This is a genomic window from Leclercia sp. GLN_9, from assembly GCF_043105735.1.
GTDB classification, from domain to species: domain Bacteria; phylum Pseudomonadota; class Gammaproteobacteria; order Enterobacterales; family Enterobacteriaceae; genus Enterobacter; species Enterobacter adecarboxylatus.
Genome location: NZ_JBICLV010000006.1, coordinates 1 through 55211, shown reverse-complemented (window position 1 = coordinate 55211; position 55211 = coordinate 1). Strand labels below are relative to the sequence as shown.

At 56.4% G+C, this 55211-nt stretch carries 59 protein-coding genes (1 of these 59 running past the window's edge); 41 read left to right on the top strand and 18 right to left on the bottom strand.

Going from position 1 to position 55211, the window contains the following annotated elements; translation table 11 throughout:
- The 3 genes from hslR to ACF8PE_RS04045 all read right to left on the bottom strand — a co-directional run.
- Positions 1-232: the 5' portion of a ribosome-associated heat shock protein Hsp15 gene (hslR, locus tag ACF8PE_RS04055; RefSeq protein WP_032614815.1), read on the bottom strand. 170 nt of this gene lie to the left of the window's left edge; the window shows 232 of its 402 coding nt (coding positions 1-232); it begins with the start codon at positions 230-232; the stop codon falls past the left edge of the window.
- On the bottom strand, positions 229-912 hold the full coding sequence (yrfG, locus tag ACF8PE_RS04050; RefSeq protein WP_032614813.1) for a GMP/IMP nucleotidase: 684 nt from the start codon (positions 910-912) through the stop codon (positions 229-231). Before yrfG ends, hslR begins: the two co-directional genes overlap by 4 nt.
- A gap of 64 nt (positions 913-976) precedes the next feature.
- Positions 977-3112 carry an intracellular growth attenuator family protein gene (locus ACF8PE_RS04045; protein ID WP_059307048.1) on the bottom strand — a complete coding sequence of 712 codons (2136 nt, stop codon included), beginning with the start codon at positions 3110-3112 and terminating at the stop codon, positions 977-979.
- Positions 3113-3437: 325 nt separating this feature from the next.
- Between ACF8PE_RS04045 and nudE the strand changes: the two genes are divergently transcribed.
- Positions 3438-3998: an ADP compounds hydrolase NudE gene (nudE, locus tag ACF8PE_RS04040; protein WP_032614809.1), complete on the top strand. Its 561-nt coding sequence runs from the start codon at positions 3438-3440 to the stop codon at positions 3996-3998.
- Between the two features lie 41 nt (positions 3999-4039).
- Here the strand turns inward: nudE and mrcA are convergent, their stop codons facing one another.
- Entirely contained in the window at positions 4040-6592 is a 2553-nt protein-coding gene (gene mrcA / locus ACF8PE_RS04035; RefSeq protein ID WP_032614807.1) for a peptidoglycan glycosyltransferase/peptidoglycan DD-transpeptidase MrcA, read from the bottom strand.
- Between the two features lie 120 nt (positions 6593-6712).
- Between mrcA and ACF8PE_RS04030 the strand changes: the two genes are divergently transcribed.
- The 12 genes from ACF8PE_RS04030 to trpS all read left to right on the top strand — a co-directional run bounded on the left by ACF8PE_RS04030 (position 6713) and on the right by trpS (position 16700).
- Entirely contained in the window at positions 6713-7492 is a 780-nt protein-coding gene (locus ACF8PE_RS04030) for a hypothetical protein (protein WP_032614805.1), read from the top strand.
- On the top strand, positions 7489-8031 hold the full coding sequence (locus ACF8PE_RS04025) for a PilN domain-containing protein (RefSeq protein WP_204231540.1): 543 nt from the start codon (positions 7489-7491) through the stop codon (positions 8029-8031). Before ACF8PE_RS04030 ends, ACF8PE_RS04025 begins: the two co-directional genes overlap by 4 nt.
- Positions 8015-8476, top strand: coding sequence for a hypothetical protein (locus tag ACF8PE_RS04020; protein WP_392494619.1), 462 nt, complete (start codon positions 8015-8017; stop codon positions 8474-8476). Before ACF8PE_RS04025 ends, ACF8PE_RS04020 begins: the two co-directional genes overlap by 17 nt.
- Positions 8466-8861: a HofP DNA utilization family protein gene (locus ACF8PE_RS04015; protein ID WP_059307052.1), complete on the top strand. Its 396-nt coding sequence runs from the start codon at positions 8466-8468 to the stop codon at positions 8859-8861. Before ACF8PE_RS04020 ends, ACF8PE_RS04015 begins: the two co-directional genes overlap by 11 nt.
- The gene (gene hofQ / locus ACF8PE_RS04010; RefSeq protein WP_059307053.1) at positions 8776-10011 is read left to right on the top strand and encodes a DNA uptake porin HofQ; all 1236 of its coding nucleotides are present in this window, start codon (positions 8776-8778) and stop codon (positions 10009-10011) included. Before ACF8PE_RS04015 ends, hofQ begins: the two co-directional genes overlap by 86 nt.
- 295 nt (positions 10012-10306) lie before the next feature.
- Positions 10307-10828 carry a shikimate kinase AroK gene (gene aroK, locus ACF8PE_RS04005; protein ID WP_010436374.1) on the top strand — a complete coding sequence of 174 codons (522 nt, stop codon included), beginning with the start codon at positions 10307-10309 and terminating at the stop codon, positions 10826-10828.
- A gap of 57 nt (positions 10829-10885) precedes the next feature.
- Entirely contained in the window at positions 10886-11968 is a 1083-nt protein-coding gene (gene aroB / locus ACF8PE_RS04000) for a 3-dehydroquinate synthase (protein WP_032614796.1), read from the top strand.
- 98 nt (positions 11969-12066) lie between these two features.
- Entirely contained in the window at positions 12067-13350 is a 1284-nt protein-coding gene (gene damX / locus ACF8PE_RS03995) for a cell division protein DamX (RefSeq protein WP_392494618.1), read from the top strand.
- A 67-nt stretch (positions 13351-13417) separates the two neighbouring features.
- Complete coding sequence (gene dam, locus ACF8PE_RS03990; protein WP_032614792.1) at positions 13418-14230, top strand: adenine-specific DNA-methyltransferase; 813 nt, start codon at positions 13418-13420, stop codon at positions 14228-14230.
- Between the two features lie 41 nt (positions 14231-14271).
- Positions 14272-14949 (top strand): ribulose-phosphate 3-epimerase, encoded by a 678-nt coding sequence (gene rpe, locus ACF8PE_RS03985; protein WP_032614789.1) that lies wholly within the window; start codon positions 14272-14274, stop codon positions 14947-14949.
- Positions 14942-15703 (top strand): phosphoglycolate phosphatase, encoded by a 762-nt coding sequence (gene gph / locus ACF8PE_RS03980; RefSeq protein WP_032614787.1) that lies wholly within the window; start codon positions 14942-14944, stop codon positions 15701-15703. The genes rpe and gph overlap by 8 nt, the downstream gene beginning before the upstream one ends.
- Positions 15696-16700, top strand: coding sequence for a tryptophan--tRNA ligase (trpS, locus tag ACF8PE_RS03975; protein WP_032614786.1), 1005 nt, complete (start codon positions 15696-15698; stop codon positions 16698-16700). Before gph ends, trpS begins: the two co-directional genes overlap by 8 nt.
- 143 nt (positions 16701-16843) lie before the next feature.
- On the opposite strand, the gene ACF8PE_RS03970 is transcribed toward trpS, so the two are convergent.
- The 5 genes from ACF8PE_RS03970 to nirB all read right to left on the bottom strand — a co-directional run bounded on the left by ACF8PE_RS03970 (position 16844) and on the right by nirB (position 22412).
- A complete protein-coding gene (locus tag ACF8PE_RS03970; RefSeq protein ID WP_032614785.1) occupies positions 16844-17014 on the bottom strand; it encodes a YhfL family protein in 171 nt (56 codons plus the stop codon).
- A 133-nt stretch (positions 17015-17147) separates the two neighbouring features.
- Entirely contained in the window at positions 17148-18521 is a 1374-nt protein-coding gene (gene cysG, locus ACF8PE_RS03965) for a siroheme synthase CysG (RefSeq protein ID WP_103793248.1), read from the bottom strand.
- Positions 18522-18535: 14 nt separating this feature from the next.
- Complete coding sequence (nirC, locus tag ACF8PE_RS03960) at positions 18536-19345, bottom strand: nitrite transporter NirC (protein ID WP_148570000.1); 810 nt, start codon at positions 19343-19345, stop codon at positions 18536-18538.
- 200 nt (positions 19346-19545) lie between these two features.
- Positions 19546-19872, bottom strand: a complete 327-nt coding sequence (gene nirD, locus ACF8PE_RS03955) for a nitrite reductase small subunit NirD (protein WP_039031530.1) — start codon at positions 19870-19872, stop codon at positions 19546-19548.
- Positions 19869-22412, bottom strand: a complete 2544-nt coding sequence (gene nirB, locus ACF8PE_RS03950; protein WP_392494617.1) for a nitrite reductase large subunit NirB — start codon at positions 22410-22412, stop codon at positions 19869-19871. Before nirB ends, nirD begins: the two co-directional genes overlap by 4 nt.
- Positions 22413-22652: 240 nt before the next feature.
- Between nirB and ACF8PE_RS03945 the strand changes: the two genes are divergently transcribed.
- Positions 22653-23969: a cytosine deaminase gene (locus ACF8PE_RS03945; protein ID WP_032614778.1), complete on the top strand. Its 1317-nt coding sequence runs from the start codon at positions 22653-22655 to the stop codon at positions 23967-23969.
- Positions 23970-23973: 4 nt separating this feature from the next.
- On the opposite strand, the gene tsgA is transcribed toward ACF8PE_RS03945, so the two are convergent.
- Positions 23974-25158, bottom strand: coding sequence for an MFS transporter TsgA (gene tsgA / locus ACF8PE_RS03940; RefSeq protein ID WP_032614776.1), 1185 nt, complete (start codon positions 25156-25158; stop codon positions 23974-23976).
- 277 nt (positions 25159-25435) lie between these two features.
- Here tsgA and ppiA point away from each other — a divergent pair, with 277 nt between their 5' ends.
- From ppiA to ACF8PE_RS03915, 5 genes are all read left to right on the top strand, one after another.
- Positions 25436-26008 (top strand): peptidylprolyl isomerase A, encoded by a 573-nt coding sequence (ppiA, locus tag ACF8PE_RS03935; RefSeq protein ID WP_032614775.1) that lies wholly within the window; start codon positions 25436-25438, stop codon positions 26006-26008.
- 107 nt (positions 26009-26115) lie between these two features.
- Positions 26116-26283, top strand: coding sequence for a YhfG family protein (locus ACF8PE_RS03930; protein WP_392494616.1), 168 nt, complete (start codon positions 26116-26118; stop codon positions 26281-26283).
- Positions 26273-26875 carry a putative adenosine monophosphate-protein transferase Fic gene (locus tag ACF8PE_RS03925; protein WP_059307058.1) on the top strand — a complete coding sequence of 201 codons (603 nt, stop codon included), beginning with the start codon at positions 26273-26275 and terminating at the stop codon, positions 26873-26875. The genes ACF8PE_RS03930 and ACF8PE_RS03925 overlap by 11 nt, the downstream gene beginning before the upstream one ends.
- Positions 26876-26905: 30 nt before the next feature.
- Positions 26906-27469 (top strand): aminodeoxychorismate synthase component 2, encoded by a 564-nt coding sequence (gene pabA, locus ACF8PE_RS03920; RefSeq protein WP_032614773.1) that lies wholly within the window; start codon positions 26906-26908, stop codon positions 27467-27469.
- An 87-nt stretch (positions 27470-27556) separates the two neighbouring features.
- Positions 27557-28777: an aspartate aminotransferase family protein gene (locus ACF8PE_RS03915; RefSeq protein WP_032614771.1), complete on the top strand. Its 1221-nt coding sequence runs from the start codon at positions 27557-27559 to the stop codon at positions 28775-28777.
- 84 nt (positions 28778-28861) lie between these two features.
- On the opposite strand, the gene ACF8PE_RS03910 is transcribed toward ACF8PE_RS03915, so the two are convergent.
- On the bottom strand, positions 28862-30949 hold the full coding sequence (locus tag ACF8PE_RS03910; protein WP_059307059.1) for a YccS/YhfK family putative transporter: 2088 nt from the start codon (positions 30947-30949) through the stop codon (positions 28862-28864).
- Between the two features lie 57 nt (positions 30950-31006).
- Positions 31007-31639: a cAMP-activated global transcriptional regulator CRP gene (crp, locus tag ACF8PE_RS03905; RefSeq protein ID WP_000242758.1), complete on the bottom strand. Its 633-nt coding sequence runs from the start codon at positions 31637-31639 to the stop codon at positions 31007-31009.
- Between the two features lie 309 nt (positions 31640-31948).
- Between crp and ACF8PE_RS03900 the strand changes: the two genes are divergently transcribed.
- Positions 31949-32353 (top strand): OsmC family protein, encoded by a 405-nt coding sequence (locus ACF8PE_RS03900; RefSeq protein ID WP_032614768.1) that lies wholly within the window; start codon positions 31949-31951, stop codon positions 32351-32353.
- Between the two features lie 90 nt (positions 32354-32443).
- Here ACF8PE_RS03900 and ACF8PE_RS03895 read toward each other — a convergent pair whose 3' ends face one another.
- Genes ACF8PE_RS03895 through ACF8PE_RS03885 form a run of 3 tightly spaced genes read right to left on the bottom strand, consistent with a single transcriptional unit; the run spans position 32444 to position 34581 of the window.
- Positions 32444-33313: a phosphoribulokinase gene (locus ACF8PE_RS03895; RefSeq protein WP_032614766.1), complete on the bottom strand. Its 870-nt coding sequence runs from the start codon at positions 33311-33313 to the stop codon at positions 32444-32446.
- Between the two features lie 30 nt (positions 33314-33343).
- A complete protein-coding gene (locus tag ACF8PE_RS03890) occupies positions 33344-33562 on the bottom strand; it encodes a YheU family protein (RefSeq protein WP_032614764.1) in 219 nt (72 codons plus the stop codon).
- Positions 33559-34581, bottom strand: coding sequence for a hydrolase (locus tag ACF8PE_RS03885; RefSeq protein ID WP_155167461.1), 1023 nt, complete (start codon positions 34579-34581; stop codon positions 33559-33561). Before ACF8PE_RS03885 ends, ACF8PE_RS03890 begins: the two co-directional genes overlap by 4 nt.
- A 289-nt stretch (positions 34582-34870) precedes the next feature.
- Between ACF8PE_RS03885 and mdcA the strand changes: the two genes are divergently transcribed.
- From mdcA to mdcH, 8 genes are all read left to right on the top strand, one after another.
- Complete coding sequence (gene mdcA, locus ACF8PE_RS03880) at positions 34871-36526, top strand: malonate decarboxylase subunit alpha (RefSeq protein ID WP_032614760.1); 1656 nt, start codon at positions 34871-34873, stop codon at positions 36524-36526.
- Entirely contained in the window at positions 36526-37383 is an 858-nt protein-coding gene (locus ACF8PE_RS03875) for a triphosphoribosyl-dephospho-CoA synthase (RefSeq protein ID WP_200142924.1), read from the top strand. Before mdcA ends, ACF8PE_RS03875 begins: the two co-directional genes overlap by 1 nt.
- A 9-nt stretch (positions 37384-37392) precedes the next feature.
- Positions 37393-37692, top strand: a complete 300-nt coding sequence (mdcC, locus tag ACF8PE_RS03870) for a malonate decarboxylase acyl carrier protein (RefSeq protein WP_032614758.1) — start codon at positions 37393-37395, stop codon at positions 37690-37692.
- Positions 37685-38518 carry a biotin-independent malonate decarboxylase subunit beta gene (locus ACF8PE_RS03865; RefSeq protein ID WP_059307064.1) on the top strand — a complete coding sequence of 278 codons (834 nt, stop codon included), beginning with the start codon at positions 37685-37687 and terminating at the stop codon, positions 38516-38518. Before mdcC ends, ACF8PE_RS03865 begins: the two co-directional genes overlap by 8 nt.
- A complete protein-coding gene (mdcE, locus tag ACF8PE_RS03860) occupies positions 38518-39318 on the top strand; it encodes a biotin-independent malonate decarboxylase subunit gamma (protein ID WP_103793242.1) in 801 nt (266 codons plus the stop codon). The genes ACF8PE_RS03865 and mdcE overlap by 1 nt, the downstream gene beginning before the upstream one ends.
- Before the next feature lie 128 nt (positions 39319-39446).
- Complete coding sequence (locus tag ACF8PE_RS03855; RefSeq protein ID WP_032614752.1) at positions 39447-40406, top strand: AEC family transporter; 960 nt, start codon at positions 39447-39449, stop codon at positions 40404-40406.
- 2 nt (positions 40407-40408) lie between these two features.
- Positions 40409-41026 (top strand): malonate decarboxylase holo-ACP synthase, encoded by a 618-nt coding sequence (locus tag ACF8PE_RS03850; protein ID WP_392494615.1) that lies wholly within the window; start codon positions 40409-40411, stop codon positions 41024-41026.
- Positions 41026-41922, top strand: coding sequence for a malonate decarboxylase subunit epsilon (gene mdcH / locus ACF8PE_RS03845; RefSeq protein ID WP_103793240.1), 897 nt, complete (start codon positions 41026-41028; stop codon positions 41920-41922). Before ACF8PE_RS03850 ends, mdcH begins: the two co-directional genes overlap by 1 nt.
- Here mdcH and ACF8PE_RS03840 read toward each other — a convergent pair.
- Positions 41912-42850, bottom strand: a complete 939-nt coding sequence (locus ACF8PE_RS03840) for a LysR family transcriptional regulator (protein ID WP_032614746.1) — start codon at positions 42848-42850, stop codon at positions 41912-41914. The genes mdcH and ACF8PE_RS03840 overlap by 11 nt on opposite strands.
- 15 nt (positions 42851-42865) lie before the next feature.
- A complete protein-coding gene (locus tag ACF8PE_RS03835; RefSeq protein ID WP_392494614.1) occupies positions 42866-44770 on the bottom strand; it encodes an ABC transporter ATP-binding protein in 1905 nt (634 codons plus the stop codon).
- A 121-nt stretch (positions 44771-44891) separates the two neighbouring features.
- Here ACF8PE_RS03835 and kefG point away from each other — a divergent pair, with 121 nt between their 5' ends.
- The 4 genes from kefG (at position 44892) to slyD (ending at position 48142) form a co-directional block, all read left to right on the top strand.
- Complete coding sequence (gene kefG / locus ACF8PE_RS03830; RefSeq protein ID WP_032614742.1) at positions 44892-45446, top strand: glutathione-regulated potassium-efflux system ancillary protein KefG; 555 nt, start codon at positions 44892-44894, stop codon at positions 45444-45446.
- Entirely contained in the window at positions 45446-47251 is a 1806-nt protein-coding gene (gene kefB / locus ACF8PE_RS03825; RefSeq protein ID WP_289896986.1) for a glutathione-regulated potassium-efflux system protein KefB, read from the top strand. The genes kefG and kefB overlap by 1 nt, the downstream gene beginning before the upstream one ends.
- Positions 47252-47262: 11 nt before the next feature.
- Complete coding sequence (locus ACF8PE_RS03820) at positions 47263-47463, top strand: YheV family putative zinc ribbon protein (protein ID WP_032614738.1); 201 nt, start codon at positions 47263-47265, stop codon at positions 47461-47463.
- 94 nt (positions 47464-47557) lie between these two features.
- Positions 47558-48142 (top strand): peptidylprolyl isomerase, encoded by a 585-nt coding sequence (gene slyD, locus ACF8PE_RS03815; protein WP_032614736.1) that lies wholly within the window; start codon positions 47558-47560, stop codon positions 48140-48142.
- 53 nt (positions 48143-48195) lie between these two features.
- Here slyD and ACF8PE_RS03810 read toward each other — a convergent pair whose 3' ends face one another.
- Complete coding sequence (locus ACF8PE_RS03810) at positions 48196-48414, bottom strand: protein SlyX (protein WP_032614734.1); 219 nt, start codon at positions 48412-48414, stop codon at positions 48196-48198.
- A 236-nt stretch (positions 48415-48650) separates the two neighbouring features.
- On the opposite strand from ACF8PE_RS03810, the gene fkpA reads away from it, so the two are divergent.
- The 9 genes from fkpA to ACF8PE_RS03765 form a co-directional block, all read left to right on the top strand.
- Positions 48651-49469, top strand: a complete 819-nt coding sequence (gene fkpA / locus ACF8PE_RS03805) for an FKBP-type peptidyl-prolyl cis-trans isomerase (protein ID WP_032614732.1) — start codon at positions 48651-48653, stop codon at positions 49467-49469.
- A gap of 163 nt (positions 49470-49632) precedes the next feature.
- On the top strand, positions 49633-50355 hold the full coding sequence (locus ACF8PE_RS03800; protein WP_032614730.1) for a transcriptional regulator: 723 nt from the start codon (positions 49633-49635) through the stop codon (positions 50353-50355).
- Positions 50355-50741, top strand: coding sequence for a sulfurtransferase complex subunit TusD (gene tusD / locus ACF8PE_RS03795; RefSeq protein WP_032614728.1), 387 nt, complete (start codon positions 50355-50357; stop codon positions 50739-50741). Before ACF8PE_RS03800 ends, tusD begins: the two co-directional genes overlap by 1 nt.
- A complete protein-coding gene (tusC, locus tag ACF8PE_RS03790; protein WP_077226875.1) occupies positions 50741-51100 on the top strand; it encodes a sulfurtransferase complex subunit TusC in 360 nt (119 codons plus the stop codon). Before tusD ends, tusC begins: the two co-directional genes overlap by 1 nt.
- A 7-nt stretch (positions 51101-51107) precedes the next feature.
- Positions 51108-51395 carry a sulfurtransferase complex subunit TusB gene (gene tusB / locus ACF8PE_RS03785; RefSeq protein ID WP_032614726.1) on the top strand — a complete coding sequence of 96 codons (288 nt, stop codon included), beginning with the start codon at positions 51108-51110 and terminating at the stop codon, positions 51393-51395.
- Between the two features lie 124 nt (positions 51396-51519).
- Positions 51520-51894, top strand: a complete 375-nt coding sequence (gene rpsL / locus ACF8PE_RS03780) for a 30S ribosomal protein S12 (protein ID WP_003023654.1) — start codon at positions 51520-51522, stop codon at positions 51892-51894.
- 96 nt (positions 51895-51990) lie between these two features.
- Positions 51991-52461 (top strand): 30S ribosomal protein S7, encoded by a 471-nt coding sequence (gene rpsG / locus ACF8PE_RS03775; protein ID WP_004106370.1) that lies wholly within the window; start codon positions 51991-51993, stop codon positions 52459-52461.
- Between the two features lie 96 nt (positions 52462-52557).
- Positions 52558-54672, top strand: coding sequence for an elongation factor G (gene fusA, locus ACF8PE_RS03770; protein WP_032614724.1), 2115 nt, complete (start codon positions 52558-52560; stop codon positions 54670-54672).
- A gap of 69 nt (positions 54673-54741) precedes the next feature.
- Positions 54742-55211: GTP-binding protein (locus ACF8PE_RS03765; protein ID WP_072250843.1), on the top strand; the 470-nt coding region annotated here is incomplete at its 3' end.

The following is a 55211-nucleotide window of genomic DNA, read 5'->3' as shown; positions in this document are numbered from 1 at the left end:
CCGGGCGACGCTGTTCGGTGATGTTTTTCACAATCACCGTTCGTTCGTCGTTGCCCTGACGCAGGGTCAGGGTGGCGTTCAGCTCCACGAGCTTGCTCGGTTTGCTGCGCTGCCCGTTGTAATGCACTTTGCCGCCTTCAATCATTTCCCGGGCGAGGGCGCGCGTTTTGTAAAAGCGGGCAGCCCACAGCCATTTGTCCAGTCTTACCCCTTCGGAGGGTTTTTCTTTCATGGCTTCTCCTTCACGGTGAGTGAGGGGATCATCCGGCGATAGTCGTTCAGCCCCGGATGCCGCAGATAGCTCTTTTCAGCCAGGCCAGAATCAGGATTCGTTACGCCAAGGCAATAACGAATGCCAAAGGTTGCCGCCGCATCCAGAATCGGTTCGCTGTCATCAATGAACACCGTTCTTTCTGGCTGCAGGCCGGTCTCTTCTGCCACCGCCTGCCACAATCGCTGATCCTCTTTCGGATAACCAAATGTGTGGGTGGAAAGTAATAAATCAAGGTGTGAGGCCAGTCCGGTATGTTCCAGCTTCACCGCCAGATTATGTGGATGCGCGTTGGTCAGCAGTATGCGCCGTTTGCCGCTCGCTTTCAGGGCATCGAGAAAGGGAACGGTATCTTCACGTAATACGGCGTGCGGACCCTGAGCGGTAGTCATCGCGCAAATGTCCAGACCGAGGCGTTCGCTCCAGTAGTCCAGGCAGTACCAGTTTAGCGTATGTTGTACGGCGGTATATTGCTGGCGTATGAATTCCTGTGCTTCTGCCGGGGAGATCCCCTGCTGCTCGCCGTAGGTCTCAGGCACCAGTTTTTGCCAGAAGTGATTATCAAACGCGAGATCGAGCAGCGTACCGTCCATATCCAGCAGGACGGTATCGACCTCCTGCCAGTCGATATCAAAATGCATGGGGGAAAACTCCAGCCAGAAGAAACGTGCGCGACAGGGTAGCATATCCTGCCGCGCGGGAGCGTTATCCGATCAGGCTCTCAGGCGTGGGGATAAGCTTTGGGTTGAGGCAATTATCGTAGTATTGCTGAATATCGGCCAGACGCGTACGCGAGCGCTGGTAGCGACGCAGCGCCATAAAGGCGTTCCAGAGCATGCACACCACCAGCGTCAGCATCAGCAGTGAGGTGGCGATGTAGCGCCATAACCCGGCGCTGTCAGGCATGCTGTGCAGCTCGACATGACGGGTGCCATTGGCATCGGTGAAGAGGCCCGTCACAATCCCTTCGGCACTGAACGGCGTGCGCATCAGCATCTGCGCCAGGCGCTGAAACTCGTCCCACTGCTCCTGGGCCGGGTAGTCATAGAGCGCCACGGACGGATAAGGCTGATCGACCAGCTCGCTGCCTTCGTCGCTGACGATCACAAAACCACCGGGAGCCGGGCTATTAAGCGCCTGGGCGGCACGTGAGGTTTCACGGGTGACGAAGGGGGCAGTGGAGGTGGCGACCAGATTTTCCAGCGACTCCGCGCTGACCGGACGTAACAGCACGTTAACGCCATCAAGACGACCGCCATCGGCACGTTTGACCAGGGACTCCCAGTCTTTGCTGTTACCGAGGTTAACCAGTGCATTTTTCAGCCTGATGCACTCATCCTGTTCGGCACAGAGGTCCTGGGTTTTCAGCACGATATCGCCAAAGTCATCCAGCAGGATCATGCCCGATTTCTGAATGGCGGAGCGTAATGCCGGGCTGACGCGTGAGTTATTTTCCGGTTTGGGATGCAGTTGGTTCGACAGCGCCTGGGTCAGGGCCGTGGCTTTGTTAACGATGTCGGATTCCGGCAGCGGCAGGGGCGCGGCGTCATTCCAGATCACCTGCGAGCAATCAAAGGGCGTGAAGGGAGAGCTTTGCCGGGCGTTCCAGGTGCCAGGGGCATGGATATTACACATCCCGGTGCCCTTCAGACGCAGCGTATCGCCAATGCGCACGCCTGCGTTTTCGAGCTGCTCGACGCTGGTGGCCTCAATGGTCTGGGCGCCCTTAATCCACGACAGGGTAAATTTGATCGGCATATCCAGCGGGACGAGGAGAACCAGCATCGCCAGTATGATCCCGGCACCAGCGGCAATCACCGTGCTGCGCAGCCAGTGCTGCAGCGGGAAGTTTTTGACCTCGTCATGCAGAGATAAATAGCGTCCCTGGCGCACAACGTGCCTGTCCAGGTAGATATCAATATCGGTTTTTTGCCCTAAATCCTGCGCCAGCCAGGGCTGCCAGTGACGCGGATAGATCAGGTCGATGATGCCAAGCGAGATATTGTTAACGTGATCCTGATCGTTTTCGCCAAACAGTCCCCAGCGTTTTGGCGTGCCGCGCAGACAGTGGATCTCACGCAGCGAATTTTTGGCAGGCGGGGCGAATAATCCCCAGAGTCCCGCCGCCAGCAGCAGCACACCACCGCCAGCAAGCCAGGGAGCAAAAACATCCGGGCTGACCAGGCAGAAGAAAAAGAGCAGGAAAGCGGCAACAATCAGCAGCGCTTCGCGAATGCCGTCCGGGCGGCTCAGGGCGTACTCTTCGTGCGTCTCCTGACGAATATTCAGTAGCTCAATCTGCTCTGTCTCTTCGCCACGAATCGAAGCCTGGGTTGAACTGACATGTTCCAGCGCAAAGTGGGGCGCTTCCTGAACATACTCCGCAATGGAGTGCCCATTCAGGACGATTACCAGCGGGATTGAATCGGTGTGGATCAGCTCAACGCTGTTTTCATCGTTGATGTACTGTTCCCAGAACGGTGGCAGATGCACCTCAACCGAGTCGAGGTAGTAACGCCATTTATTGGGATCGTCAGTGGTGATACCGTAGCGGGTAATGGAGCGCGTTACGCAGAGCACGGTGCTGCTCTGGGCATTGAGGCTTAACGACACGGGTGCGGCGCTGGCGCCTGTTGCCGGCGTCTGCTGGATGCGGTTAAACGACTCAAGATATTGCTCAATCGCGCTGCGTTCTTCAGCGGTGAGTTTGCGGGTATTCGCCCCGGCAAAGGCATTGTGATAAGGCAGGCGATATCGACGCTGCGCCCGACGTCTGTACAACCACCCTGCAATGAATGCGCAGGCCAGCATAGCAGCGATGACAATCAAAATGGTGCTCATGCTTTCCCCATCTTACTTTTACTTACAGGTGTAGTCTGTAGCACCTTTTTAACAGTGAATGCGTGTCTGTGATTGGCTATCGGCATGTAAGGCGTTGAACTTGAGCAAATTGAAGCGCATCCCAGTGATCGCTGATGATAGCAAAGCTAAACCTGACGGGATATCAGCAAATTCCTGGAATAATTTCAACCTCTTGACTTTTTAAGCGAAATGAGGAATGAATCTGCACAGGTTACATAAATGTAAATAAAGCGCGATTGACATTGCCCAAACCGTGCGGCGTATCGCACAATGACGCCAGTTCACTCAGCAAAGACCCGTCAAAATGAGCAAACCCTTACAAAAGCCCACCATCCTGAATGTTGAAACCGTCGCCAAATCGCGTCTGTTTAATGTTGAAAGTGTGGACCTGGAGTTCAGTAACGGCGTGCGCCGCGTCTACGAGCGTATGCGTCCCTCCACGCGCGAAGCCGTCATGATTGTGCCCATTGTTGATGACCATCTGATCCTGATCCGCGAATACGCGGTGGGGACCGAGTCTTACGAGCTTGGCTTCTCCAAAGGGCTGATTGATCCCGGTGAATCGGTCTATGAAGCCGCGAACCGTGAGCTGAAAGAAGAGGTTGGGTTTGGTGCGAAGGAGTTAACCTTCCTGAAGAAGCTCAGCATGGCTCCCTCCTATTTTTCCAGCAAAATGAATATCGTGCTGGCGGAAGATCTCTATCCTGAATGGCTGGAAGGGGATGAACCCGAGCCGCTGCCGCAGGTGCGCTGGCCGCTGGCGCATCTGATGGATCTGCTGGAAGAGCCAGATTTCAACGAAGCCCGGAACGTGAGCGCGCTGTTCCTGGTGCGGGAATGGCTGAAAGGGCAGGGCAGGTTGTAACAGAAGAATCCCCCTCTCCCGGCGGGAAAGGGGGCAGACAGTTAGAACAGCTCGTGTGTCTCGCCGTTATCAATCAACGTTGTACCCACCTCATGCACCACCTGATGCGTTGGCTGTGTGCCTTCGATGAAGTACTCCTCCCGACTATTACCGCCATTCGCCAACTGACCGCTGCTGCGATCGATATTGACCGTCACTATGCCTGGTGGTGGGGTTAATGGCTGCTCCGGTACGCCGTCCAACAGCATCTTCATAAAGGCATCCCAGGCAGGCTGAGCACTTTTGGCCCCGCCTTCGTAACCGGAAATCTGATCTTTGATCGCCCCGGACGCCGTAGTACGGCCTAAATCACGGCGGTGATCGTCAAAGCCGATCCACACCGAGGTCACCGCACCCGGGCCATACCCCGAGAACCACGCATCTTTCGAGCTGTTGGTCGTCCCGGTCTTACCGCCGATATCCTTGCGCTGCAAATCGCGACCGGCACGCCAGCCCGTCCCCTGCCAGCCCGGCTCACCAAAGATGTTGCTGTTCAACGCGCTTTTGATCAGGAAGGCCAGCGGCGTGTTAATCACATGCGGGGCATACTCCTGAGCACCGGTCTGCGCAACCAGCGCCTGGTTAGCCTGCTCGAGCTGTGGCTTTGGTACCACCGCATTTTGCTGCGCCTGAGAAATGGCGACATCTTCCATGTCCTGATTGTTCAGGGCGTCTGATTTTGGCGTATCGCCATAAATCACCGGAATATCACACTCTGCGCAGGCGATTTTCGGTTTTGCTTCGAACAGTACACCGCCCTGATCGTTCTCGATTTTGCTGATGAAGAATGGATCGACCAGGAAGCCACCGTTCGCCATCACCGCATAACCGCGCGCAACCTGCATCGGGGTAAAGGAGGCAGAACCCAGCGCCAGCGACTCGGTATGCACGATATTCTGTGCCGGGAAGCCGAAGCGTTGCAGATACTCTGCCGCATAATCGACGCCCATGGCGCGCATGGCGCGAACCATCACCACGTTCTTCGACTGCCCCAGCCCCTGACGCAGACGAATCGGCCCGGCGTATTCTGCCGGTGAATTCTTAGGTCGCCAGTCAGAACCTGCACCGGCATCCCAGCGGGAGATCGGCACGTCATTAAGGATGCTGGCGAGGGTCAAACCTTTGTCCATTGCCGCGGTGTAGAGGAACGGCTTGATATTGGACCCGACCTGGCGCAGCGCCATGGTGGCACGGTTAAATTTGCTCTGGTTGAAATCGAAGCCGCCAACCAGCGCCAGCACCGCGCCGTTATGTGGATCGATGGAGACCAGCGCAGAGTTAACGTCCGGGATCTGCCCCAGCCACCAGGCGTCGTTAACCTTACGGACCCAGATCTGCTGACCTACCTGTACTGCATCGGTCACTTTACGCGGGGTCGAACCCTGTTGCGTATCTGACCGATACGGACGAGCCCAGCGAATGCCATCCATGCGCAGCGATACGGAAGTGCCATCAGCGAGCATCGCGGTGGCTTCCTGCGGAGTGGCCTGGGTCACTACTGCCGCGACAAATGGCCCGTAGCCTGGCAGCGGTTTCAGGGTATCGGTGATTTTTTTGCTGTCCCAGGCAGACTCGCCCACTTTCCACAGCACGTTTGACGGGCCGCGGTAGCCGTGGCGCATGTCGTAATCAATCACGTTATTACGCACCGCCTGCTGCGCGCCCTGCTGGACGTTGCGGCTGATGGTGGTGTAGACGCGGTAGCCATCTTCATAAGCCTGCTCGCCGTAGCGGGAGACCATCTCCTGACGCACCATTTCGCTGAGATAAGGCGCGGAGAAGGCAATTTCCGGCGCATGGTAGTTGGCGTCAATCACCTCGTTGCGCGCCTGATCGTACTGAGTCTGGCTGATATAGCCTTCGCTCAGCATGCGCGACAACACCACGTTGCGGCGGGCGGTGGCGCGATTGAGTGAGTAGAGCGGGTTGAAGGTTGAAGGCGCCTTCGGCAAACCGGCGATGGTTGCCATTTCACTCAGGGTTAATTGCTCAATGGATTTGCCAAAATAGACCTGCGCCGCCGCGCCCACGCCATAGGCACGGTAGCCGAGATAGATCTTGTTGAGATAAAGCTCAAGGATCTCATCTTTATTCAGCATCTGCTCAATACGGATCGCCAGGAACACTTCCTTGACCTTACGTATCAGCGTTTTTTCAGGGCTAAGGAAGAAGTTACGTGCCAGCTGCTGGGTGATAGTACTCGCACCCTGAGAGGCATGGCCGGAGAACAACGCCACGCTTGCGGCACGGAAAATCCCCACCGGATCGACACCATGGTGCTCATAAAAGCGGCTGTCCTCGGTGGCAATAAAGGCTTTCACCATGACGGGGGGGATCTGATTCAGGGTCAGCGGGATACGGCGCTTCTCACCGTACTGGGCGATAAGTTCGCCATCCGTGCTGTAGACCTGCATTGGGATCTGGAGCCGGACATCACGAAGCGTAGCGACATCAGGCAGTTGCGGCTCAATATATTTGTACAAACCAAAAATCGAGCCTGCTCCAAGCAGAATGCAACAGACTGCAAGGATCAATAAATACTTTACGAACTTCACTGGAGATTTCCCATTTAGTTTGAACTGGGCAGTTTCTAAACAATCGCGCGGTAGTATAAAGGCAAGCCTGTAGCATTGATATAGCCGTTATCCCCCGGAACGATAAGGAGATCGTGAAACATGGCATTTAAAACATGGCATACAGGCGTTCATATTCAACAGGATAAGGTTCTGGCGGTCGCGCTGGTACGCGAAAAGTCAGGGTGGGGGTTGCGCCGCTGGTGGCAGCTCCCTCTGGCGGCAGGTATTATCCGCGACGGGCAAATTCTTCAGCCTGAACAGCTGGCTGCGGCACTGCGCGAGTGGCGCCAGTTGCTGCCTCATCAACATCAAATTTTTCTCGCCTTCCCGGCCGCCCGCACCTTACAGCGCACGCTTCCACGCCCTTCCATGACCCTGCGCGACAGCGAACAGACCGCCTGGATCGCCGCGGCGATGAGCCGTGAACTGGAGATGGCCCCCGATGCCCTGCGTTTTGACTATGCGGAAGATACCTTCAGTAACGCTTATCACGTCACGGCGGCACAGAATAAGGAGGTGGCGACGCTACTGGAACTGGCCCGGGAACTGCGTTTGCGGCTGGCCACCATCACGCCCGATGCGGGCGCGCTGGCTCACCTGCTGCCCTTTGTACAAGCCCCGGCCCAGTGCGTCGCCTGGCGCGATCGGGACCAGTGGCTATGGGCAATGCGCCACCAGTGGGGCAGGCGCGGGCTGGCGGAGGCCCCGGACGTCGAAAGGCTCGCCGCCCTGCTGGCACTCGGTGTTGACGAGATCGCCTGCTGTGGGGCAGGCAACTTTGACCCCTGGTGCGTGTTATCCCGACGCCAGCCGCCACTGCCTGAAAATGGGGCCGATTTCAGCGTCGCGCTGGCGCTGGCGACCGGAGAGCACGCATGATGAGGACGGCCAATCTTCTGCCGTGGCGCCAGCGGCAACAGCGTCGCTGCCTGCGCTTCTGGGGAGGGATGTTTACCGGCTCGCTGCTTGTGGCGCTAATGATCTACGCCACCAGCCGGGTCAGCGATGCGCTTGTGACACGCGCCAGCGCGCTGCGGCACGCCAGCGATGTGGCACTGCGTCAGGGACTGGAGCAGCGGCAAAAGCAGTGGACGGCTTTACAGGCCAAACACCAGCAACAGCAGCAGTGGATGCGCGACAAAGCCAGGACGGAAGCCTGGCAACCGGCATTGATCGCCTTATCCCACCTTCTGCCAGAGCAGGCATGGCTGGCGCAGCTGCGCTTTCAGCACTCGACCCTCTCCCTGACCGGCTACGCCGCCACGCTGCCTGCCCTGGCGGCGCTGGATCCGGCGCTACGCCAGATGCCTGGGTTTACCCCCGGTGCGCCAGGGGAGATGCGTCAGGATGCCCAGGGCCGCTGGCTGTTCAGCTGGACGCTGAAACGTAAGGAGAGTGCTGATGCGGATCCATCCTGACAGCTGGTATGCCATGACACCGCGCGGGCGCTGCCTGTGCTGGGGAATCAGCTCAGCGTTGCTGCTGATCTGCGTGACCGGTTTGCAGGGACGAATGCAGGATCGGCAGAGAGCAACGCAGCAGGCCGCGCAGGTGCGGCACGCAGAGGCTCATGCCCGGTTGTGGGTCGCTGTACGCAAGCTCTCACCCCCTGACGACACACACGCTCCCGTGGCGGCACAGCCGTTTTCGCCGCTGGCGTTTGATACTGATGAGCTGCGCATGGTTCGCTGGCAGCCGGTGGGCACAGGAGGTGAACTGGTGATTGAAGCGACGTGGGCGCAGATCCCCTCGCTGTTTGCCACTCTTGCCCGGCGCGACGTTGCGGTAGCGCGTTTTAGCATTCAGCCTGAGCACAACAAGTTACAGGTCGTCATGCAGCTGGAGCACCAGGATGCGGGTTAAGTGTGGCGTGCTGTTATTACTGCCGCTCCTGCTCGGCCTGCGCGATCCCTTTCAGCCCCCGGAATCACGCTGCCCGGATGCAACGCTGCAGCAGTGGCGCTATGTCGGGGTGGTGCTTGGCGCGGTGCCAGTGGCGATCGTCCGGGATGAAACGTCGCGGTGGCTGCGCCTTCGTCGCGGCGACACGCTGGCGCAGGGCAGTCGGGTGGCGGCATTGAATGAAAAGGAACTGGTCATCGATATGCCCGGGGCATGCGAACTGCCGCAGTGGCGATGGCAACGACAAGGAACGAAACAGGATGAAAACAGGGATCGTGGGATTACTGCTGATGGTCAGCCAGGCGCTGGCCGCGAAGCCAGCACCGGTGAGCCTGGTGGTGGATGAGGTACCGGTTGCCCAGCTTTTGCAGGCGCTGGCGGAGCAGGAGAACCGCAACATGATTATCTCCCCGGACGTCAGCGGGAAGGTCTCACTGCGCCTGCAGGAGGTTCCCTGGCTGCAGGCGATCCAGACGGTGGTCACCAGTGCCGGGCTGGTAATGCGCCAGCAGGCGGGCATTTTTTATATCCACACCGTCGACTGGCAGCAGAAACAGCAGGCCAAAAAGGAGGCCGAGCGAACAAAACAACAGCTCAGTGCGCCGCTGGAGTCGCGCAGTCTGCCTCTCTCTTACGCCGATGCGGGAGATATCCAGCAGGCTGCCGAAAAACTCCTTAGCCCGAAAGGCAGCCTGGCGGTAGACAAACGCACCAACCGCCTGCTGGTGCGCGATAACCGGGCCGCGCTGGAGGCGCTACAGCACTGGGTTGCGCAGATAGATCTCCCCGTGGCGCAGGTGGAGCTGGCCGCGCATATCGTCAGCATGAGTGAAAAAAGCCTGCGAGAGCTGGGAGTGAAGTGGAATCTGTCCCAGGGGGCGCAGCCTGGTAAGCCAGGACAGCTGACGATGCTCAGCAGCGATCTGGCCGTCAACAGCGCCACCACCCAGGTGGGGTTTATTATCGGGCGGATCAATGGCCAACTGCTGGATCTCGAACTCTCTGCGCTGGAGCAAAAACAGCAGGTCGATATTATCGCCAGCCCGCGCCTGCTCGCATCACACATGCAGCCCGCCAGCATTAAGCAGGGCAGCGAAATCCCCTATCAGGTCTCCAGCGGCGAGAGCGGCGCAACATCGGTTGAGTTTAAAGAGGCGGTGCTGGGCATGGAGGTGACGCCGGTAGTGTTGGCCAACGGACGGGTTCGCCTGAAGCTGCGCATCAGTGAAAACACCCCGGGCCAGGTTTTGCAGCAGGCCGATGGCGAAACGCTGGCGATAGATAAGCAGGAGATCGAAACTCAGGTCGAGGTCAATAGCGGTGAAACACTGGCTTTGGGCGGGATTTTTTCTCAGAGGCATAAAACCGGCAGCGAATCTGTGCCAGGCTTGAGCCGTATTCCTTTCCTGGGGCAACTGTTCAGCCATCAGGGAAAAGACAACGAACGCCGGGAGTTAGTGGTTTTTATCACGCCTCGTCTGGTTGCAGTGCCATAATGTCCCGAGATGCCCCGCGTGATTTTGCATTCAGTTTGTTGCAGATGTTTGACGTGGGGCATGAATTAGCATACAAGGAGTACCGATTTGAGAATCAGCATACACAATCTCACTCCTTAATAACTTAAGCGGCGGCAGGGTGATTTAATCTGTTGCCAAACAAGCAGGAGTATTGAGATAATTTTTAGTCTGACTCTCGCTCTATCGCATATGAGGTTTCAGTTCATGTCCTGCTACGCCAGATACCGGTGAAGCGGGTTTACCATTAACGAATAGTCTTAGTAGTACCGAAAAAATGGCAGAGAAACGCAATATCTTTCTGGTTGGGCCTATGGGTGCCGGCAAAAGCACTATTGGGCGCCAGTTAGCTCAACAACTCAATATGGAATTTTACGATTCTGATCAAGAGATTGAGAAACGAACCGGAGCTGATGTGGGCTGGGTCTTCGATGTAGAAGGCGAAGAGGGTTTCCGTGACCGTGAAGAAAAAGTCATTAATGAACTTACGGAAAAACAGGGCATTGTGCTGGCTACTGGCGGCGGCTCTGTAAAATCTCGCGAAACTCGCAACCGTCTCTCCGCCCGCGGTGTCGTGGTCTATCTTGAAACGACCATCGAAAAACAACTGGCGCGTACGCAGCGTGATAAAAAACGCCCGTTGCTGCAGGTTGAGACGCCTCCACGCGAAGTTCTGGAAGCCCTGGCTGGTGAACGCAATCCGCTGTACGAAGAGATTGCTGACGTCACCATTCGCACCGACGACCAGAGCGCTAAAGTGGTCGCAAACCAGATTATTCATATGCTGGAAAGCAACTGATTCTGGCTTTATATACACTCGCCTGCGGGTAAAAGCATTTAAGGTGGATGTCGCGTTATGGAGAGGATTACAGTCACTCTCGGTGAACGGAGTTACCCTATCACTATCGCGGCTGGTTTGTTTAACGACCCAGCTTCCTTCTTACCACTGAAAGCGGGTGATCAGGCAATGCTGGTCACCAATGAGACGCTGGCTCCGCTTTATCTCGACAACGTACGTCAGCGCCTTGAACAGGCTGGCGTGAAGGTCGACAGTGTGATTCTGCCTGATGGCGAGCAGTATAAAAGCCTGACGGTACTGGATACCGTCTTTACCGCATTACTGCAAAAACCGCATGGTCGCGATACTACACTGCTGGCGTTAGGCGGCGGTGTTGTGGGCGATCTTACGGGATTTGCTGCGGCAAGCTATCAGCGCGGCGTCCGTTTTATTCAAATACCTACCACGCTGTTGTCGCAGGTCGACTCTTCTGTTGGCGGCAAAACGGCCGTTAACCATCCGCTTGGCAAAAACATGATTGGCGCGTTCTACCAGCCCGCTTCGGTGGTGGTGGATCTCGACTGTCTGCAAACCTTGCCTCAGCGTGAACTGGCGTCGGGCCTGGCGGAAGTGATCAAGTACGGCATTATTCTGGACGGTGCGTTCTTTAGCTGGCTGGAAGAGAACATGGATGCCTTACTGCGTCTGGATGGTCAGGCGATGGCGTACTGTATTCGCCGCTGCTGTGAGCTGAAAGCAGAAGTCGTGGCTGCAGACGAGCGCGAAACAGGCTTACGTGCTTTACTGAATCTGGGGCACACCTACGGTCATGCTATCGAAGCCGAAATGGGCTACGGTAACTGGCTGCATGGCGAGGCCGTTGCGGCGGGGATGGTGATGGCCGCTCGCACCTCGGAGCGTCTGGGTCAGTTCAGCAAGGCCGATACACAACGCATTATCACGCTGCTGGAGCGTGCCGGGTTACCGGTGACCGGGCCGCGTGAAATGTCGGCGCAGGCCTACCTGCCGCATATGATGCGCGATAAAAAAGTATTAGCAGGCGAGATGCGTCTGGTGCTCCCGCTTGCGATAGGTAAGAGTGAAGTGCGTGGCGGTGTGCCGCACGATGTGGTTCTTGGCGCTATTGCTGATTGTCAGTAGGCGTAACTATTAGAAAGGTCCGGCTGCGGTAAAACGTAGCCATTTTGCTTCAGGTGATGTGCAAAGTCGTAGGCATAAGCCTTTTAGTGGGGTGTTAAATGGATGAATTCAAACCAGAAGACGAGCTGAAACCCGATCCCAGCGATCGTCGTACTGGTCGTACTCGCCAATCTTCAGAACGTGATAACGAGCCGCAAATCAACTTTGATGAGGTCGATCTCGACAACGATGATCCTCGTCCTTCGCGTGGCCGTGCTGCCCGCGACGAGCGTGAAGAAGATTATGAGTCTGATGATGATTCAGTGGACGAAGCGCCCGTTGAGCGCCGTCCGCGTAAGCGCAAAGCTGCTCCGGCGAAGCCCGCTTCCCGCCAGTACATTATGATGGGGCTGGGTGTGCTGGTCCTGCTGCTGCTGATTATCGGCGTCGGCTCGGCACTTAAAGCCCCGTCAAGCAATCCAGCGGATCAGAGCGCCTCTACTGAGAAGAGTGTTGATCTGTCCGGCAATGCTGCCGATCAGGCCAATGGCACCCAGCCTGCGCCGGGTACCACTTCCGCTGAGCAGACTGCCGGGAACACCCAGCAGGATATCTCTCTGCCACCAGTAGCGTCCACACCAACCCAGGGTCAGGCACCGGCAACCCCGGAAGGCCAGCAGCGTGTTGAAGTGCAGGGCGATCTGAACAATGCGCTGACGCAGCCGCAGAACCAGCAGCAGGTTAACAATGTGGTGGTCAACTCCACGCTGCCGACCGAGCCTGCGACCGTGGCGCCAATCCGCGGTGCGACCGGGCAACATCAGACGGCGGCGACAGAATCTGCGCCACGTCAGACGAAGCCTGCTCAGCATCAGGAACGTAAACAAACGGTGATTGAGCCGAAGCGTGACGTGAAGCCGCAGCCAGTGGCGAAAGCGGAAGAGCCGAAAGCGACCACTCAGCCTAAGCGTAACGAAACCACGACCAGCGCACCGGCGAAAGCGCCTGCTGCGACAGCGGCGGCACCGAAGGCGACCGCAACGCCAGCGCCGACGGCGACAGCCTCGACGCCAGCGGCAGCAGCCCCTGCGGCCACGGCCAGCACCGGTAAAACGTCAGGAAATGTGACTTCACTGAAGTCTGCCTCCTCCAGCAATTACACGCTGCAGTTGAGCAGTTCTTCCAACTATGACAACCTGAACAGCTGGGCGAAAAAGTCGAACCTGAAAAACTTTGTCGTCTATGAGACTACCCGTAACGGTCAGCCGTGGTATGTGCTGGTGAGCGGTGTGTATGCTTCGAAAGATGAAGCAAAACGCGCGGTTGCCACACTGCCAGCCGATGTTCAGGCGAAAAACCCATGGGCGAAGCCGATCCGTCAGGTTCAGTCCGATTTGAAGTAATCTGTGAAGCGCAGGATGCTGTCGGAGCTTTCTCCACAGCCGGAGAAGGTGTAATCAGTTAGTCAGCATGAAAAAAAATCGCGCTTTTCTGAAATGGGCAGGGGGGAAATACCCCCTGCTCGATGATATTAAACAACGCCTGCCTGCGGGTGAGTGTCTTGTCGAACCCTTTGTGGGCGCTGGCTCGGTATTCCTCAATACCGACTACTCCCGTTATATCCTTGCGGATATCAACAGCGATCTTATCGACCTCTATAACATCGTAAAGCTGCGTACCGACGAGTACGTTGCTGAGGCGCGTAAGCTGTTTACCCCAGAGAACAACAACCCGGACGTTTACTATCTGTTTCGCACTGAATTTAATCAGTGCCAGGATAAGTTCCGTCGTGCAGTGCTGTTCCTCTACCTCAACCGCCATGGCTACAACGGCCTGTGCCGGTATAATCTGCGTGGTCAATTCAACGTGCCTTTTGGTCGCTACAAGCGCCCTTATTTTCCTGAGGCCGAGTTGTATCACTTTGCTGAAAAAGCGCAGAATGCGGAGTTCCATTGCCTCTCCTATGAAGAGTGTATGGACCGTGCTGACGTTAACTCGGTGGTTTACTGTGATCCCCCGTACGCCCCGCTGTCTGCCACCGCGAACTTTACCGCTTATCACACCAACAGCTTCAGCCCTGCCGAGCAGGCGCGTCTGGCAGAAATGGCGGAAAAGCTGGTCAGCAAAAGAATTCCGGTGTTAATTTCGAATCACGACACGCCTGATACGCGCGAATGGTACAAAACCGCAGAGCATTTTCAGGTCAAAGTCCGGCGCAGCATCAGCAGCAACGGCGGTACACGTAAAAAGGTGGACGAACTGCTGGCTCTCTATCTACCCTGAGCCGTTTCGCCCGCCGTTAAACAAAGTTCAAGGAGATGCGGATGAAACAGTATTTGATTGCACCCTCAATTCTTTCGGCTGATTTTGCCCGGCTGGGCGAAGATACCGCGAAAGCCCTGGCTGCCGGTGCGGATGTCGTTCATTTCGACGTTATGGATAACCACTACGTGCCTAACCTGACCATCGGCCCGATGGTACTGAAGGCACTGCGCAACTACGGCGTGACCGCCCCCATTGACGTGCATCTGATGGTGAAGCCGGTCGACCGCATCGTGCCGGATTTTGCCGCCGCGGGTGCCAGCATCATCACTTTCCACCCTGAAGCCTCTGAACACGTTGACCGCACCCTGCAGCTGATTAAAGAGCACGGCTGTAAGGCGGGCCTGGTGTTTAACCCAGCCACGCCGCTGAGCTACCTTGATTACGTCATGGATAAGCTGGACGTGATCCTGCTGATGTCCGTCAACCCGGGCTTTGGTGGTCAATCCTTCATTCCACAAACCCTGGATAAGCTGCGTGAAGTGCGTCGCCGCATCGACGAATCAGGCTTTGATATCCGTCTTGAAGTGGATGGCGGCGTGAAGGTAAGCAATATCGGCGACATCGCCGCGGCGGGCGCAGATATGTTCGTGGCCGGCTCGGCGATTTTCGACCAGCCGGACTACAAGAAAGTCATCGATGAAATGCGCAGTGAACTGGCGAAGGTAAGTCATGAATAAGTTGCAGGCAATTCGGGGCGTTGCATTTGACCTCGACGGCACGCTGGTGGACAGCGCGCCGGGCTTAACCGCGGCGGTTGACCAGGCGCTGTATGCGCTGGAACTGCCGATGGCGGGTGAAGACCGCGTGATAACGTGGATTGGTAACGGAGCAGACGTGCTGATGGAGCGCGCGCTGACCTGGGCGCGTCAGGAGCGTGCCATTCAGCGTGCGGCGCAGGGCAAACCTGGCGTCGATCACGCGGATATCCCGCAGGAAGAGCAAATTCGCCTCCTGCGTAAGCTGTTCAACCGTTTTTATGAAGAGACGGTAGAAGAGGGCAGCTTCCTGTTCCCGGATGTGGCGGGCACCCTGAGCGCGCTGCATGCTGAAGGTATGCCGCTGGCGCTGGTCACCAACAAACCGACGGCCTTTGTCGCGCCTTTGCTGGAAGCGCTGGGTATCGCCGACTACTTCTCGGTGGTTGTCGGTGGCGATGACGTGCAGAATAAAAAGCCGCATCCCGAGCCGCTGTTGCTGGTGGCAGGAAAATTATCCTTAACGCCGGATGCGCTGCTCTTTGTAGGGGATTCGCGCAATGATATTCTGGCGGCCAGGGCTGCAGGTTGCCCGTCCGTGGGCCTGACCTATGGCTACAACTACGGTGAATCCATTACGCTGAGTGAGCCGGATTTCGTCTTCGACCACTTCAAAGATTTACTGCCCGTTCTCGGGCTTTCGCACAGTGAAAATCAGGAATTGAAAAATGACTAAGCCCATCGTATTTAGTGGCGCACAGCCCTCAGGTGAACTGACCATTGGCAACTATATGGGTGCGCTGCGTCAGTGGGTGAACATGCAGGATGACTATCACTGTATCTACTGCATCGTTGACCAGCACGCCATTACCGTGCGCCAGGATCCGCAGCAGTTGCGTAAAGCGACGCTCGACACCCTTGCGCTGTATCTGGCCTGCGGTATCGATCCTGAGAAAAGCACCATCTTCGTTCAGTCTCACGTCCCGGAACACGCGCAGCTGGGCTGGGCGCTGAACTGCTATACCTATTTCGGCGAACTGAGCCGTATGACCCAGTTCAAGGATAAGTCTTCCCGTTACGCTGAAAACATCAACGCCGGTCTGTTTGACTATCCGGTCCTGATGGCGGCTGACATTCTGCTGTATCAGACCAACCAGGTTCCGGTGGGTGAAGACCAGAAGCAGCATCTGGAACTGAGCCGCGACGTGGCCCAGCGCTTCAACGCGATTTACGGCGATATCTTCAAGGTGCCAGAGCCGTTCATTCCGAAATCCGGTGCCCGCGTGATGTCCCTGCTGGAGCCGACCAAAAAGATGTCCAAGTCGGATGATAACCGCAACAACGTGATCGGCCTGCTGGAAGATCCGAAAGCGGTGGTGAAGAAGCTTAAGCGTGCGGTTACCGACTCTGACGAGCCACCTGTGGTGCGTTACGACGTGCAGAATAAAGCGGGCGTCTCTAACCTGCTGGATATCCTCTCTGCCGTCACTGGCCAGAGCATTCCCGAGCTGGAGCAGCACTTCGAAGGCAAAATGTACGGCCATCTGAAAGGCGAAGTGGCGGACGCGGTCTCCGGCATGTTGACCGAGCTGCAGGCGCGTTATCACCAGTTCCGCAATGACGAAGCCTTCCTGCAGAAAGTGATGAAAGAAGGAGCCGAGAAAGCCAGCGCGCGCGCCTCCGAAACGCTGAAAGCGGTGTATGAAGCGATTGGGTTTGTGGCGAAGCCATAAGTAAAAGCAAAACGGTAACCCTGTTACCGTTTCCAGGCTTTGTACGCTCTCTTAAGAGAGGAGCAGGACGAAGGCATCAGGCCGCACTGCTCTACCAATAAAAAAACCGGGATATTCCCGGTTTTTTTATGCCTGAAAAAAGCTTACTGATTTGCTGCCGGGCCGCAGCCGCCGATGATCTTGGAGATAGAGATCGCCGGGTGCAGCAAGTAGTCGTAGCTGCAGTTATTTTTGGTGTTTTGCACGTGGCCAGTGCACGCCGTCAGGGTAGTTAAGATGCCTGCAACCAGGGCAATCTTTGCCAGTTTGAACATAACGCTTCCTTGTCAATAACATGAGGGAATAGAGAGAAATAGGCTTTCTCGGAGAGCATGTTATCGACAGCAGTAAGAGAGGAGTAGTCCATAACAGGACTACTCATTTTGTGGAGATTATGTTCAGTCTGACTTAATGATTTGAGAACCAGTTGAGCTTGTCACGCAGCGCCACCACGCGGCCCACCACGATTAGCGCCGGGCTTTCAACCTGCTGCGCCAGCTCGCCCAGCTCGGTTAACACGCCACTCACCACACGCTGTTTGATCGACGTGCCGTTTTCCACCAGCGCAACCGGCATTGTCGCTTCCATGCCATGTTCGAGCAGCTTAGCCTGAATGGTCGCCGCCTGGTTCAGCCCCATATAGAACACCAGGGTCTGTTTCTCTGCCGCCAGGTTATACCAGTCCAGCTCGCTGCCGGTTTTCAGATGGCCGGTGACCAGGCGCACGCTCTGTGCGTAGTCACGGTGGGTCAGCGGGATACCTGAATAGGCAGAACAGCCAGAGGCAGCGGTAATGCCCGGCACCACCGAGAACGGAATGCCTGCCTCGCACAGGGTTTCCAGCTCCTCGCCGCCGCGCCCGAAGATAAACGGATCGCCGCCTTTCAGGCGCACCACGCGTTTACCCTTTTGCGCTTCACGCAGCAGGATCTGGTTAATCTCTTCCTGCGGTACGCAGTGATACCCGGCACGTTTGCCAACAAACACCCGATCCGCATCCCGGCGCACCAGGTTCATGATGTCGTCGGAGACCAGGCGGTCATAGACCACGATATCCGCCTGCTGGATCTGCTGCAGCCCTTTCAGGGTTAACAGGCCCGCATCGCCCGGACCCGCCCCCACCAGCACCACTTCGCCACGGTGATCGAGCGGCGCATTGATGAGCTGCTCGGTCGTCTCATCCACGGCTTTCTGATCCTGATTCGCCAGCGACTGCGCCAGGCGATCGTTCACAAAGAATTTCTCCCAGAAGCGGCGGCGCTCGCCGACGGTGGCGAACTGCTTTTTCACCCGGGCGCGCAGTTTCCCTGCGTAATGAGCCACCTGACCCAGATGCTGCGGCAGGATCGCTTCCAGCTTTTCGCGTAGCAGGCGCGCCAGCACTGGTGAAGTCCCACCGGAGGAGACGGCGACCATCAGCGGCGAGCGATCGATAATTGACGGCATGATAAAGCTCGCCTCTTTCGGCGCATCCACCACGTTGCAGAAGATTCGCCGCGCTTCACAGGCGTCACTGACGCGCTGGTTAACCGCATCGTCGTCAGTGGCGGCAATGGTCAGCCAGCAGGTATCGAGCAGCGATTCCCGAAACTCCCCTTCGACGAGGGTGAGCATCCCTTCCTGCGCCCACACGGTGAATTGCGGGGCGAAGGCGAGGGCATTGACGGTGAGTCGGGCACCGGCCTCTAACAGCAGGCGGGCTTTACGTTCAGCCACATCGCCACCACCTACAAGCAGGCAGTCGCGATGGCGTAATTGACAGAATATTGGCAGGTGATCCACGACATTACCTCTTCTTACGGGTTGGCTTTCGCCTGAACGGTTGCGATGGTAGCCGGAGTCGGACGCTCCGCTTTAGGGGTAGCATACCAGTAACCCCAACCCATAAATACAACCCCAGAAAGAGTATTGCCAAGGGTTACCCACAACAGGTTATGGCCGATACCTGACAGCGTATACGCTTCGCTGTGGTGACCGAACCAGGAGAGGGCAAACAGCGTCATGTTGGCTACGGAGTGCTCGTAGCCGGAAGCGATAAAGGCCAGCAGACACCACCAGATAGCGATAAATTTCGCGGCGCCTTCAGTGCGGATTGCCATCCAGATAGCAAGACACACCAGCCAGTTACAGAGCGCGCCCTTGAAGAACAGCACCATCGCCGGTGCGGAGGTTTTTGCCAGCGCGACGGTGTGAACAAGGCTGGTATCAACCGGCAGCAGGCTACCACCGCCCCAGCTGTAGAGCAGGGCGACAAACACGGAGCCGACCAGGTTGCCGAGCCAGGTTTGTGGCAGGATCGCCCACATCTGGCCCTGACTGATGGTGCCCGCTTTCACGCCCAGCGTCAGGAACATGGTGTGGCCGGTGAACAGTTCAGAGCCAGCGATGATGACCAGGGTCAGGGCGATACCAAAGGTGGCGCCCATCACCAGCGGACGAACAGAGGGATCGAGCAGATTGCCGAGGGTGAAAATTAAAATGATCCCCAACCCGACATAGGCCCCCGCCATGGCGGAGCTGATCCAAAATCCGAGGGGACTGTTTTTACTGAGGCGTGCAATACGCGCAGCATTAGCCGCACACTTATTGATAGTGTCTGTAAACATTTGATTATCCTGTACACTTCATCCTCTACGCTGCCTCGTTGTTGGCTGCCTTCACTCATCCCACTCACACAGTGAACTATGCGCCTGGGGATTCGTTCAGTTGCCGCCGCGATGCAGCGCACATGATTTCGTGTAAAAAGTTGAAAAAATCCCGAACGGGAGAACATTACAAAAGCGGGGGCATTGCGCCCCCGTGTTAATCAGCCTCGAAGCTGCACTTTGCCGTCTTTGACACGAACGTCATAGTGCTTCACGGAGTGGCTTTCATCTTCCATGCAGTGTCCGTCGCTCAGACGGAAACGCTGCTTTTTCAGCGGGCTGGCAACCCATAGCTCGCCCTGATGCTCAGCGATAATCCCACGGGACAGCACGCTGGCCTCAAAGAACGGGTCGATATTGCTGATGGCAAAGACCTGTTCGTCGTGGCGCGGACGGAAAATAGCAACCTGCTCATGACCTAACAGCGCACACACGCCGGTGGCAGGCAGGATCTCGTCGATTTTGCAGATGTTTACCCACTGGCTCATACGTTTTCCTCCACCAGCATGACCGGAATGCGTTCATAAGGTGTTGCCGGGCGATGCTGCTCGCGCTCTGGCACCACCTGTACGCCTGGGTCGCGCTGTGTGCTGTTGATAAAGTGTTTGAAGCGAACCTGCGCCGCCGGGGTGTTGACGGTTTCAGTCCATTCGCAAATCACGGCGTCACGCAGGCGTGCCATCTCTTCTTCCAGCGTCGCGTTCAGGCCGAGTTTGTCGTCGATAATGACTGACTTCAGGTAGTCGATGCCGCCTTCCAGGTTATCCAGCCACGGTGCGGTACGGGTCAGTTTGTCTGCGGTACGGATGTAGAACATCATGAAGCGATCGAGATACTTGATCAGCGTTTCACGGTCGATATCCGCCGCCAGCAGATCCGCATGACGCGGTTTCATCCCGCCGTTACCGCAGACGTACAGATTCCAGCCCTTCTCAGTGGCGATGATACCCACATCTTTACCCTGCGCTTCGGCACATTCACGGGTACAGCCAGAGACGCCGTACTTCATTTTGTGCGGGGTGCGAATGCCTTTGTAGCGGTTTTCCAGCTCAACGCCGAAGCCGACGCTGTCGCCCACACCGTAGCGGCACCAGGTGCTGCCGACGCAGGTTTTCGCCATACGCAGCGCTTTGGCATAGGCATGACCGGTTTCGAAGCCTGCTTCAATCAGCTGACGCCAGATTTCCGGCAGGTCGTCTTTCTGCGCACCGAACAGACCGATACGCTGGGAACCGGTGATTTTGGTGTACAGGTTAAATTCGCGGGCGATACGGCCCACTGCCACCAGGCCTTCCGGGGTGATTTCCCCGCCGGCAGAACGTGGGATCACCGAGTAAGTACCGTCTTTCTGGATGTTGGCCAGGAAGTTATCGTTGGTGTCCTGCAGCGGAGTGTGTTGCGGCTTGAGCACGTACTCATTCCAGCAGGAGGCCAGCAGAGAACCGACGGTCGGTTTACACACTTCACAGCCGTAACCCTGGCCGTGTTTCTGCAGCAGCTCGTCGAAGGATTTGATGCCTTCCACGCGGATCAGGTGATACAGCTCCTGGCGAGAGTAAGCGAAGTGCTCGCACAGGTTGTTGTTCACTTCAATGCCCTGTTTCGCCAGCTCGGCGTTGAGCACCTGAGTAACCAGTGGGATACAACCGCCGCAGCCGGTACCTGCTTTGGTTTCGGCCTTCAGCGCCGCCACGGTGTGGCAACCCTTGTTAATGGCAGAAATCAGCATGCCTTTGGTGACATCGAAGCAGGAGCAAATCTGCGCGCTGTCTGGCAGTTTATCGACACCAATCGAAGGCTTACCGCTGGCCGCGTGGGCTGGCAGAATCAGGGCGTCCGGGTTCTCCGGCAGTTCGATGGCGTTCAGTACCAGTTGAAGCAGATTACCGAAGTCGCTGGTATCACCCACCAGCACCGCACCGAGCAGGGTCTTGTTGTCCGGGCTTACGATAAGGCGCTTATAAACTTCTTTGCTTTCGTCGAGGTAAACGTAGCTGCGTGAGTTTGGCGTGCGACCGTGTGCATCACCAATGCCGCCCACGTCAACGCCCAGCAGTTTCAGCTTGGCGCTCATGTCTGCGCCGGTGAAGGCGTTTTCATTACCGAGGATATGGTCGGCAGTGACCTGCGCCATTTTGTAGCCAGGGGCAACCAGACCGTAAACGTGATTTTCCCAGCTGGCGCACTCCCCGATGGCATAGATATCGGGATCGGAGGTCTGGCAGGTGGAGTTGATCATGATGCCGCCGCGCTGGGCAACGGCCAGGCCACACTGGGTAGCCAGTTTGTCGCGCGGGCGGATACCGGTAGAGAAGACGATGAAGTCGACTTCCAGGTCGCTGCCGTCGGCAAAGCGCATGGTTTTACGCGCTTCGGTGCCTTCCTGGACGATCTCTTTGGTATTTTTGCTGGTGTGAACTTTCACACCCATGCTCTCAATTTTGCGTTTGAGCTGCTCGCCACCCATGTGGTCAAGCTGCTCAGCCATCAGCATCGGGGCAAATTCGATGACGTGGGTTTCAACGCCTAAGTTTTTAAGCGCGCCCGCGGCCTCGAGGCCGAGCAGACCGCCGCCGACCACCGCGCCGCGTTTGCTGCGACGGGCGCAGGATTCAATGGCATTGAGATCTTCAATGGTACGATAGACGAAGCAATCCTGAGTTTCTGACCCTTTGATCGGTGGGATCCACGGGTAAGAGCCTGTCGCCATGATCAGTTTGTCGTAAAAAACCGTGCGTCCCGCACTGGAATGAATCACTTTTTCCTGACGGTTGATGGTAATAGCGCGTTCGCCCACCAGCACCTTCACGCCATGTTTCTCGTAAAAACCTTCACGCACCAGAGAAAGCTCTTCAGCGGTGTGGTGAGAGAAATAGGAGGAGAGGTGCACGCGGTCGTACGCCTTACGGGGTTCTTCACAGAACACGGTAATATCGAACCGGTCAGCATCGGCTTTATCAAGAAGATCCTCAATAAAGCGGTGACCGACCATGCCGTTACCGATAATCGCGAGTCTGACTTTGCTCATTTTTGCCTCGATTTCTTTTCTATTACTGCCTACCTTAACGATTCAGCAAAGCCACTTATTGATGCAAATCAAATACGCCTTAAACTACTCCTTAGTGGGTAGATGACTGATTTGTCAGGATTTTTCTAAGTAACGGAAATCGCAGGCTTTTCGTCTTAGCCGATTTTGTGTACAAATTAGGGGGCTAATCTTATTAATCCGCTACTCCTAAATTTCAGCCCCCTTTTTCGGGAGAATACGATGTCTACAGCACCGCTTTGGCTGATCCAGAACGTCCGGTTACCGGGTCGGGACGGATTATGGCAACTGGCTATTGAGAACGGTCGTTTTGGCGAAATCACCCCAACGGGCGAGGGGCAAAGCGAGAGCTATGAAGTGTTAAACGCGCGGGGTGGTCTGGCTCTTCCGCCTTTTATCGAGCCGCATATTCATCTTGATACCACCCAGACTGCGGGTGAACCGAACTGGAACCAGTCCGGCACGCTGTTTGAGGGCATCGAACGCTGGGCGGAGCGCAAGGCGCTGCTCAGCCATGAAGATGTCAAAGCCCGGGCGTGGAAGACCCTTAAGTGGCAGATCGCCAATGGTATCCAGTTTGTTCGTACGCATGTGGATGTCTCTGACCCGACCCTTACCGCCCTGAAGGCGATGCTGGAGGTGAAGCAGGAGGTAGCCCCCTGGGTTGAGCTGCAAATCGTCGCCTTCCCGCAGGAGGGGATCCTCTCTTACCCCAACGGTGCCGCCCTGCTGGAAGAGGCGTTGCAGTTGGGGGCCGACGTGGTGGGGGCCATCCCGCACTTTGAGTTCACCCGCGAGTATGGCGTGCAGTCGCTGCATATTGCGTTTGAACTGGCGAAGAAGTACGACCGGCCGCTGGATATTCACTGCGACGAGATTGACGACGAGCAGTCACGGTTTGTCGAAACGGTGGCGACGCTGGCGTATGAAGCCGGGATCGGCCCGCGTGTCACCGCCAGCCACACCACCGCGATGCACTCTTATAACGGGGCTTACACGTCACGGCTGTTTCGTCTGTTGAAGCTCTCCGGGATTAACTTTGTCGCCAATCCGCTGGTGAATATTCATTTGCAGGGCCGTTTTGACGACTATCCGAAGCGGCGCGGCATTACCCGGGTGAAGGAGTTGCTGGAGGCGGGAATTAACGTCTGCTTCGGTCATGACGATGTGTTTGATCCCTGGTATCCGCTGGGCACCGGCAATATGTTGCAGGTTCTGCATATGGGGCTGCATGTCTGTCAGATGATGGGTTATCCGCAAATCGACAGCGGACTTAATCTGATCACCCACAACAGCGCGCGTACTTTTGGTCTGGCCGATTACGGCATTGAACCGGGCAACCCGGCTAACCTGGTGATCCTGCCTGCGGAGACGGGTTTTGATGCGGTGCGGTGTCAGGTGCCGGTACGCTGGTCGATTCGTCAGGGAAGGGTGATTGCCACCACGCAGCTGGCACAGACGTGGATACAGACAGATCGCGGGGGAGAAGAGGTGTGCTTTACCCAAAACAGCCCCTCTGCAGGCAGCAGAGGGGCATGAGGCATCAGTGAGACGCTGCCGCAGTATTGTGCTGGCGGTGGCGGGTCACGAAGCCCAGCACCAGACACATCACGAACACCACAGCGTAGAGGCCGTTAGCGGTGTGTAACGCCGCCAGTGGGCCGCTGTGTGCCACAATCGGGCCGGTAACGACGAAGGTCAGCATGGTCCCGATGGTGCCGCAGGTAAGCACGAAGTTAACCAGTTTCGGCGAGGCGACTTTGGTTTGCAGTGAACCCAGAGTAATGATCGAGGTGTAGATGGCGCTGGAGAAGAAGCCGAGCGTCAGGATAAACCACGGCATCTGTTCCGGCGAACCGTTGATGAACAGGTACATCAGCACGGTGGCGGCACCGGCCAGCACGGTGAGGATCCGCTGCAGGTCGAAGAAGCGCAGAATAAAGCTGAAGGCCCACATACCGAACATGTAGGACATCCAGAAGTCACTCACCAGCTGACCGGCATCGTTCAGGCTCATTCCCAGGCCTTTGGCATACTCTGGCACCCAGGAGATAAAGCCCAGCTGGCCGAGGATGTAGCACAGAGCGGCAATGGAAAGGAACAGTACGCCGATACCCCACTTCTCTTTTACCACCGGCTCGCTGGTGGTCTGCGCTTTCTTGCCGAGAACCGGGAAATCGCAGCCGAAGGTCAGGACAAAAATCGCCACGTAGACCAGGCCGATGCAGGCGTAAACCCAGTACCACTCAATGCTGCGCGCCAGCAGAACGGCGGCCACCATCGGGAAGATCATCCCTGCCATGCTGAAGAAGGAGTCGGTAAACAGCAGACGCGCGCCGCGCTGGCGGCCTTCATACATGTGGGTAATGAGAAACGTCCCGATGGACATGGTGATCCCGCTGACCAGCCCAAGCACAAACATGGCGGCAGAGAACAGGGCGATGCTGTGGCTGAGCATCAGACCTGCAACGGCACCCAACATCAGTACAAAGCCGAAACGCAGCTGCGTTTTCAGGGGGACGATTTCCATCAGCCAGGCGTTCAGGAAGATGGAGATGAGGATCCCGGCGTTAAGAAAGGTGAAGGTGTTACTCATGCTGGAAACGGGCAGGTTGAAATACTCTGCGATATTTCCCATCACCATCCCGGTGACGATAACCAACGCACCGGTAAGGGCGTAGGAGAAGAAGCTGATCCATGTGAGCTTGATACGATTGCTGTTAGTCATGACTGGCCTGTGAATAGAAATGTAAAGCGCCCGAAAGGCGCTGCGAGCGGCCAGATTTTAAGCGCGAATGTGATCTAATTAAATCTTTTATGAGCAATTAAACAAAAATTGCAGTTTTTAGTGTGATTTGTATCACTTTAATACCTGCGTCAGTGGTTTCTTATCGGTTACATCTGTTTCAAATTCGTAAAATTAGGTAAAAGGCTGGCCTGTATTCATACTGCTCTTTAGAATCAAGCCATTCGCTTTCTTTACTGCGCTTTGTTAAGGAATTCTCATGCTCAAATCAACCCTGGCGGCTGTCGCGGCTGTACTCGCCCTTTCAGCCCTCTCTCCTGCTGCGCTGGCAGCCAAAGGAGACCCGCACGTTCTGTTGACCACCTCTGCCGGTAACATTGAGCTGGAACTGAACAGTCAGAAAGCCCCTGTTTCTGTGAAAAACTTCCTCGATTATGTGAACAGCGGTTTTTATAACGGCACCACTTTCCACCGTGTGATCCCGGGCTTTATGCTGCAGGGCGGTGGCTTCAATGAGCAGATGCAGCAGAAACAGCCGAACCCGCCTATCAAGAACGAAGCGGATAACGGCCTGCGCAACAGCCGCGGTACCATCTCAATGGCGCGTACCGCCGATAAAGACAGCGCGACCAGCCAGTTCTTCCTCAACGTGGCCGATAACGCCTTCCTCGACCACGGCCAGCGTGATTTTGGCTATGCGGTATTTGGTAAAGTTGTGAAAGGCATGGATGTGGCCGATAAAATTTCTCAGGTGCAGACTCACGATGTGGGTCCTTACCAGAATGTGCCGACAAAACCGGTAGTTATCCTCTCTGCGAAAGTCCTGCCGTAATCCCTGATGACGCGGGCAAGCAATGCCCGCGTTGCCTTTACCTTCCTGCGAAACCGTAGTTTGCTGCTTATACTTGTGGCACACGAGCGCAATCAGGGAGGTAACAGGTGAAAAAGCTCACTGACAAACAAAAATCCCGTCTCTGGGAACAACAGCGAAATATCAATTTCCAGGCCAGTCGCCGCCTTGAAGGGGTCGATAGTCCGTTGGTCACCCTCAGCGCAGATGAGGCGCAACGCCGTCTTGAGGAGTTAAGGGGGCTGCATGAGCGATAAATACGGTAACGATCGCGATCCTTATCTCTACCCTGAACTGAATGTGATGCGTAACCGGCTGGGCATTCGTCAGGCCGAGCGGCTCGCCCAGGCGGCATATGAATTTACCGCACTGCGCGCCGCGACCCTGAGCCTGGGGCCGCTGTTACGTGGGCTGCCGCACCTGTGCGCCATTCACCAGCATCTCTACCAGGATATTTTTGACTGGGCGGGCGATATCCGCGAAATGGATATTTATCAGGGTGATACCCGATTCTGCCACTTCGCCTATATCGAAAAAGAGGGCAATGCCCTGATGCAGGATCTGGAGGAGGAGGGGTATCTCGTCGGGCTGGAGAAAGCAGATTTTATTAACCGCCTCAGCCACTACTACTGCGAGATCAACGTCCTGCACCCGTTCCGCATCGGCAATGGTATTGTTCAGCGCATCTTCTTTGAGCAGCTGGCGATCCACGCGGGCTATCAACTCGACTGGCGCGGCATCGACCCGGAAGCGTGGGCGCAGGCCAACCAGAGCGGTGCGATGGGGGATTTGAGCGCGCTGAACACAATCTTCAGCAAAGTGGTAAGCGAAGCCCGGGAAACTGAGTAGAATAGGGCGGCCATTTTTTCGGGAGCCGCCATGATTCTGCTGATAGATAACTACGATTCTTTCACCTGGAACCTGTACCAGTATTTTTGCGAGCTGGGGGCGGAAGTGGTGGTCCGGCGCAACGACGTACTTTCTCTGGAAGATGTCGCGGCGCTGAACCCACAAAAGATCGTTATCTCTCCGGGGCCCTGCACGCCGGATGAGTCCGGGATCTCGCTGGCGGTGATTAAGCACTATGCCGGGAAAGTACCGATCCTCGGCGTCTGCCTCGGGCATCAGGCCATCGCCCAGGTTATGGGCGCAACCATTGTCCGTGCCGCGAAAGTGATGCACGGCAAAACCGCCCCGGTGACCCACAACGGCACGGGGGTGTTCTCTGGCCTGAATAATCCTCTGACCGTGACCCGCTATCACTCGCTGGTTATCGACCCGCCAACCTTGCCCGACTGCTTTGAGGTCACCGCCTGGAGCGAGACCCGGGAGATCATGGGTATCCGCCATCGCGAATGGGATCTGGAAGGGGTGCAGTTCCACCCGGAAAGCATTCTGAGCGAACAGGGCCATCAACTGCTGGCTAATTTCCTCCATCGTTGATTTTTAGTTGCCATAAAGTGATTTTTTAAGCATATTTCGTGATTATATTTTCACTTCTGCTTCTTGCTTAAAAAAGGGTGGGGTTACATGGCAACTGAACAATCTGCAATTACGCGCGCAACATTCGATGAAGTTATCCTGCCAATTTATGCACCGGCTGAGTTTATCCCGGTGAAGGGGAAAGGCAGCCGCGTCTGGGATCAGCAGGGTAAAGAGTACATTGATTTTGCGGGCGGAATTGCGGTGACAGCGTTAGGCCACTGTCACCCGGCGCTGGTCGAGGCGCTCAAAACTCAGGGTGAAACCCTGTGGCACACCAGCAACGTCTTTACCAACGAACCGGCGCTGCGTCTGGGGCGTAAAATTATCGGCGCCACCTTTGCCGAGCGCGTGCTGTTTATGAACTCCGGCACCGAAGCCAACGAAACGGCCTTTAAGCTGGCGCGCTACTACGCCTCCACCCGCCATAGCCCGTTTAAAACCAAAATCATCGCCTTCCATAACGCTTTCCATGGCCGGTCGCTCTTTACGGTGACCGTGGGCGGCCAGCCTAAATATTCCGACGGCTTTGGCCCGAAACCAGCCGACATCATTCACGTGCCGTTTAACGATCTGCATGCGGTGAAAGCGGTGATGGACGATCACACCTGTGCCGTGGTGGTCGAGCCGATTCAGGGTGAAGGCGGCGTGATGGCGGCTACCCCGGAGTTCCTGCAGGGGCTGCGCGAGTTGTGCGACCAGCACCAGGCGCTGCTGGTGTTTGATGAGGTGCAGAGCGGCATGGGCCGTACCGGGGATCTGTTTGCCTACATGCACTACGGCGTGACGCCAGACATCCTGACCAGCGCCAAAGCGCTCGGCGGTGGTTTCCCGGTCAGCGCGGTGCTCACCACCCAGGATATTGCCTCGGCGTTCCACGTCGGCTCTCACGGCTCCACCTACGGCGGCAACCCGCTGGCGTGTGCGGTGGCAGGGGCGGCGTTCGATATCATTAATACGCCGGAAGTGTTGAGCGGTGTGATGACGAAGCGCGAGCAGTTTGTGAAACACCTCCAGCAGATCGATGCCCGGTACGATGTGTTCAGCGATATTCGCGGCATGGGGCTGTTGATTGGCGCCGAGCTGAAGCCGCAATACAAAGGCCGGGCGCGCGATTTCCTCTACGCCGCCGCCAGTGAAGGGGCGATGGTGCTCAACGCCGGGCCGGACGTAATGCGCTTTGCGCCGTCGCTGTTGGTGGAAAGTCAGGATATCGATGAAGGGATGACCCGCTTTGCACAGGCGGTGAAGCGCGTGGTGCAGCCGTAAGGGCGCTGCGTTTATCCTTATCCTCTCCCGCACGGATAGGGCGCATATATAAAAAACGGTAACCTGGGGGTTACCGTTTTGCGTTTAATGCGGTGTTCGTTTCAACCGCCGGATCAACCAAATCCCATGATGCGGGCGCTGACGCCATGCCACCGACGAAATGGTGTGCATGGTGTTCAGATGCCCGAGGGTGCGCTGCAGATGTTGTTCCAGCGTGCTCATAGGACCGTAGGTCATGGTTTCGGGGGCTTCCAGGATATTCTCATCGCCACTTTCGCCCGGTGAATCATACTCCAGACGCTGCTGGCAGCGTTGCAGGGCAATTTCACACGATTGCAGATAACGCTGCGCCAGGTCCGGCGTCAGCATCGTATGCTCCCGTGCCAGGGTCGTCATCGCGTTGATATGCTCGACGATAAACTGACTGTGGGTCACCCACAGCTTCATATCCGCCAGATACGCCGAGTTGAAGCCCGGCTCCTGCATCGCCTGGTTGAGGGAGTTGAATAGCGCATTGTGCGCCTGGTTGACCTTCATGCGCTGCCAGGCCAGCGGCGTCGGCTGCGGATCGTCGCTGAGGATCAGGCGGATGGCTTCCTGATCGGCCTCCAGTGCATCGTGGGCATTCTGGCGCAGCAGCCCGCTCTGCCACTGTGGCCACAGCCAGACCATTCCACCGAAAGCAATCAGGCAGCCAATCAGGGTATCGGCCAGCCGGGCGATAATAAATTGCTCGCCGTTCAGAGTCAGCAGTTGCAGGGTATATACCGCTGTGACCGTAAAGCCCACCGTCGCCCAGCCGTAGCTCTTGCGAATGATCAGGTAGCTCACCAGAGTCACTATCAGCATTCCGGCAAGGGTATAACCTTCCGGGACGTGTAAGTGCAGGGTCACGCCCGCGATGATCAGGCCCACCATGGTGCCGGCCGCCCGGTGAAGAATACGTACCCGCGTCGCGCTGTAGCCGTTTTGCGTCACCAGCAGCACGGTCATTAGGATCCAGTAAGGTTTCGGCAGGTGCAGCGCCATGCCCATCAGGCTGGCGATACTCAGCATCACGCTGATGCGCGCCGCATTACGCAGGGCGGCAGACTTCAGCGACAGATAGCTTTTGAGGGCCGGGAACAACGGCAGGCGTTTCTGCTTGTCAGCCATCAGATCGCGCGGATAGAGCGGGCGTTGCGTGCGGAGCACGCGGGCAATACGGCTGAAGTGCCAGGCGCAGAACTGGCCCACCGGGTTATCCGGGTGCTGACGGGCGATTTTCTCCAGCGCGCCAAGCTGCTTGTCCATGGTGAACCGGGTGGGATAACGATGATAAAGAATATCGTCAGCCAACACCCGCAGGCGTGCCGCAACGGTCTGCGCGTTCCAGCGTATCACCGCTTCGGCGTGGCTGCGCTCTACCAGCTTCTGCACCTCCTTCGGGTGATGCAGGCTGACCGAGATATGCTCTTGCAGATCCAGCCCCACCTGGAAGGTGCGCAGCAGGCGTTTGTATTCGTGATTTCTGTTGGCCGCCAGCATATGCAGCTGCTGGTAACAGAGGCTGATCAGATCGACCACCTTCTGCTGGCGGGCCAGCAGCGGCGGTAACGATTTTTCAGGGTCGGTATGCTGCGTCAGCAGGGTGTATTTTGCTTCGCAATAATCGGCCAGCTGCTGATAGAGGACGCTCAAGGATTCACGCAGCGGTTGTTCGCGCCACATCCAGAACCAGAACCAGTTAAACAGCCCGTACCAGAGGGTGCCCAGCGTATAGAGCAGTAGCGGCTCCCAGACCGGCATGTTCCCCGCCAGGCTCAGGGTAAAGATGGCCGCAATCAGCGAGGCGGGCAGCAGTCGGGCATGCAGGGCACTGATCTCTGCCGTGACCCCTAACGTCATCGCCAGCACGGTCAGAATGAGGGGCAGCGGAATATCGCGCGCCAGCAACAGCTGTACGGCCAGGCTACAGCCGGCAAACAGGCAGCCACCAATAGTCAGGCGTTTAAAAAAGCGTTTATGCGGTGTGTCCAGGCCAGCAATGTTGCAGCAGGCAGGAACGAGGGAGAAAAGCAGGCCGTGTTGCAGATCGCCGAGGATCAAACCCACAGCCACAGGAAGACACAACACCAGCGTTTGCCGCAGTGCGTAGTTAACTTCCGGGTGATAAATGAGCCTGCGCCACATGGGTGATAGAGACAAAAACGGCGTGTCATCATGCGATGCCACGCCGTTTTAGCGGAATTAACGTGTTCCGTAAACCACGATGGTTTTACCGTGGGCAGAAATCAGGTTTTGATCTTCCAGCATTTTCAGAATACGGCCTACTGTCTCACGAGAACATCCGACGATCTGACCAATCTCCTGACGGGTAATTTTAATTTGCATACCGTCCGGGTGGGTCATGGCGTCTGGCTGTTTCGCCAGGTTCAGCAGGGTCTGAGCAATGCGGCCTGTTACGTCGAGGAAGGCGAGGTTACCCACTTTCTCGGACGTGACCTGCAGACGGCGAGCCATCTGCGAAGAGAGGCGCATCAGGATATCCGGGTTAACCTGAATGAGCTGGCGGAACTTTTTATAGGAGATCTCAGCCACTTCACACGCGGTTTTTGCACGGACCCAGGCGCTACGCTCCTGTCCTTCTTCAAACAGGCCCAGTTCGCCGATGAAATCTCCCTGATTCAGGTAAGAGAGGATCATCTCTTTGCCTTCTTCATCTTTGATCAGCACTGCCACCGAGCCTTTGACGATGTAATACAACGTTTCCGCTTTTTCACCCTGGTGAATCAGCGTGCTCTTCGATGGGTACTTATGAATATGGCAATGAGACAAGAACCATTCGAGAGTCGGGTCTGTTTGCGGTTTGCCAAGCACCATGCGCTGTTATCCTCTGTTATAAGCTGGCTCCAGAGTCTGGTTATGTACCTGTACTCTGGGGTTGCAATCGAATTCTTCCCCTTGCCTGGGGTCTGGCCTGCACAATAATTAGCAGCCTGTAATGTGTGATGTCCTCTGCATACATGTGCAACGTCAATGTATTACTGTAGCATCTCGACTGTTTTAGCATAGCTTTCGCCGCCTGTCTCCTGGTGTCTCGCTTCAGCTTGATGCAGGTCGACTTCCGTTGTCAGAATTGTTACTGACGCGTAATCTGTCAGGAAAAATGCAATCCTGGAGTTAATTAAAATGCAAGCACGTGTGAAATGGGTCGAAGGGTTAACGTTCCTTGGTGAGTCGGCTTCCGGGCACCAGATTTTAATGGATGGCAACTCCGGTGACAAAGCGCCAAGCCCGATGGAAGTTGTCCTGATGGCGGCAGGCGGATGCAGCGCGATCGACGTGGTGTCGATCCTGCAAAAAGGACGTCACGATGTGACCGACTGTGAAGTTAAGCTAACCTCAGAGCGTCGTGAAGAGGCGCCGCGCCTGTTCACCCATATCAATCTTCATTTCGTGGTCACCGGCAAACAACTGAAAGACGCTGCGGTATCCCGCGCGGTAGATCTCTCTGCGGAGAAGTACTGCTCCGTAGCGCTGATGCTGGAGAAAGCGGTCAACATTACCCACTCGTATGAAGTGATCGAGGCGTAAGCCCCGGATAAAACGCCGGGCGGCACGTCGTTTGCCCGGCCAGTAGGTTTCTGTAGGCCCGTTAGCGTAGCGCCACCGGGCGACACAGCCTCAGTCGATCTTCTTCCCTTCCATCAACCGCTGCACCAGCGGCATCATGATTAACTCCATCGCCAGCCCCATCTTCCCGCCCGGAACCACCAGCGTATTGATGTGTGAGATAAACGAACCCTGTAGCATCGCCAGTAGCCAGGGGTAATCGATATTGTCCAGATTGCGGAAATGGATCACCACGAAGCTCTCGTCCAGCGAAGGGATGCCTTTAGCGGCAAAGGGGTTCGAGGTGTCCACGGTCGGGACGCGCTGGAAGTTAATATGGGTGCGGGAAAACTGTGGCGTCAGGAAGTTAATGTAGTCCTCCATAGAGCGCACCACGGAGTCCATCACCGCCTCGCGGGAATGACCGCGTTCGCTGGTATCCCGCGTCAGCTTCTGGATCCACTCCAGGTTAACAATAGGCACGACCCCCACCAGCAGATCAACATGGCGCGCCACATCGTGATCCGGCGTGACTACCCCGCCATGCAGGCCTTCGTAAAAGAGGACGTCGGTCGGTTCCGGCAGCGGCTGCCAGGGGGTAAAGGTGCCTGGCACCTGGTTCCAGGGCACCGCTTCGTCATAGGTGTGCAGGTATTTGCGCGACTGGCCGGTGCCGCTCCGCCCGTATTCGGCGAAGGTTTGTTCCAGCAGGCCAAAGTCGTTCGCTTCAGGGCCAAAGTAGCTGATGTGTTTACCGAGATCGCGCGCCTTGCGGATGGCCATGTCCATCTCAGGACGAGTGAAGCGGTGAAAGCTGTCGCCTTCCACTTCTGCGGCACGCAGATGCAGCTGGGAGAAGATCTTACGAAAGGCGAGGCTGGTGGTGGTAGTACCCGCACCACTCGACCCTGTAACGGCAATAACCGGATGTCTGGCAGACATAGCAACTCCCTGAATGGAAAGAGGTCGCGGTTAACCGCGAAATTGATTGCGAGGCATGATGTTGACGGTTTCGTGCAGCTCTGACCATACCACCAGGACCTCACCGCTTTGCAGCTGGCGCCTGATATCGGCCACCTTCTGCTCAAGCGAACGTTCCTGTTCACCATAATCGGTGCCTTCGCGTAACACAAAGCTTTCAATCAGATTATCCAGCGTTTCGGGAGCCAGATCTTGCCAGGGAATAATCATCTTATCGGTTCCAGGTATGTGGTCAGCCAGTCCGGGATACGCGTTTCAAGCCACATCTTCGGACGACGTAGCGTGCCGCCGACAAAGCCCACGTGCCCGCCATGTTCGGTCAACTGATACTGCACGTTCGCGGGCAAAAACTCCTGCGCGGGTATCGAGTGATGATCCATAAAAGGATCGTCTTTAGCATGAATAATCAGCACCGGTTTGGTGATCTTACTCAGCAACGGCATGGCGCTGCACTGACGATAGTAGTCAATAGCATCGGCAAAACCGTGAATTTTGGCGGTGATCAGATCGTCAAACTCGCGCAGGCGACGCACTTTCTTCAGCTGTCGCAGACTGACCGGCAGCGTATCCGGGTAAGCTTTTAGTTTGCGTGCGGCATTGGCTTTGAGCAAGTTCAGCAGATAGCGCTGATAAACGCGCGAAAAGCCCTTATCCATATGATAGCTGCAGTGCTCCAGCATAAAGGGGGCGGAGACAATGGCGGCGGCATCCAGTGGAACCGTGTCACCCTCTTTTGCCAGCAGGCAGGCGAGCATGTTTCCTCCCAGCGAATAGCCCACTGCCGCCGTCGGGGCCGGGCCGTAGGTCTCTGCCAGCCAGCGCAGGAACCAGGTGCCATCTTCCGTTTCGCCGGAGTGGTAGATGCGTTTCTGGCGATTGGGTTCACCGCTGCACCCTCTGAAGTGCATCACTACGCCCAGCCAGCCACGCGCTTTCGCCGCCTGAATCAGGCCGTGAGCGTAGGGGCTGTGCAGACTGCCCTCCAGACCATGAAAGACCACCAGCCGGGGTTTGTGCTGTGCCTGCAGCGGATCTTCACTCCAGGCTAAATCAACAAAATCATCATCCGGCAGGTCAAGGCGCTGCCAGACGGGGGTAAAAAGCACTTTACGGCGGATAAGGCGCGGCAGCATGGTCTGCAGGTGTCGATTCGACACGCCCCGCATGGGGACAAAAGCCGTGCTCTCGTCGGGCGTAAAGTTAAATTCGGATGGAATTGTCTGCGTCATAACGATGTGATGTTAACTCTTTTCAATTGTTCACTATACCTTCCGAATCGGCTCCTGTTTATAAAAAGAGACGCGGGCCTGAGATTCATCCCCCTCGCGACACCCCTTTTTCCTGCCCATAGTCTGTTGTTTAACAGCAGGTAATGATCCTGATCACAATTTATCACCTTCATTATTACTCTCAGGCTAACGATTCTGTTCCAGGCTTAATTGATGGCTTTATCACCAGAGAGCACACTTAACTCAGCGTTAAGCAAATCTAAAGATGTGCTGAATCAGGAGGTTAACAATGTTATCAGGGCAAACGCCAGCCCGGAGCTGGAATACGCGTCGCACTGAAAAAGCGCGCCGCCTGGCTTCCGTCCCGGTGCAGGGCAAGGTACTGCCAACAGGCGACCTTGTCGCCATGCTGGAAAAACTGATCGCCCCAGGCGACAAAGTAGTACTGGAAGGGAATAACCAAAAACAGGCAGATTTTCTTTCACGAATGCTCGCCGAAGTGAACCCGCAAATCGTTCACGACCTGCATATGATTATGCCGAGCGTTGGTCGTAGCGAGCACCTGGATATTTTTGAGAAGGGCATTGCCCGCAAACTCGACTTCTCTTTCTCCGGTACTCAAAGCCTGCGTATTTCGCAGCTGCTGGAAGACGGGCAACTGGAGATTGGTGCCATCCACACCTACATCGAGCTCTACTCCCGCCTGTATGTTGATCTGTCGCCAAACGTGGCGCTGATTGCCGGTTTTAAAGCGGACCGTAAAGGGAACCTTTATACCGGTGCCAGTACCGAGGATACCCCGGCGCTGGTCGAAGCCGCTGCCTTCCACGACGGCATCGTCATCGCGCAGGTGAACGAGCTGGTGGACGACGAGTGCGATCTGCCGCGCGTGGATATTCCCGGCTCCTGGATTGATTTCGTGGTAGTGGCTGACAAGCCGTTCTTTATCGAACCGCTGTTCACCCGTGACCCGCGTCTGATTAAGCAGGAACATATCCTGATGGCGATGATGGCCATCAAAGGCATCTATGCAGAACACCAGGTCCAGTCGTTGAACCACGGTATCGGCTTCAACACCGCCGCTATTGAACTCCTGCTGCCTACCTACGGTGAACAGCTCGGCCTGAAAGGCAAAATCTGTAAACACTGGACCCTGAACCCGCATCCAACGCTGATCCCGGCTATCGAAAGCGGCTGGGTGGAGAGCGTGCACTGCTTCGGCGGTGAGCTGGGTATGGAAGAGTACATTCGTGCCCGCCCTGACATCTTCTTTACCGGTGCCGACGGCTCCATGCGCTCTAACCGCGCCTTCTGCCAGCTGGCAGGCCAGTACGCGGTGGATATGTTCATTGGTTCAACGCTCCAGGTTGATGGCTATGCCAATTCCTCAACCGTCACCCGCGGTCGTCTTTCCGGCTTCGGCGGCGCGCCAAACATGGGGCATGACCCGCATGGTCGTCGCCATGCCACCCCGGCCTGGCTGAACATGATCACTGAACCCGATCCTATGCAGCGCGGTAAAAAGCTGGTGGTGCAGATGGTCGAAACCTTCCAGGCAGGTGTGAAACCGACCTTCGTGGAAAAACTCGACGCCGTTGACGTGGCAAAAGCCTCCGGCATGCCGCTGGCACCCGTGATGATCTATGGCGATGACGTTACCCACGTGCTGACAGAAGAGGGGATTGCTTACCTCTACCGCGCAAAAGATCTTGAGGAGCGTCGTGCCATGGTCGCGGCCGTCGCGGGTATTACCGATATCGGTCTGGGTGTGGACGCTAAACGTGTCGCGGAGCTGCGCCAGAGCGGCAAAGTGGTTTACCCGGAAGATATGGGGATCCGCCGCACTGACGCCACCCGCTCTCTGCTGGCGGCGGGCAGCGTGTCTGACTTGGTGGAATGGTCGGGCGGTCTGTACAACCCACCTGCGAAATTCAGGAGCTGGTAATGAAACTTCTCCCCCGGATCCAGGTTGAAGGCGGTGCCGAATGGCTGGCGCGAACCGCCACGCAGTGTCTGATTGACGAAGCGCGACTAAGCCCGAAACCCGGTCTGGTGGACAGCCGGGGGAACGGCGCGCATTACGATTTATCCCTCGCTCTGATGGAGCGTTCGGCGCACAGCCTGACCCCCACGTTTCAGGCGCTGGCGCTGCAAAGCTGGCAGCGTCCGGCCGATATCGCGCTACGGCAGACCGTGGGTCGGCTGGGGCGCGAAGGTGAGCAGCAGATGATGGCCGCTACCGGCGGGGTGAATACCCACCGTGGCGCTATCTGGGCGCTGGGATTATTAGTCAGCGCCGTGGCGATGCTCGGCGGCAAGGGGAAAGCCCGGGCGGTAGCTGATACCGCCGCGCAACTGGCGAAACTGCCGGATGATGCCGCCCCGAAAGTGTTCAGCAAAGGGCTGCGCGCCACGCACCGTTATCGGGTGCCAGGCGCGCGCGAAGAGGCGCAGCAGGCGTTTCCGCACATTATGCAGCGGGCACTGCCGCAGCTTCGCCTGAGCCGACTTAATGGCGGTACAGAAGCCCATGCCCGGCTCGATGCATTAATGGCGATCATGACCTCACTCACCGATACCTGCGTGCTCTCCCGCGCCGGTATGGCGGGGCTGGACGCCATGCAGAGCGGCGCCCGCGCGGTGTTAGCCGCTGGCGGCACCGCTCACCCTGAAGGGCAACGCATCTTAGCCGTATTAGACAAACAAATGCTCTTGCTCAATGCCTCACCGGGCGGTGCAGCCGACCTGCTGGCCGCCACGCTGTTCCTTGACCGCATTGAGACGCCTTATTTAGCGAATTAAGAGGATGTTATGGAAAAAATTACATTAACTCTGCCCGCCAGCCGTACCCTTAGCGGCAAAGCGCTGGCAGGCGTTGTTGGCTCCGGGGATATGGAGGTGTTATTCACCGCCGACCAGGGCCAGACGCTGGCGATTGATATCACCACCTCCGTCGATAACAGCCGTAGCCGTTGGGATGCGCTGTTTACCCGATTGCAGACCGTCAGCAGCCTGCCGGCGGGCAAACTGACCATCCACGACTTCGGCGCCACGCCGGGCGTGGCACGCATTCGTATTGAACAAGTCTTTGAGGGGGTGAGCCATGCGTGATGACAGCAGCTTTATCGAATTAAAAGCCCGTCAGCGTGCGCAGGCTCTGCTCGACGAGGGCAGCTATCGCGAACTGCTGGATCCTTTTGAAGGGATTATGTCTCCGTGGCTGGGGCCACAGGGAATTGTGCCGCAGGCCGATGACGGCATGGTGGTGGCAAAAGGCACCATCAACGGCAAACCCGCGGTAGTGGTCGCCATCGAAGGTGCGTTCCAGGGCGGCAGCATGGGCGAAGTTTCAGGTGCCAAAATGGCGGCGGCGCTGGAGCTGGCGGCGGAAGATAACCGCAACGGCATTCCAACCCAGGCGGTATTGAGCCTGGAAACCGGCGGCGTTCGTTTGCAGGAGGCGAACCTCGGCCTGGCGGCGATTGCCGATATTCACGCCGCGATTGTCGATCTGCGCCGTTATACCCCGGTCATCGGCATTGTCGCCGGTACCGTCGGCTGCTTCGGCGGGATGTCCATTGCGGCAGCGCTGTGCAGCTATCTTATCGTCACCCGTGAAGCGCGTCTGGGGCTGAACGGCCCGCAGGTTATCGAGCAGGAGGCGGGAATTGAAGAGTACGACTCCCGCGACCGTCCGTTTATCTGGAGCATGACCGGGGGCGAAATCCGCTATGAAAGCGGGCTGGTGGATGCGCTGGTGGGCGACGGTGTGAACGCGGTAAAAGCGGCGATGAACGACGCGATTGCGAAAGGCGTGCCGGCAAAACACCGCACCGATAATTACGACTGGTATCTCGAACGCCTGACCCACTTCGATACCCGCAAACAGGCGGATACCGAACAGATTCACGCGCTCTTTGCCCGGGAGGTGAAATGATGAGTACTTCAATTAGCCGTGGTGCGCTGTGGCTGGAAACCCTTGCCCCGAATGCCAGCCGTCTGGAAGGGCTTTGCCCGTCGGTTCAGGCGGCGGACGGCGAGCTGAATGGTGAAGCGGTGCGCTTTGTCGCCGTAGTACCTGATGCGAACAACCACTATCCGCGTGCGGCACGAGGCGAAGTCGGTCTGCTGGAAGGCTGGACGCTGGCCAAAGTGGTGAGTGAAACCGTCGCGGCCGATGCTGACAAAACGGTTAAACGCCCGATTGTGGCGGTGATCGACGTGCCGAGTCAGGCTTATGGCCGTCGTGAAGAGGGGTTTGGTATTCACCAGGCGCTGGCCGGTGCCGCTGCAGCCTATGCTAACGCGCGTCTGGCAGGCCATCCGGTGATTGGCCTTATCGTCGGTAAAGCGATGTCCGGGGCGTTTCTGGCCCACGGCTATCAGGCCAACCGACTGATCGCCTTTAACGACCAGGGCGTGTTAATCCACGCGATGGGGAAAGAGTCTGCCGCGCGCATCACGCTTCGTACTGTCGATGCGCTGGAAAAGCTGGCGGCAACGATCCCGCCCATGGCGTATGACATCAGTAACTACGCGACACTGGGGCTGCTGGAAAACCTGCTGGATATAAGCAACCCGGACGCCCCTTCATCCCTCGATCTGGCGCTGGTGAAAACCACCCTGCAACAGGCCATTGATGACGCTCGCCGGGATCCGACGCTGAAGAGCCGTCTGGGTGCCGACAACCGTCATAGCTCTGCTCTGGTACGCGAACGTATGCGCGCCAGCTGGTAATACCGAAAAAATAAAAGACCTGCCAGATGCATGCCCGTGGGCGCACCCGTTGCGCCCACGCGGGAACCTGCATCCTGAAAATAATAACCATCGCGTCAGTGCTTAAACTTCTTTTTTACAGGTGATTTATGACTTATGTGATTGTTCATGCCCTTGCCCCCATTTTTGTCATCATGCTGCTCGGCTTCTGGGCCGGTAAAGCGAAAATGGTGGATAACAAAAATGTGTCTCTGCTTAATATCTTTGTGATGGATTTTGCGCTGCCCGCCGCGCTGTTCAGCGCCACGGTGCAAACGCCCTGGACAGGTATCATTGCCCAGTCGCCGCTGATCCTGGTCCTGACTCTGGCGATGTGGATCACCTACGCGGCAATCTACTTCCTCGCCACCAAAGTCTTTAAAAAATCCCCACAGGACGCCGCCGTGCTGACCCTGACCGTGGCGCTGCCAAACTATGCCGCGCTGGGCCTGCCGATTCTGGGCAGCGTGTTGGGCGAAAGCCCGGCGACCTCGCTCTCGGTGGCGGTCTCCATTGCCTGTGGTTCCGTACTGATGACGCCGTTCTGTCTGCTGATTCTGGAGCGTGAAAAAGCGCGCGCCGAAGGGAATAACTCCGGCTCAACGCTCTCTATGCTGCCGGTACTGATGTGGCGCTCGATTAAAAAACCTATCGTGATGGGCCCGCTGCTGGGTGTGATTTTGTCAGCGATTGGTATCAAAATGCCGGATCTGGTTCTCGCGGCGATTAAACCGCTGGGGCTGTCCGCCACTGCGGCGGCGTTGTTCCTGACCGGGGTGATTCTGTCGGCACGTAAGCTGCAGATCAACACCATGGTGATCACCTCTACCATTGCCAAGCTGCTGATCCAGCCTGCGATTGCCTGGGGTATCGTTTTAATCTTCGGTCTGCACGGTTCCGTGGCCATCACCGCGATCCTGATGATTGCCCTGTCTGCCGGTTTCTTTGGCGTCGTGTTTGGTAACCGCTTTGGCGTACAGTCCCCGGATGCAGAAGCCGTGCTGCTGTTAAGCTCCGTCCTGTGTATCCTGTCGCTGCCGCTGTTTATCTCGCTGACTTCAGGAATGTAATCATGACCACAACATTACGCCCGCACGACTTAATCTGGCTCACCGCGCGTGACGCGCTGGTAGGCATCACCGAATCCTGGGTGGATGCGGCCTGGCACACCGGATTGCCGGTGGTGGTGCGGCGTGATGTTGATAGCGAAGGCCGTATCCCCGTTGGCGTGCGCGGATTGCGCCGCGACCAGCGGGCGGCCGGATGGGTGAAGCCAGAACGCGTAACGCGCGTGGTTTCGCCCGAATCGCTGAGCGTAACGGCCGAGCTGCTACGCTCACCCTTTGTGACGCAGCCACCCGTTCAGGTGGCGCTGCAACTTTCTCAGCAGCCGTGGCCGTGGGCGTGGGGCATTACCGGCAGCACAGGCTACGCGCTGGCGACCGGCATTCCGGTTATCCATGCCGACAGCGATCTCGACCTGCTGATCCGCGCTCCGCACCCAGTCTCCCCCGACGCGTTTGCCGCCTGGCAAGCCCAGCTTAGCCGCGCGCTGTGCCGGGCAGACACGCAGGTGGATACGCCCGAGGGCGGCTTTGCGCTGGCGGAATGGCTGCGCGACGGCAAAACGCTGCTGAAAACCCGCCGCGGGCCACGTCTGGTGACGGACCCGTGGCACAGGGAGGCGTGATGAAAATACTGTTTACTTTTCCGGGGCAGGGCACACAGCATGAAGGCATGCTGCAAAACCTGCCGGGCACTGAACTGGCGCAGGCGCGCGAGGTGTTGGGAACGGAGGTTGATACGCTGGATAGCGCAGCTTCGTTATCCCATACCCGCGCGGTGCAGCTTTCGCTACTGATAGCCGGTGTCGCCTGGGCGCGCGAGCTTGAGCGACGCGGCGTGACGCCGGATATCGTCAGCGGGCTGTCCATTGGCGCATACCCGGCGGCGGTTATTGCGGGCGCGCTGGACTTCACCGACGCGCTTAGGCTGGTCGCACTGCGTGGCGACCTGATGGAGCAGGCCTATCCGCACGGCTATGGCCTGACGGCGATTATGGGCTTGACCCTGCCGCAAGTGGAACAGCTTATCGAAGGTACCGGCACCTATATCGCCAACCTGAATGCGGAGACGCAGATTGTGATCGCCGGTGCCGATGACGGCATGGCGCAGGTAGCCGAGCGTGCGCTGGCGAAAGGGGCGAACAAAGCCAAAAGACTGACGGTCAGCGTGCCGTCGCACTGCGCGCTACTGGCGGAACCGGCGCAAAAACTTGTCGAGGCGTTCAGCCGGGTCACGCTCTCTCGTCCCCGCTGCGCATACCTGAGCGGCAGCACCGGCCGCGTGTTGTGGCAGCCGGAGAAGATCGCCGACGATCTGGCGATGAATATGGCCCGCACCGTACGCTGGCAGGAGGCGGTGATTGCCGCTAACGAGCGTGAAGCGCGGCTGGCTATTGAGATGCCGCCCGGCGGCATATTGACCTGCTTAACGCGTCAGGCGGCCTGGGAAGGGGAGTCAGTCTCTCTGGAACGAAGCGGGATTGACGTCGCGGTGCATTTGGCGCGGCGTCTTAAGGATTAGCGTTCTGCTCAAGGCGGCGGGCGTACATGCGGCCTTCCGCCGCCAGCGCCCGCAGGCCTGGATCCTGCTCGCGGTTGCGGGCAAAGACGATGGCGATCAGCTGTTGCATCTGATACGGCTGCGCCAGCTTCAACAGCTGCACCGAGTTTTCATACACTTTCTTCATCCTGCCCGGCATCAGCGTAAAGCCGACACCCGCCTGCACCAGGCTCAGCATCGAGAAAATATCATTCACCCGGGTGACGATCTCCGGCTCGAATCCGGCGATATGAAACGCCTCCTGAAACCCGGCGTAGGTGGCAAAGCCCTCGGCGAGAGCCACGAATTTCTGATTTTTATAGTCGCGTAAATCCGCCAGCGCTTCGGTATTCAGCTGCGCCGAGGCGGGAGCGGCAAGAAAGATATCGTCGTGGAACAAGGGCAGCACTTCGAGGTGATTGCGGTCAATTTCGCTTTCAGAGAGGGAGATGAGAATGGCATCCAGCGAGCCTTCATCCAGCATGTGTAACAGAGTCTCGTTGGATCCCATGGTGAGATCCATCTCCAGATCCGGGCGGCGCAGCTTCATGCCCATAATTAACTGCGGAACCGTCTCGAGCGTCAGGGAGTAGAGCGTCCCAACCCGCAGACGGCCCTGACCAACGCCGGCCGTTTTGCGCGCCTCTTCCAGCCCGCGCTCCATGACCTGCATCACCTCCTGGCAGTACTCAAGCAGCGTCCAGGCAGCGGGCAGGGCAATCAGATTACGGCCTTTGTGCGTGAACAGCGGACAGCGAACGTTCTCTTCCAGGGTATGCAAGGCGCGATGGACGCTGACCCCACTGAGGTTCAGCACCTCAGCAGCACGGGCAATATTGCCCGTCTCCATAAATGTCATGAAGATGCTAAGTTTGCGAAATGTAATTTCGCTGGTCAGGTCAGGTATCATCGCCCCTCCACCGGGTCAGTCGCTCTGGAGCATCCCTTCGAGCTGTTCCTGCGCGTCCAGCCAGGCCATTTCACACTCTTCAAGGCTGGATTTGGTTTTGGCCTGTATTTGCAGGCACTCGGTTAGCTCGGCTTTGCGCGACTGGTCATACAGACCGCTGTCGCCCAGCTTCTCTTCTACGGCCTCAAGCGTGGCGTTGAGCTTCTCCATCTCTTTTTCCAGACGGGTGATCTCTTTACGCAGCGGCTGGGTTTGCGTGCGCAGCTCCGCGTCGCGTCGCTTCTGGTCTTTACGCGCCTGGGCGCTGTTGGCGTTATCTTTGGCCCCTTCCGCAGGCTGGCTTTCCTGCTTCTGCACGTCGCTCAGCCACTGCTGGTAATCTTCCAGATCGCCGTCGAAAGGCTCCACTTTGCTGTCGTGCACCAGATAAAGATCGTCAGTGGTGGAACGCAGCAGGTGCCGGTCGTGCGAGACCACCACCAGCGCGCCTTCGAATTCGATTAAGGCTTCGGTCAGGGCCTGGCGCATGTCCAGATCCAGGTGGTTAGTTGGTTCATCGAGCAGCAGCAGGTTCGGACGCTGCCAGACGATGAGGGCCAGCACCAGACGCGCTTTTTCGCCGCCGGAGAAGCGCCCGGTATTCTCGGTCACTTTATCGCCCTGGAAGCCGAAGCCACCCAGGTAGTCGCGCAGCTTCTGCTCCATCTCCTGTGGTGCCAGACGCGCCAGGTGCTGCAGCGGCGATTCATCCGCGCGTAAATATTCCAGCTGATGCTGGGCGAAGTAGCCCAGCTTAATGCCCTTCGCCAGACCAATATCGCCGCGGAACGGGGCCAGTTCACCCGCCAGTAGCTTAATGAGGGTGGATTTACCGGCACCGTTGCGCCCGAGCAGACCGATACGGGAACCCGGAACCAGGTTGAGCTTAATGGAATCAAGAATGATGCGGTCACCATAACCAGCGCTGACCTTTTCCATCTTCAGCAGAGGGTTAGGCAGGCTTTCCGGCGCCCGGAAGCTAAAGTGGAACGGGTTGTCGACGTGTGCCGGGGCAATCATCTCCATACGTTCCAGCATCTTGATACGGCTCTGGGCCTGTTTGGCTTTGGAGGCTTTGGCCTTGAAGCGATCGACAAAGCTTTGCAGATGCGCCACCCGCTGCTGCTGGCTTTCGTACATCGCCTGCTGCTGGGAGAGTCGCACCGCGCGCTGGCGCTCAAACGAGCTGTAGTTGCCGGTGTATTCGAACATCGACTCCTGTTCGATATGAATAATTTTGTCTACCACCGGGTCGAGGAAGTCACGGTCGTGAGAGATCAGGATCAGCGTGCCCTGATAGCTCTTCAGCCACTTCTCCAGCCAGATGACGGCATCCAGATCGAGGTGGTTAGTCGGTTCATCGAGCAGCAGCAGATCGGAGCGGCAGATCAGCGCCTGGGCCAGGTTAAGACGCATGCGCCAGCCACCGGAGAAGTCGCTAACCGGACGTTCCAGCTGTTCATTGCTGAAACCCAGACCGTGCAGAAGCATGGAGGCGCGGGAGCGGATAGTCCAGGCGTCGATGGCGTCGAGTTTGCCGTGGACGGTGGCAATCGCGTGGCCATCGTTGCGTTCGTTGGCGGCATTAAGTTCAGCTTCCAGTTTGCGGTACTCCCGGTCGCCGTCAATAACATAGTCCATTGCCGGTACGCTCAGCGCGGGCGTCTCCTGGTTCACCCAAGCCAACTGCCAGTTGCCAGGGTAGGTAAAGTTACCGCCGTCAGCACTGATCTCGTTTTTCAGCAATGACAGTAACGTGGATTTACCGCAGCCGTTTTTGCCCACCAGGCCTACTTTCTGGCCCGGGTTAATGGTGGCTGTAGCGTTGTCCAGCAGGACGCGTACGCCGCGACGAATTTGTAATGAGGAGAAAACAATCATAGAGCGCCGTATGTTCCGACTATGTTAAGTTGTCATTATAATCAGGTTAAATGTGCCGCCACGCGCCGCGTGGGTGTGCCATGGTAGCCCAAAATAACAGTGATGACGACCCGGGAGAGGAATGATGTCCCAGACAGCAAAAGTGCTGCTGCTGTATGCCCATCCAGAGTCTCAGGACTCGGTCGCTAACCGGGTTTTGCTCCAGCCGGCATTACGGCTCAGTAATGTAACGGTGCACGATCTCTACGCGCACTACCCCGATTTTTTTATCGACATCCCTTATGAGCAGGCGCTGCTGCGCGAGCACGACGTCATTGTGTTCCAGCATCCGCTTTATACCTACAGCTGCCCGGCGCTGCTGAAAGAGTGGCTGGACCGCGTGCTGAGCCGGGGCTTTGCCAGTGGGGTGGGAGGAAACCAGCTGGCGGGAAAGTACTGGCGGAACGTTATTACTACCGGCGAGCCGGAGAGTGCGTATCGTCACGATGGGCTTAACCGCTATTCGATGAACGATATCCTGCGCCCGTTCGAGCTGACGGCGGCCATGTGCCACATGCACTGGCTAAGTCCGATCATTATCTACTGGGCGCGTCGGCAGCATCAGGATGAGCTGGCCAGCCATGCCAAAGCCTACGGTGACTGGCTGGCTGCACCCAATCTGACGGGAGGCCACTGATGGAGGGTTCCGATCTGTTGCTGGCGGGCGTGCTGTTTCTGCTCGCCGCCGTGGTGGCGGTGCCGCTGGCTTCGCGACTGGGTATTGGCGCGGTGCTCGGCTATCTGCTGGCGGGTATCGCCATTGGCCCCTGGGGGCTGGGGTTTATCAGTGATGTGGACGAAATCCTGCACTTCTCGGAGCTGGGTGTCGTCTTTCTGATGTTTATTATCGGCCTGGAGCTGAACCCGGCAAAGCTCTGGCAGCTACGGCGTTCCATCTTCGGCGTGGGTGCTGCCCAGGTTATCGGTAGTGCGGTGATCCTCGGCGGCCTGCTGATGCTGGCTCAGTTCTCCTGGCAGGCGGCGGTGGTTGGCGGGATTGGGCTGGCGATGTCCTCAACCGCCATGGCGTTACAGCTGATGCGCGACAAAGGCATGAACCGCAACGAAACGGGGCAGCTGGGTTTCTCCGTGCTGCTGTTTCAGGATCTGGCGGTGATCCCGGCGCTGGCCCTGGTTCCGCTGTTGGCGGGATCAGGCGACGAGCATTTCGACTGGATGAAAATCGGCATGAAGGTGCTGGCCTTTGGCGGCATGCTGGTGGGCGGACGTTATCTGCTGCGTCCGGTGTTCCGCTTTATTGCGGCGTCCGGGGTGAGGGAAGTGTTTACCGCCGCCACGCTGCTGCTGGTGCTGGGTTCGGCGCTGTTTATGGATGCGCTGGGGCTATCGATGGCGCTGGGAACCTTTATTGCCGGCGTACTGCTGGCGGAAAGTGAGTACCGGCACGAGCTGGAAATTGCCATCGACCCGTTTAAGGGGTTGCTGTTAGGGCTGTTCTTCATCTCGGTTGGCATGGCCTTGAATCTTGGCGTGCTTTACACCCATATCCTGGCCGTATTGCTGGGCGTTGCGGTGCTGATCGCCGTCAAAATGCTGGTGCTGTACGTGCTGGCGCGGGTATACGGTCTGCGTTACCCGGAGCGTGCGCAGCTTGCCGGGGTGCTGAGCCAGGGGGGAGAGTTCGCTTTTGTGCTCTTCTCCACAGCATCGTCCCAGAGATTGTTCCAGCATGACCAGATGGCGCTGCTGCTGGTGACCGTCACGCTGTCAATGATGACCACACCGTTGTTAATGAAGCTGATCGATAAGCGGCTTTCCCGACGCCTGAATGCACCGGAAGATGAACATGAAGCGCCCTGGGTGGATGATGATAAACCGCAGGTCATTGTGGTGGGCTTCGGGCGCTTTGGGCAGGTGATTGGCCGCCTGCTGATGGCGAATAAAATGCGCGTGACGGTGCTGGAGCGTGATATCAGCGCGGTTAACCTGATGCGCAAGTACGGTTACAAGGTCTATTACGGTGATGCCACTCAGGTGGAACTCCTGCGGTCGGCCGGGGCAGAAGCAGCGGAGTCGATTGTTATCACCTGTAATGAGCCGGAAGACACCATGAAGCTGGTGCAGATCTGCCAGCAGCATTTTCCGCATCTGCATATCCTGGCGCGAGCGCGCGGGCGTGTAGAGGCACATGAGCTGCTCCAGGCCGGGGTAACGCAATTTACCCGTGAGACCTTCTCTAGTGCGCTGGAGCTGGGGCGCAAAACGTTAGTGACGCTGGGTATGCATCCGCATCAGGCCCAGCGCGCGCAGTTACATTTTCGCCGTCTGGATATGATGATGCTGCGCGAGTTGATGCCGGTGCATACCGACACGGTGCAAATTTCCCGGGTGCGGGAAGCGCGCCGCGAGCTGGAAGAGATCTTCCAGCGTGAGATGCAGCAGGAGCGTCGGCAGCTGGACGGCTGGGATGAATTTGAATAACGAGGTAGAGAATGGCGGTACGTAAACGCTTTATCGCCGGTGCGAAATGCCCGGCCTGTCAGGCTCAGGATACTCTGGCCATGTGGCGAGAGAATAATATCGATATTGTTGAGTGTGTTAAGTGCGGACACCAGATGCGTGAAGCGGATAAAGAGGTTCGCGAGCATGTTCGCAAAGAAGAGCAAGTGATAGGGATTTTTCATCCCGACTAGCGATATGCCCTGAGTTTTTTTAAGCTAAAGGGTACACGGGTGCAGATTTCCGTTACAATCTGCGCCAGCAATTTTCCCACGCTCAGGAGATATCATGAAAGTAGCAAAAGACCTGGTGGTCAGCCTGGCCTATCAGGTACGTACAGAAGACGGTGTGTTGGTTGATGAGTCTCCGGTGAGTGCGCCGCTGGACTACCTGCACGGTCACGGTTCCCTGATTTCCGGTCTGGAAAACGCGCTGGACGGTCACGAAGTTGGCGACAAATTTGACGTTGCTGTAGGCGCAAACGACGCTTACGGTCAGTACGATGACAACCTGGTGCAGCGCGTTCCTAAAGACGTGTTCATGGGCGTTGACGAACTGCAGGTTGGCATGCGTTTCCTGGCTGAAACTGACCAGGGTCCGGTTCCAGTAGAAATCACTGAAGTTGAAGATGACCACGTTGTGGTTGATGGCAACCACATGCTGGCTGGCCAGAACCTCAAGTTCAACGTTGAAGTGGTTGCAATCCGCGAAGCCACCGAAGAAGAGCTGGCTCACGGCCACGTTCACGGTGCGCACGGCCATGACCACGATCACGGTCACGATGGTTGCTGCGGCGGTCACGGCCACGATCACGACCATGGTCACGACCACGGTAAAGGTGGTTGCGGTAATGGCGGTTGCGGTTGCCACTAAGCTTCACGGCTTCAGGCACAAAAAAGCGGGATTAATCCCGCTTTTTTTACGTCTCAATAGTGAGGCGGCGGCGTCTCTTCTGACTGTGACGCAATGTGCGATGACTGCGACGCTTTCACTTTTTCGGTTAACAGACGCAGCAGATCCCGCAGTTTGGCCATTTCCAGCTCGTGGGCCGTTACGGTCTGATTTAGCTCATCGATGGTGATCTCCTGAAAAGCCAGTCGGCTTTCAAGTTCAGCCAGTCGTGCTTCCATATCGTTATCCTGCATGATTCACCTCGTTGGTCTTGTTTAGCCCGTCCGGGGCTTGCGGCGGCGGATTTTACCCGAGATTATCCTCACGCGCAGTAAACATCCCTGCGCTAAGAAACTAATTTAAACAAAAATAGTCTGAAATGTGGTGCTAATCAGAGGCGTCTACCTGTAGATTTGTTCCTCAACGTTTTATAGTACGCTTCTCATTTACGCTTAATACGGGGTGAGAGTCCCCGGCCCTGGAGAAATGGATGAAATCACTGTTTAAAGTAACGCTGCTGGCGACCACGATGGCCGTCGCTCTGCATGCGCCGCTGACTTTCGCTGCCGATACTGCAGCAAAGCCTGCTGCGACTGCTAACAGCAATGCGGCGTTCAAAAATGACGACCAGAAATCAGCCTACGCACTGGGCGCATCTCTGGGCCGTTACATGGAAAACTCTCTGAAAGAGCAAGAAAAACTGGGCATCAAACTGGATCAGGCGCAACTGATCGCCGGTGTTCAGGATGCCTTTGCTGATAAGAGCAAACTGTCAGACCAGGAAATCGAGCAAACTCTGCAGGCTTTCGAAGCGCGCGTGAAAGGCGCAGCGCAGGAGAAGATGGAGAAAGACGCGACCGAGAACGAAACGAAGGGTAAAGCTTACCGTGACGCTTTCGCTAAAGAGAAAGGCGCGAAAACCTCTGCTACTGGCCTGGTCTACAAAGTAGAGAAAGAAGGTACCGGCGACGCGCCGAAAGACAGCGATACCGTAGTTGTGAACTACAAAGGTACCCTGACTGACGGTAAAGAGTTCGATAACTCTTACACCCGTGGTGAGCCGCTCTCCTTCCGTCTGGATGGTGTTATCCCGGGCTGGACTGAAGGCCTGAAGAACATCAAGAAAGGCGGTAAAATCAAGCTGGTCATCCCACCAGATCTGGCTTACGGCAAAACTGGCGTCCCGGGTATCCCGGCTAACTCCACGCTGGTATTCGATGTAGAGCTGCTGGACATTAAGCCAGCCCCGAAAGCGGATGCTAAGCCGGACGCGAAGCCAGAAGCGTCAGCAGAAGCCACCAAGAAGTAAATCGGTAACAACCGCCGCCCCTGAAGCGGCGGTTTTTTATTATGGTGCAGATATAATTAACACTGGAAGCGCTAACTACGCTGTATTAATTTAGTTGCCCGTGTAAATAATGAGCCTGCCCTGAAAACCTACCGACAGGCTCCTGAAAAGGAGTGTTTTTTTCATGACCAGGTCGCTTTTAACCAACGAAACCAGCGAACTTGATTTGCTGGATCAGCGTCCTTTCGATCAGACCGATTTCGATATTCTGAAATCCTACGAAGCGGTAGTGGACGGGTTAGCGATGCTCATTGGGTCCCACTGCGAAATCGTATTGCACTCCCTGCAAGATCTGAAATGTTCTGCCATCCGCATTGCCAATGGTGAGCATACTGGCCGTAAAATTGGCTCGCCAATCACCGACCTTGCACTGCGTATGCTGCACGACATGACCGGTGCGGACAGCAGCGTCTCAAAATGTTATTTCACCCGCGCGAAGAGCGGTGTCCTGATGAAGTCCGTGACGATTGCCATCCGCAACCGCGATCATCGGGTGATTGGCTTGCTGTGCATCAATATGAATCTCGATGTGCCGTTCTCCCAGATCATGAACACCTTCATTCCGCCAGAAACACCGGATGTTGGATCCTCTGTTAACTTTGCCTCCTCGGTTGAAGACCTCGTCACCCAGACGCTGGAATTCACCATCGAAGAAGTCAATGCCGATCGCAATGTGTCCAACAATGCCAAGAATCGCCAGATCGTGCTTAACCTCTACGAGAAAGGCATTTTTGATATCAAAGATGCGATTAACCAGGTAGCGGATCGTCTCAATATCTCTAAACACACGGTGTATCTCTATATCCGTCAGTTTAAAAGCGGCGATTTCCTGGGGCACGAGAAGTAATGCGTTTCGCGTTAATGGTGACAGGACCGGCTTACGGTACGCAGCAGGCCAGCAGTGCGTTGCAATTTGCGCGCGCGCTGCTTGCCGCCGGGCACGAGCTGGTCAGCGTCTTTTTTTATCGGGAAGGTGTCTATAACGCCAACCAACTGACGTCTCCTGCCTCTGATGAGTTTGATCTGGTGCGTGCATGGCAATCGCTAAACCAGCAGCACGGGGTTGCTCTGCACATCTGTGTGGCGGCGGCGCTCCGTCGTGGCGTAAGCGATGCGAACGAAGCACAGCGCCTGGGCCTGCCAGCTGCCAACCTTAATGACGGCTTTTCACTGAGTGGCCTCGGGGCGCTGGCCCAAGCCGCATTAACCTGCGACCGAATGGTGCAATTCTGATGAACCGCGTGGCTTTTGTTTTTTCCTCTGCTCCGCATGGCAGTGCCGCCGGAAGGGAAGGGCTGGATGCGTTACTGGCGACTTCTGCACTGACGGAAGAGATCGGCGTATTTTTTATCGGCGACGGCGTATTCCAGCTGCTTACCGGCCAGCAGCCGCAAGTCGTGCTGGCGCGTGACTACATCGCGACCTTTAAAGTTCTGCCGCTGTATGACATAGAGACGTTTTACGTTTGTGCCGCCTCCCTGCAGGCGCGCGGTCTGAATGAAAACACGCCCTTTGTTCTCGACGCCACGGTGGTGGAGCCAGAGGTACTGCGTGAACATCTCTCCCGGTTCGACACTATCCTGACATTCTGAGGCCGTCATGCTCCATACTCTGAGCCACTCCCCCTGGCACTGCGACATCGAAAGTCTGTTAAGAATGGTGCGTGAAGGCGACGCCCTGCTGCTTATCCAGGATGGCGTTCTGGCGGCGGTGGAGGGCAGCCGCTTTGTTGATCTTCTCAATAATGCCCCCATCTCTGTCTCTGCGCTTAAAGATGACATCGAGGCTCGCGGCCTGACTGGTCAAATTTCAGCCAGTATTGACGTGGTTAGCTATACTGATTTCGTTAATCTGGTTGTCCAGCACGCTGGCCAAATGAACTGGTGATGTGAGATCGCTGTATATTTCTTGACACCTTTTCGACGTAGCCCTAAAATTTCGCGTCCTCATATTGTATGAGGTCGTTTTATTACGTGTTTACGAAGCAAAAGCTAAAACCAGGAGCTATTTAATGGCAACAGTTAACCAGCTGGTACGCAAACCACGCGCTCGCAAAGTTGCAAAAAGCAACGTGCCTGCGCTGGAAGCCTGCCCGCAGAAACGTGGTGTATGTACTCGTGTGTATACCACCACTCCTAAAAAACCAAACTCCGCACTGCGTAAAGTCTGCCGTGTGCGTTTGACTAACGGTTTTGAAGTGACTTCCTACATCGGTGGTGAAGGTCACAACCTGCAGGAACACTCCGTGATCCTGATCCGTGGCGGTCGTGTAAAAGACCTTCCGGGTGTTCGTTACCACACCGTTCGTGGTGCGCTTGACTGCTCCGGCGTTAAAGACCGTAAGCAATCTCGCTCTAAGTACGGCGTGAAACGTCCTAAGGCTTAATGGTTCTCCGTTAAGTAAGGCCAAACTGATTTATCTTAATGTCACACTAAACTCTTAGAGTTTTGGACAATCCTGAATTAACAACGGAGTATTCCCATGCCACGTCGTCGCGTCATTGGTCAGCGTAAAATTCTTCCAGATCCGAAATTCGGATCAGAACTGCTGGCAAAATTTGTAAATATCCTGATGGTAGATGGTAAAAAATCTACTGCAGAAGCAATCGTATACAGCGCGCTTGAGACCCTGGCTCAGCGTTCTGGTAAAAATGAACTGGAAGCTTTCGAAGTCGCTCTCGACAACGTTCGCCCGACTGTAGAAGTTAAGTCCCGCCGCGTTGGTGGTTCTACTTATCAGGTTCCAGTTGAAGTTCGTCCGGTTCGTCGTAATGCTCTGGCAATGCGTTGGATCGTTGAAGCTGCTCGTAAACGCGGTGATAAATCCATGGCTCTGCGTCTGGCGAACGAACTTTCTGATGCTGCAGACAACAAAGGTACTGCAGTTAAGAAACGTGAAGACGTTCACCGTATGGCAGAAGCCAACAAGGCGTTCGCACACTACCGTTGGTAATCCCTTCGGAGTATTAGTCACCAGGCGGGCGCTTCAGCGAAGCAGCCCGCTTTGGGTTACTTAACTGAACGCCTAAAAAGATAAACGAGGAATCAAATGGCTCGTACAACACCCATCGCACGCTACCGTAACATTGGTATCAGTGCGCACATCGACGCCGGTAAAACCACTACTACCGAACGTATTCTGTTCTACACCGGTGTAAACCATAAAATCGGTGAAGTTCACGACGGCGCCGCTACCATGGACTGGATGGAGCAGGAGCAGGAGCGTGGTATTACCATTACCTCCGCAGCGACTACTGCATTCTGGTCTGGTATGGCTAAGCAGTATGAACCGCATCGCGTAAACATCATCGACACCCCGGGGCACGTTGACTTCACCATCGAAGTAGAACGTTCCATGCGTGTTCTGGATGGTGCGGTAATGGTTTACTGCGCAGTTGGTGGTGTTCAGCCACAGTCTGAAACCGTATGGCGTCAGGCAAACAAATACAAAGTTCCACGCATCGCGTTCGTTAACAAAATGGACCGTATGGGTGCTAACTTCCTGAAAGTTGTTGGTCAGATCAAATCCCGTCTGGGCGCGAACCCTGTTCCGCTGCAGCTGGCAATTGGTGCTGAAGAAGGTTTCACCGGCGTAATCGACCTGGTGAAAATGAAAGCCATCAACTGGAACGAAGAAGATGCAGGCGTAACCTTCACCTACGAAGATATCCCAGCAGACATGCAGGACCTGGCTGACGAATGGCACCAGAACCTGATCGAGTCCGCAGCGGAAGCTTCTGAAGAGCTGATGGAAAAATACCTGGGTGGTGAAGAACTGACTGAAGAAGAGATCAAAAAAGCTCTGCGTCAGCGTGTTCTGAACAACGAAATCATCCTGGTAACCTGTGGTTCTGCGTTCAAGAACAAAGGTGTTCAGGCGATGCTGGATGCGGTAGTTGACTACCTGCCATCCCCGGTAGACGTTCCTGCGATCAACGGTATCCTGGACGACGGTAAAGACACGCCGGCTGAGCGTCACGCAAGTGATGAAGAGCCGTTTGCTGCTCTGGCGTTCAAAATTGCTACCGACCCGTTCGTAGGTAACCTGACGTTCTTCCGTGTGTACTCTGGTGTGGTTAACTCCGGTGACACCATCCTGAACTCCGTGAAAGCTGCACGTGAGCGTTTCGGTCGTATCGTACAGATGCACGCGAACAAACGTGAAGAGATCAAAGAAGTTCGTGCGGGCGACATCGCTGCTGCTATCGGTCTGAAAGACGTGACTACTGGTGACACCCTGTGTAACCCAGATCACCCAATCATTCTGGAGCGTATGGAGTTCCCAGAGCCGGTAATCTCTATCGCCGTTGAGCCGAAAACCAAAGCTGACCAGGAAAAAATGGGTCTGGCTCTGGGCCGTCTGGCTAAAGAAGACCCATCATTCCGCGTATGGACTGATGAAGAATCTAACCAGACCATCATCGCTGGTATGGGTGAACTGCACCTGGACATCATCGTTGACCGTATGCGTCGTGAATTCAACGTTGAAGCTAACGTAGGTAAACCTCAGGTTGCTTACCGTGAAGCGATTCGTCAGAAAGTTTCCGATGTTGAAGGTAAACACGCTAAGCAGTCCGGTGGTCGTGGTCAGTATGGTCACGTTGTGATCGACATGTACCCACTGGAGCCAGGCTCTAACCCGAAAGGTTACGAGTTCATCAACGACATTAAAGGTGGTGTGATTCCTGGTGAATACATCCCTGCCGTTGATAAAGGCATCCAGGAGCAGCTGAAGTCTGGTCCACTGGCTGGTTACCCGGTAGTAGACATGGGTGTTCGTCTGCACTTCGGTTCTTACCATGACGTTGACTCCTCTGAACTGGCGTTTAAACTGGCTGCTTCTATCGCCTTTAAAGAAGGCTTTAAGAAAGCGAAACCAGTTCTGCTTGAGCCGATCATGAAGGTTGAAGTAGAAACTCCTGAAGAGAACACCGGTGACGTTATCGGTGACTTGAGCCGTCGTCGCGGTATGCTGCGTGGTCAGGAATCTGAAGTAACTGGCGTTAAGATCCACGCTGAAGTTCCGCTGTCTGAAATGTTCGGATATGCAACTCAGCTGCGTTCTCTGACCAAAGGTCGTGCATCATACACCATGGAATTCCTGAAGTATGATGATGCGCCGAACAACGTTGCTCAGGCCGTAATTGAAGCCCGTGGTAAATAATCCACAGGATTAAAACCTAAGTCCCGTGCTCTCTCCAAAGGGGAGAGCACTATAGTAAGGAATATAGCCGTGTCTAAAGAAAAATTTGAACGTACAAAACCGCACGTCAACGTTGGTACTATCGGCCACGTTGACCACGGTAAAACTACTCTGACCGCTGCAATCACTACCGTTCTGGCAAAAACCTACGGTGGTTCTGCTCGTGCATTCGACCAGATCGATAACGCACCAGAAGAAAAAGCTCGTGGTATCACCATCAACACTTCTCACGTTGAATATGACACCCCGACTCGCCACTACGCACACGTAGACTGCCCGGGCCACGCCGACTATGTTAAAAACATGATCACCGGTGCTGCGCAGATGGACGGCGCGATCCTGGTTGTTGCTGCGACTGACGGCCCAATGCCTCAGACCCGTGAGCACATCCTGCTGGGTCGTCAGGTAGGCGTTCCTTTCATCATCGTGTTCCTGAACAAATGCGACATGGTTGATGACGAAGAGCTGCTGGAACTGGTTGAGATGGAAGTTCGTGAACT

Bases quoted from the DNA above. Each gene is read 5' to 3' on its own strand.
- nirC (WP_148570000.1), bottom strand. From the start codon at position 19,345: ATGTTTACAGACACTATCAATAAGTGTGCGGCTAATGCTGCGCGTATT.
- nirD (WP_039031530.1), bottom strand. From the start codon at position 19,872: ATGAGCCAGTGGGTAAACATCTGCAAAATCGACGAGATCCTGCCTGCC.
- tusD (WP_032614728.1), top strand. From the start codon at position 50,355: ATGCGTTTCGCGTTAATGGTGACAGGACCGGCTTACGGTACGCAGCAG.
- ACF8PE_RS03875 (WP_200142924.1), top strand. From the start codon at position 36,526: ATGAAACTTCTCCCCCGGATCCAGGTTGAAGGCGGTGCCGAATGGCTG.
- ACF8PE_RS03865 (WP_059307064.1), top strand. From the start codon at position 37,685: ATGCGTGATGACAGCAGCTTTATCGAATTAAAAGCCCGTCAGCGTGCG.
- ACF8PE_RS03945 (WP_032614778.1), top strand. From the start codon at position 22,653: ATGTCTACAGCACCGCTTTGGCTGATCCAGAACGTCCGGTTACCGGGT.
- kefB (WP_289896986.1), top strand. From the start codon at position 45,446: ATGGAGGGTTCCGATCTGTTGCTGGCGGGCGTGCTGTTTCTGCTCGCC.
- slyD (WP_032614736.1), top strand. From the start codon at position 47,558: ATGAAAGTAGCAAAAGACCTGGTGGTCAGCCTGGCCTATCAGGTACGT.
- ACF8PE_RS03855 (WP_032614752.1), top strand. From the start codon at position 39,447: ATGACTTATGTGATTGTTCATGCCCTTGCCCCCATTTTTGTCATCATG.
- mdcH (WP_103793240.1), top strand. From the start codon at position 41,026: ATGAAAATACTGTTTACTTTTCCGGGGCAGGGCACACAGCATGAAGGC.
- rpsL (WP_003023654.1), top strand. From the start codon at position 51,520: ATGGCAACAGTTAACCAGCTGGTACGCAAACCACGCGCTCGCAAAGTT.
- damX (WP_392494618.1), top strand. From the start codon at position 12,067: ATGGATGAATTCAAACCAGAAGACGAGCTGAAACCCGATCCCAGCGAT.
- crp (WP_000242758.1), bottom strand. From the start codon at position 31,639: ATGGTGCTTGGCAAACCGCAAACAGACCCGACTCTCGAATGGTTCTTG.
- ACF8PE_RS03810 (WP_032614734.1), bottom strand. From the start codon at position 48,414: ATGCAGGATAACGATATGGAAGCACGACTGGCTGAACTTGAAAGCCGA.
- pabA (WP_032614773.1), top strand. From the start codon at position 26,906: ATGATTCTGCTGATAGATAACTACGATTCTTTCACCTGGAACCTGTAC.
- ACF8PE_RS04015 (WP_059307052.1), top strand. From the start codon at position 8,466: ATGCGGGTTAAGTGTGGCGTGCTGTTATTACTGCCGCTCCTGCTCGGC.
- gph (WP_032614787.1), top strand. From the start codon at position 14,942: ATGAATAAGTTGCAGGCAATTCGGGGCGTTGCATTTGACCTCGACGGC.
- ACF8PE_RS03850 (WP_392494615.1), top strand. From the start codon at position 40,409: ATGACCACAACATTACGCCCGCACGACTTAATCTGGCTCACCGCGCGT.
- ACF8PE_RS03885 (WP_155167461.1), bottom strand. From the start codon at position 34,581: ATGACGCAGACAATTCCATCCGAATTTAACTTTACGCCCGACGAGAGC.
- ACF8PE_RS04025 (WP_204231540.1), top strand. From the start codon at position 7,489: ATGATGAGGACGGCCAATCTTCTGCCGTGGCGCCAGCGGCAACAGCGT.
- ACF8PE_RS03840 (WP_032614746.1), bottom strand. From the start codon at position 42,850: ATGATACCTGACCTGACCAGCGAAATTACATTTCGCAAACTTAGCATC.
- ACF8PE_RS03925 (WP_059307058.1), top strand. From the start codon at position 26,273: ATGAGCGATAAATACGGTAACGATCGCGATCCTTATCTCTACCCTGAA.
- ACF8PE_RS03800 (WP_032614730.1), top strand. From the start codon at position 49,633: ATGACCAGGTCGCTTTTAACCAACGAAACCAGCGAACTTGATTTGCTG.
- yrfG (WP_032614813.1), bottom strand. From the start codon at position 912: ATGCATTTTGATATCGACTGGCAGGAGGTCGATACCGTCCTGCTGGAT.
- mdcC (WP_032614758.1), top strand. From the start codon at position 37,393: ATGGAAAAAATTACATTAACTCTGCCCGCCAGCCGTACCCTTAGCGGC.
- dam (WP_032614792.1), top strand. From the start codon at position 13,418: ATGAAAAAAAATCGCGCTTTTCTGAAATGGGCAGGGGGGAAATACCCC.
- ppiA (WP_032614775.1), top strand. From the start codon at position 25,436: ATGCTCAAATCAACCCTGGCGGCTGTCGCGGCTGTACTCGCCCTTTCA.
- tusC (WP_077226875.1), top strand. From the start codon at position 50,741: ATGAACCGCGTGGCTTTTGTTTTTTCCTCTGCTCCGCATGGCAGTGCC.
- hofQ (WP_059307053.1), top strand. From the start codon at position 8,776: ATGAAAACAGGGATCGTGGGATTACTGCTGATGGTCAGCCAGGCGCTG.
- fusA (WP_032614724.1), top strand. From the start codon at position 52,558: ATGGCTCGTACAACACCCATCGCACGCTACCGTAACATTGGTATCAGT.
- nudE (WP_032614809.1), top strand. From the start codon at position 3,438: ATGAGCAAACCCTTACAAAAGCCCACCATCCTGAATGTTGAAACCGTC.
- mdcA (WP_032614760.1), top strand. From the start codon at position 34,871: ATGTTATCAGGGCAAACGCCAGCCCGGAGCTGGAATACGCGTCGCACT.
- ACF8PE_RS04045 (WP_059307048.1), bottom strand. From the start codon at position 3,112: ATGAGCACCATTTTGATTGTCATCGCTGCTATGCTGGCCTGCGCATTC.
- ACF8PE_RS03900 (WP_032614768.1), top strand. From the start codon at position 31,949: ATGCAAGCACGTGTGAAATGGGTCGAAGGGTTAACGTTCCTTGGTGAG.
- ACF8PE_RS03915 (WP_032614771.1), top strand. From the start codon at position 27,557: ATGGCAACTGAACAATCTGCAATTACGCGCGCAACATTCGATGAAGTT.
- ACF8PE_RS03820 (WP_032614738.1), top strand. From the start codon at position 47,263: ATGGCGGTACGTAAACGCTTTATCGCCGGTGCGAAATGCCCGGCCTGT.
- aroB (WP_032614796.1), top strand. From the start codon at position 10,886: ATGGAGAGGATTACAGTCACTCTCGGTGAACGGAGTTACCCTATCACT.
- ACF8PE_RS03895 (WP_032614766.1), bottom strand. From the start codon at position 33,313: ATGTCTGCCAGACATCCGGTTATTGCCGTTACAGGGTCGAGTGGTGCG.
- tusB (WP_032614726.1), top strand. From the start codon at position 51,108: ATGCTCCATACTCTGAGCCACTCCCCCTGGCACTGCGACATCGAAAGT.
- ACF8PE_RS03910 (WP_059307059.1), bottom strand. From the start codon at position 30,949: ATGTGGCGCAGGCTCATTTATCACCCGGAAGTTAACTACGCACTGCGG.
- tsgA (WP_032614776.1), bottom strand. From the start codon at position 25,158: ATGACTAACAGCAATCGTATCAAGCTCACATGGATCAGCTTCTTCTCC.
- ACF8PE_RS03890 (WP_032614764.1), bottom strand. From the start codon at position 33,562: ATGATTATTCCCTGGCAAGATCTGGCTCCCGAAACGCTGGATAATCTG.
- trpS (WP_032614786.1), top strand. From the start codon at position 15,696: ATGACTAAGCCCATCGTATTTAGTGGCGCACAGCCCTCAGGTGAACTG.
- ACF8PE_RS03835 (WP_392494614.1), bottom strand. From the start codon at position 44,770: ATGATTGTTTTCTCCTCATTACAAATTCGTCGCGGCGTACGCGTCCTG.
- aroK (WP_010436374.1), top strand. From the start codon at position 10,307: ATGGCAGAGAAACGCAATATCTTTCTGGTTGGGCCTATGGGTGCCGGC.
- fkpA (WP_032614732.1), top strand. From the start codon at position 48,651: ATGAAATCACTGTTTAAAGTAACGCTGCTGGCGACCACGATGGCCGTC.
- nirB (WP_392494617.1), bottom strand. From the start codon at position 22,412: ATGAGCAAAGTCAGACTCGCGATTATCGGTAACGGCATGGTCGGTCAC.
- rpsG (WP_004106370.1), top strand. From the start codon at position 51,991: ATGCCACGTCGTCGCGTCATTGGTCAGCGTAAAATTCTTCCAGATCCG.
- ACF8PE_RS04020 (WP_392494619.1), top strand. From the start codon at position 8,015: ATGCGGATCCATCCTGACAGCTGGTATGCCATGACACCGCGCGGGCGC.
- kefG (WP_032614742.1), top strand. From the start codon at position 44,892: ATGATGTCCCAGACAGCAAAAGTGCTGCTGCTGTATGCCCATCCAGAG.
- rpe (WP_032614789.1), top strand. From the start codon at position 14,272: ATGAAACAGTATTTGATTGCACCCTCAATTCTTTCGGCTGATTTTGCC.
- ACF8PE_RS04030 (WP_032614805.1), top strand. From the start codon at position 6,713: ATGGCATTTAAAACATGGCATACAGGCGTTCATATTCAACAGGATAAG.
- ACF8PE_RS03970 (WP_032614785.1), bottom strand. From the start codon at position 17,014: ATGTTCAAACTGGCAAAGATTGCCCTGGTTGCAGGCATCTTAACTACC.
- mdcE (WP_103793242.1), top strand. From the start codon at position 38,518: ATGAGTACTTCAATTAGCCGTGGTGCGCTGTGGCTGGAAACCCTTGCC.